The sequence below is a fragment of the Streptomyces thermoalcalitolerans genome (assembly GCF_039525155.1).
Classification (GTDB): domain Bacteria; phylum Actinomycetota; class Actinomycetes; order Streptomycetales; family Streptomycetaceae; genus Streptomyces; species Streptomyces thermovulgaris.
This window is the reverse complement of record NZ_BAAAHG010000050.1, coordinates 1-43,786: the sequence shown is the minus strand read 5'-3', so window position 1 is coordinate 43,786 and position 43,786 is coordinate 1. Positions and strand designations below refer to the sequence as shown.

Below are 43,786 nucleotides of genomic sequence, written 5' to 3'. Positions count from 1 at the left end.
ACCGGCGGTTCCGCCGGCGCCACGGCTCGCCCCGGCTTCCCGCCGCACCCGGCCTCTGCCGCCTCGCCGGCCGACGGCGACCCGCACGGCGAGCCCGGAGCCTTCGTGGGGGCCGGACGCGTGTTTCCGCGCCCCGGCGCCGACGGCCGCACCACCGCTGTCGCGGGGACGGCCTGGAGCAGTGTGCCCGCGTGGTCCGGCCCCGATGGTCCGGCCGGCGGCGGGGACACCCAGGAGGCGGCGGCCCGGCGGCCCGCGTCCGGTGCGGCGCCCGATCCCGCGCTGTCCTGGAACGCCTTCAGGCTGCCGGGCGACAGATACGGCGAGCAGCAGCGGCCCCGAAGGGGCCGGATACGGCCGAGAGCCGCCGTGGCGGCGGTCTGTGTCGTGCTGGGGCTCGGGCTCATCGGCGGCGCCGTGGCCGGGAGCCGGCTCACCGGAGAGCCGGCCGGGACCGGTGGAACGAGCGGCTTCGCCGCCGCCGGCACCCTGTGGCACAGCGTCCCCGTCGACCAGCTCTTCCCTCCCACCGTGGAGGGCCGCGGTGCCGGCCCCGGCGGAGCCGACCGCACCTGGACCCGGATCGCGGTCGCACCCGACAGCGGCTGCGAGGGCGCCTTCGACCCGCCGCTGCGCAAGGTCCTCGCCCCCGTCGGCTGCGCCCGTCTGCTGCGCGCCACCTACACCGACGCCACCCAGAGCTACGTCACCACGGTCGGCCTGCTCTTCACCGAGGCCGACGCCCCCGCCATGCGCTCCCTCGCCCTGCGCTTCAAGAACGAGCGACTCGCCCGTCGCACCGATCTCATGCCCCGCCCGTACGCGGCCAAGGGGACCGCCGCCGAGGCCTTCGGCGACAAGCAGCGGGCGTCCTGGACCATCTCCGTGCTGACCGAGGCCCCCGTGATCGTCTACGCCGTCTCCGGCTGGGCCGACGGCAGGACGGTCGACGCCCCGCAGCCCGCCGCCGAGGCGAGGGAGGCCGGCGCCACCACGGCCCCCGCCCAGGCCGGCCTCGGCCACGAGGCCCAGGGCCTGGCCGACCGCATCGGACGGGGGTTGCGCAGAACCGTCAAGTCGGCCACGGAGAAGCCCTCGTGAAAACCGTCGCGACCTCCCGTACTCCGGCCTCCCGCACGGCCCGCAGAGCCGGCGTCCTGAGCGTGCTCCTCGCCGCCTGCCTCGCTCTCGTCCCGCCCACGGCCGCTCACGCCGACGGCATCCGCGCCCAGCAGTGGGGCCTGGACGCCCTGCGCACCGAGGAGGTCTGGCGCACCACCAAGGGCGAGGGCGTGACCGTCGCCGTCCTGGACACCGGTGTCGACGCCGACCACCCCGACCTCGCCGGCAACGTCCTGCCCGGCAGGGACCTGGTCGGCTTCGGGGCACGGCCCGGCGACCGCACCTGGGCCCGCCACGGCACCGCCATGGCCGGCATCATCGCCGGTCACGGCCATGGCCCCGGCAAGGCCGACGGTGTCATGGGCGTCGCCCCGGAGGCGAAGATCCTGCCCGTCCGCGTGATCCTCGAGGACGGCGACCCCGCCCGCGCCAAGGCCCGCACCACCCGCGGCAACGCGCTGGCCGACGGCATCCGCTGGGCCGCCGACCAGGGCGCCGACGTCATCAACCTCTCCCTCGGCGACGACTCGGCCTCCGCGCACCCCGAGCCCGCCGAGGACGAGGCCGTCCAGTACGCGCTGAGCAAGGGCTCCGTGGTCGTGGCCTCGGCCGGCAACGGCGGGGAGAAGGGCGACCACATCTCCTACCCGGCCGCCTACCCGGGCGTGATCGCCGTGACCGCCGTGGACCGCTACGGCACCCGCGCCTCCTTCTCCACCCGCCGCTGGTACGCCACGGTCAGCGCGCCCGGTGTGGACGTCGTCATAGCCGACCCCGACCGCAGGTACTACGAGGGCTGGGGCACGAGCGCCGCCGCCGCCTTCGTCTCCGGCGCCGTCGCCCTCGTCAAGTCCGTCCATCCGGACCTCACCCCCGCCCAGATCAAGAAGCTCCTGCAGGACACCGCCCGCAACGCCCCCGTCGGCGGCCGTGACGACTCCCGCGGCTTCGGTCTCGTCGACCCCGTCGCCGCCATCAAGGCCGCCGACCGGCTCGAGCCGCGGGACCTGCGGGCGGCCTCCCACACCGGCAAGTACTTCGGCCCCGGCCCCGAGCCGGCCGCCCCGGACGGCGGCGCCTCCGACTGGGCCGGCCCTCTCGTCGGCAGCGCCGGGGGAGTGCTGCTGGTCGTGGCGGCCGTTCTGTGGCGCGGGCGCCGCGAGGACGGGGACGGCCTCCGGCCCCATGACCCCGGCGGCTTCCGGTTCCGGTCCTCCGGCGGATTCCCGTCCCGCGGGGACTTCTAGGCACTTTTTGCCCCGCGGACTTCTAGGAACGCAGCGGCTTCCAGCCCCGTGGCGACACGCTCCCGCGGAGCACCGACACCGCCTCCCGCGCCACTGCCTCGACCAGGGCGATGCCCTGCTCCTTCGTCGCGTGGCCGTGCGACAGCACGGCCACCAGGCAGTCACGGCCGCCGGACGTCACCCGGCCGATGCTGTTGACGATCCACAGCCCGGTCGTACTGCGCGGCAGCCAGCCGTTCTTCAAGGCCCACGCGGAGCCGTCGGCCGCGGCCGACACCCCCCAGTCCTGGCCCGCGACGATCCGGCTCATCAGCCCCTGGACATACCTTTGCGCCTCCTCGCCCAGCCGTGCGTCCCCGCCGAACACCTGCCGCAGCAGAACGAGCTGGTCAGTGGCCGTGGTCCGGGTCAGACCCCACAGCGTGCCGTCGCCACCACGGGTGTTCCCGAGCCCGAACCGCCCGTTCGCCGCGTCCAGCCCGTCCGCCCCGCCGATGCTCCGCCACAGCGCCGACGCCGCGTCGTTGTCGCTGTGCTCGATCATGGCGGCGGCGTACGCCCGCTCCTGCGCCGTCAGCCGCCGCCCCGCGTCCTGGGCCTGGAGCAGCAGTGCCGCCAGGATGCCGACCTTGACGACGCTCGCCGTCTCGTGCACCCCGTCGCCGCGTACGAAGCCCTCCCCGGAGCCGAGGTCGCACACCGCTGCCGACATCACCGCGGACCCCGCCGCCCCTGCTTCCACCGCCGCCTCCCGGAGAACGCCGGACACCCTGCCGATAGGGTCGGGGATCGTGGCCAAGAAGAACATTCCCCCCTCCCCCTTCGCCGACGACGACGGTTCCCCCGACCCCCGGCTGAGCGCGGCGCTCGCGGCCTGGGCGGAGGACCGCACCGCCGTGGAACCCGTCCTGGAGGCGCTCAAGGACACCCGGCTCCTCGTCCCCGTCGTGGCCGTCCTCGGCGAGGTGGAGGAGGACGAGAACGGGTTGCGCCGTGAGAAGACCAGCGAGATGGCCGTCCCCACCCTGAAGGCCGGCCACCGCACCGCCCTGCCCGCCTTCACCTCCACCGACTCCCTGGCCCGCTGGGACCCGAAGGCCCGCCCCGTGGCCGTCCACCTGCACCAGGCACTGGAGGCCGCCGCGCGCGAGAAAGCGGACACCGTGGTGCTGGACATGGCCGGACCGGTGCCGTTCGAGCTGACCGGGCCCGCGCTGATCGCCCTCGCCGAGGGCCGCACGACGACGGATCCGCTGGCCGACCCGGCCGTGATCGACGCCGTACGGGAGATCGTCGCCGCCGAGCACGCCGTGCTGCGCGCCCACCTCGGACCGGGACGGGCCGACGGCACCCTCGCCGTCGTCCTCGACCCGTCCGTCACCGACGCTCCCGCCGAGACCGTCCGCGCCCTCGCCGAGCGGCTCGCCGCCAGCGACACACTGAGGGCCCGCCTGGTGCGCGGCCTCGACCTGGCACTGCTGCCGGCCGGGACCACGCCGCCGGGCGAGCCCTTGTATGTGAAGGAGTGAAGCAGGGAAGAGGTGCGCAGAGGCGCGTGAGGGAGTGAAGGGACGGGAACGCCGGGCGGCGGCGGGTCAGCCGTGGACCGGCCCGGGTCAGCCGTAGACCGGCCCGGTGTACTTCTCGCCCGGGCCCTGGCCCGGCTCGTCCGGGACGAGCGACGCCTCGCGGAACGCCAGCTGCAGCGACTTCAGACCGTCCCGCAGCGGTGCCGCGTGGAAGGAGCTGATCTCGGTCGCGCTCGCGTCCAGCAGTCCGGCGAGCGCGGTCACCAGCTTGCGCGCCTCGTCCAGGTCCTTGTACTTGTCGCCCTCCTCGGTCAGCCCGAGCTTGACGGCGGCGGCGCTCATCAGATGGACGGCGACCGTCACGATCACCTCGACCGCCGGAACCTCGGCGATGTCGCGGGTCATGGCGTCGAAGTCGGGGGTCTGGGCGGTCTCGGGACGCTCGGAGGGGGTTTCACTCATGCCCCACACCATAGGGGCAGGGCGGACGTCCGCCCTCATCAAGCCCTGTCCCGTTCCGATTGGTCGTTCCCCCTTGCAGCTGCTAGCCTTGTGTGACGACCGGTCGGATGCGTCCGCCGCACGGCATATGAACGAACATATGAGCGTGCGACACGAGTCCGGCCCACAAGTGGAGGCTTCGAACTCCCACCTGACCGCCTTCCGGGGCGGCGGGTCACCGGTCAGGCGGTCCCGCCCCAGAACAGTGGCAAGCCGCCCGAAAGCGCGCCCCGCGGTCTCGCGGCGGTTGCTCCGGTAGGTTCGAGGAGCTCCGCCTGTGATCGTCCGGGGCATTTTTTCTGCTTCGGCGCGGTTAGGTCTAACGAATCACGAGGTACGCGACTGTCCGCCAGACCGTCGCGTGGTGCTACCGAGGAGGATCCATCAGCGCCGAGCCCCGCATCAACGACCGGATTCGCGTTCCCGAGGTGCGACTTGTCGGTCCCAGTGGCGAGCAGGTCGGCATCGTGCCGCTTGCGAAGGCACTGGAGCTTGCGCAGGAGTACGACCTGGACCTGGTCGAGGTCGCGGCGAACGCCCGTCCGCCCGTGTGCAAGCTCATGGACTACGGGAAGTTCAAGTACGAGTCGGCCATGAAGGCCCGTGAGGCGCGCAAGAACCAGGCGCACACGGTCATCAAGGAGATGAAGCTCCGGCCGAAGATCGACCCGCACGACTACGACACCAAGAAGGGTCACGTCGTCCGGTTCCTCAAGCAGGGCGACAAGGTCAAGATCACGATCATGTTCCGTGGTCGCGAGCAGTCCCGGCCCGAGCTGGGCTACCGGCTGCTGCAGCGGCTCGCGGAGGACGTCCAGGACCTCGGGTACGTGGAGTCGAACCCGAAGCAGGACGGCCGCAACATGATCATGGTTCTCGGTCCGCACAAGAAGAAGACCGAGGCCATGGCCGAGGCCCGCCAGGCGCAGCAGGCCCGCAAGGCCGGGCGTCAGGGTCGTGGCGCAGCCTCCCGGCGGGGGGCGTCGTCCGAGGAGCCTGCCGAGGCGTGATCTCGGGACGCGCGTCCCAAGATGTAACCGATACAAGAGCGACGCTCCACTGTGCCCGGTTTCTCATGACCGGGCACCGGAGCGCACCTACGAGGAGAGAACGGCGCTATGCCGAAGAACAAGACGCACAGCGGTGCCAGGAAGCGTTTCAAGGTCACCGGCTCCGGCAGGGTGCTCCGTGAGCGCGCCGGCAAGCGCCACCTGCTCGAGCACAAGTCGTCCCGTGTGACGCGTCGTCTCACCGGCAACGCCGAGATGGCCCCGGGCGACGCCAAGAAGATCAAGAAGCTTCTCGGCAAGTGACACAGCGGCGCGTGATCCGCTGATCCCACGCGCCCCACGTCAGAACCGGGACCCAGTCGTTTCCGGGCCGTGTGACCACCGCCACGGCCCCGCTACAAGGAGTTGAACAAGTGGCACGCGTCAAGCGGGCAGTCAACGCCCACAAGAAGCGCCGGGCGATTCTCGAGCAGGCTTCCGGCTACCGCGGTCAGCGCTCGCGTCTGTACCGCAAGGCCAAGGAGCAGGTCACCCACTCGCTGGTCTACAACTACAACGACCGCAAGAAGCGCAAGGGCGACTTCCGTCAGCTGTGGATCCAGCGCATCAACGCCGCCGCCCGCGCCAACGGCATGACGTACAACCGCTTCATCCAGGGGCTGAAGGCCGCGAACATCGAGGTCGACCGCAAGATCCTGGCCGAGCTGGCCGTCAACGACGCGAACGCGTTCGCCGCGCTCGTCGAGGTCGCGCAGAAGGCTCTGCCGAGCGACGTCAACGCGCCCAAGGCTGCGTGATCGCCGCGTCGGCTCCCGGCCGGCGCGACCGAAGGGACCCGTGGGCTGTGCCCGCGGGTCCATTGCGTGTCCGCAGCGTGATGCCCGGATTTGTTCGGCACCGCCCGAAACCGCCGTGCCGGCCGAGCACCGCCGCGGTGGAAGACCAGCGAAGGTGAAGCCTCCATGCCCCCCGCCACTCCCGATCTCATCTCCCCCCGCTCGGCCCGGGTCCTGGCCGCGCGGCGCCTGGCCAAGCGGAACTTCCGGGGGAAGGAGCGGCTGTTCCTCGCCGAGGGCCCCCAGGCCGTACGGGAGGCGGTGACGCACCGGGCGGCGGACGGCAGCGCCACCCTCGTCGAGCTGTTCACGACGGTTGAGGCGGCCGGGCGGCACGCGGACATCGTGGAGGAGGCCCGCGCCGCCGGCACCCGGATCCACCTCGCCGCCGACAGCGTCATCGCGGACATCGCCACCACGGTCACCCCCCAGGGGATCGTCGGGATCTGCCGGTTTCTCGACACGCCGTTCGAGGAGATCCTCGCCGCCAGGCCCCGCCTGGTCGCCGTCCTCGCCCATGTGCGCGACCCCGGCAACGCCGGCACCGTCCTGCGCTGCGCGGACGCCGCCGGAGCGGACGCGGTCGTCCTCACGGACGCCTCCGTCGACCTCTACAACCCCAAGGCGGTGCGGGCCTCCGTCGGCTCGCTGTTCCACCTGCCCGTCGCCGTCGGCGTCCCCGTCGAGCGGGCCGTCGAGGGCCTCAGGGCCGCGGGCGTACGCGTCCTGGCCGCGGACGGCGGAGGCGACCGGGACCTCGACGACGAGCTCGACAAGGGCACCATGGGCGGACCCACCGCCTGGGTGTTCGGCAACGAGGCCTGGGGCCTGCCCGCACACGTCCGCGACCTCGCCGACGCCGTCGTCCGCGTCCCCATCCACGGAAGGGCCGAGAGCCTGAACCTCGCGACCGCCGCCGCCGTATGTCTCTACGCATCGGCCCGCGCACAGCGCGCCCGCGGCGGATCCCGCTCCGCCGCGGAAAGCCGGAGAAGCCGGGAGAGCTAGTAAGGTGACCCGTTCGGGGGCCCTCTGCACCGGCTGAGAGGTGGAGCACGGGGATGAGTGTCGGTACCAGCAGCACACCGGGCACGCACGAGACGCGACGCCCGCCCGCACCCCGGCACGGTGACCCGACCGGACTCGGCATCGACCCCGACGACCTGCCCGACGGCCTGGTCGTCGCCGACGAGCACGGGCGTGTCGTCTGCTTCAACGCCGCCGCCGCCCGGATCACCGCCGTCCCCGCCGAGAAGGCCCTCGGACAGCCCCTGGAGAAGGCGCTGCCCTTAGAGGACCTCGAGGGACGGCGCTGGTGGCAGCTGACCGACCCCTACGGCGGCCTGGCCATCCGCACCGGCCAGCCCGAGCGCAACCTCCTGCTGCACGGCGGCCGGGAGGTCCTCGTCTCGGCGAAGTACGTCCGCACCCGCCCCACCGGACCCGTCCGCCGCGTCGTCGTCACCCTCCGCGACACCGAGGCCCGCCGCCGCACCGAGCGCAGCCACGCCGAGCTGATCGCCACCGTGGCGCACGAACTGCGCTCGCCGCTGACCTCCGTCAAGGGCTTCACCGCGACTCTGCTGGCCAAGTGGGAGAAATTCACCGACGACCAGAAACGGCTGATGCTGGAGACCGTCGACGCCGACGCCGACCGCGTCACCCGGCTCATCGCCGAACTGCTCGACATCTCCCGCATCGACTCCGGCCGGCTGGAGGTGCGCCGCCAGCTCATCGACATCGGCGCCGCGGTCGGCCGGCACGTCCAGGCGTACGTCTCCGCCGGCCAGCCCGCCGACCGGTTCCTGGTCCGCATCGAGCAGCCGCTGCCCGAACTGTGGGCCGACCCGGACAAGATCGACCAGGTGCTGAGCAACCTCATCGAAAATGCCGTGCGGCACGGCGAGGGAACCGTCACCATTGACGTCATGCCCGCACCGTCCCCCCGCGAGGGGGACGGCACCGGGAAGACCGCCACATCGGTCACGGTGTGCGACGAGGGGCCCGGAATCCCGGAGGAGTTCATGAACCGCGTCTTCACCCGCTTCTGGCGGGGCAGCAAGCGGGGCGGCACGGGCCTCGGGCTCTACATCGTCAAGGGCATCGTCGAGGCCCACGGCGGTGTCATCACGGTCGGCCGCGCCCCCGGCGGCGGCGCGCAGTTCCGATTCGTTCTGCCCGTGGGCACCCCGGCGCACCTGCTCTGAGCGGTCCGCCGAGGCCCCACGGGCGCCTTCGCCTTCCTCCGCCCCGTTAGACTCGGCCAATGGCACCTTTGCGTCCGGTTCCGTGGACGAACGAGATTGTCTCCGGGCCGTGAACGGGGCAGCCCAGCCAATCGGAAGCACGGGAAGAGATGTCGGCACCCAACAAGTCGTACGACCCTGTCGAGGTCGAGGCGTTGAAACCGGAAGAGATCGAGCGCATGCGGGACGAGGCGCTCGCCGCCTTCAGCGCCGCGGACTCCCTCGACGCGCTCCACGAGGCCAAGGTCGCCCACACCGGCCCCGCCTCCCCGCTGGCCCTCGCCAACCGCGAGATCGGCGCCCTGCCCCCGCACGCCAGGGCCGAGGCGGGCAAGCGCGTCGGCATGGCCCGCGGCGCGGTCAACAAGGCGCTCGCCGCCCGCCAGGCCGAACTGGAGGCCGAGCGGGACGCCCGCGTGCTGGTCGAGGAGGACGTCGACGTCACACTGCCGTACGACCGCGTCCCGGCCGGCGCCCGTCACCCGCTGACCACGCTCTCGGAGCGCATCGAGGACATCTTCGTGGCCATGGGCTACGAGGTCGCCGAGGGACCCGAGGTCGAGGCCGAGTGGTTCAACTTCGACGCCCTCAACATCGGCCCGGACCACCCGGCCCGCGGTGAGGCCGACACCTTCTTCGTCCAGGGCCCGGGCGACGGCACCGACTCCGGCGTGGTGCTGCGCACCCACACCTCGCCCGTGCAGATCCGCTCCCTGCTCGAGCGCGACCTGCCGGTCTACGTCATCTGCCCCGGCCGCGTGTACCGCACCGACGAGCTGGACGCCACCCACACGCCCGTCTTCCGCCAGGTCGAGCTGCTCGCCGTGGACGAGGGCCTGACCATGGCCGACCTCAAGGGCACCCTGGACCACATGGTGCAGTCGCTGTTCGGCGAGGGCGTGAAGACCCGGCTGCGGCCGAACTTCTTCCCCTTCACCGAGCCGTCCGCCGAGATGGACATGGAGTGCTACGTCTGCCGCGGCGAGTCCGTCGGCAACCCCGACCGGCCCTGCCGCACCTGCTCCTCCGAGGGGTGGATCGAGCTCGGCGGCTGCGGCATGGTCAACCCGCGGGTGCTCACCGCCTGCGGTGTCGACCCGGAGAAGTACAGCGGCTTCGCCTTCGGGTTCGGCATCGAGCGGATGCTGATGTTCCGCCACAACGTCGAAGACATGCGAGACATGGTCGAGGGTGACGTTCGGTTCACCCGGCCGTTCGGGATGGAGATCTGATGCGGGTCCCGCTTTCCTGGCTGCGGGAGTACGTCGACCTGCCGGCGACCGAGACCGGGCGCGACGTCCAGGCCAAGCTCATTTCGGCCGGTCTGGAGGTCGAGACCGTCGAACAGCTCGGCGCCGACATCAAGGGGCCGCTCGTCGTCGGCCAGGTGCTGACCATCGAGGAGCTGGAGGGCTTCAAGAAGCCGATCCGCTTCTGCACCGTCGACGTCGGACAGGCCAACGGCACCGGCGAGCCACAGGAGATCGTCTGCGGCGCCCGCAACTTCACCGTGGGCGACAAGGTCGTGGTGGTCCTCCCGGGCGGTGTGCTGCCCGGCGGCTTCGAGATCAGCGCCCGCAAGACCTACGGCAAGGTCTCCCACGGCATGATCTGCTCCAGCGACGAGCTGGGCATGGGCGACGACGGCAGCCAGGGCATCATCGTGCTCCCCCCGGAGACCGAGGTCGGCGCGGACGCGATCGAGCTTCTGGAGCTGGTCGACGAGGTCCTCGACATCGCCGTCACCGCCAACCGCGGCGACTGCCTGTCCATCCGCGGCGTCGCCCGGGAGACCGCCATCGCCTACGGTCTGCCGCTGCGCGACCCGGCCCTGCTCGACGTCCCCGCCGCGAACGACTTCGGCTACCCGGTGCGGGTCGACGACCCGCTCGGCTGCGACCGCTTCACCGCCCGCACGGTCTCCGGCCTCGACCCCGAGGCGCGCTCCCCGATCTGGCTGCAGCGCCGCCTGCAGAAGGCCGGCATGCGCCCGATCTCGCTCGCCGTCGACGTCACCAACTACGTGATGCTGGAGCTGGGCCAGCCGCTGCACGCCTACGACCGCGCCCGCGTCCAGGGCACGATCGGCGTGCGCCGGGCCAAGGAGGGCGAGGAGATCACCACCCTCGACGGCGTCAAGCGCACCCTGCACGCCGAGGACCTGGTCATCACCGACGAGCGCGGGCCGATCGGCCTCGCGGGCGTCATGGGCGGCGCCCACACCGAGATCGACGACACCGAGGGCACCACCACCGACGTCGTCATCGAGGCCGCCCACTTCGACCCGGTCTCCGTCGCGCGCACCGCCCGCCGCCACAAGCTGACCTCCGAGGCCGCCCGCCGCTTCGAGCGGGGCGTCGACCCGCAGGCCGCCGCGGCCGCGGCCCAGCGCACGGTGGACCTGCTGGTCCTGCTCGCGGGCGGCACGGCCGACGCCGGCGTCACCGAGGTGGTCACCCCCTCCGCGCCGCGCACCATCACCGTGCCGGCCGACCACCCGGACAAGGTCGCGGGCGTCGTCTACGGCCGCGAGACCGTGGTCCGCCGGCTGCAGGAGATCGGCTGCGACGTCTCCGGGCAGGACGAGCTGACCGTCACGGTCCCGTCCTGGCGGCCCGACCTGGCGGACCCCAACGACCTGGCCGAAGAGGTCATCCGCCTGGAGGGCTACGAGAACCTGCCCTCCACCCTGCCCAGGCTCCCCTCGGGCCGCGGACTGACCCGCCGGCAGCGGCTGCACCGCCGGGTCGGCCGCGCGCTGGCCGGGGCGGGCTATGTCGAGACGCCGACGTACCCGTTCCTCGCCGAGAAGGTCTTCGACCAGTTCGGCCTGGACGCCGACGACCCCGCCCGCCGCGTGGTCCGGCTGGTCAACCCGCTCAGCGACGAGGAGCCCGCGCTGCGGACCATGCTGCTGCCGGGCCTGCTCGGCGCGCTGCGCCGCAACGACGGCCGCGGCAGCCACGATCTGGCGCTGTTCGAGACCGGTCTGGTCTTCCACCCCCGCGAGGAGCAGCGGACCGCCGCCCGGCTGCCCGTCGACCGGCGTCCCACCGACGAGGAGCTCGCCGGTCTGGCCGCCGCACTGCCCGAGCAGCCGCGCCATGTCGCCGTCGTCCTCGCCGGTGCCCGTGAGCAGACCGGCTGGTGGGGCAAGGGCCGCCCGGCCGACTGGGCCGACGCGGTCGAGGCCGCCCGGATCGTCGCCCGCGAGGCCGGGGCCGGCCTGACCGTCCGCAAGGGGGCGTACGGGCCGTGGCACCCGGGCCGCTGCGCCGAGCTCACGGTCGTCGTGGACGGCACCGAGCAGGTCGTGGGCCACGCGGGCGAGCTGCACCCGCGGGTGCTCAAGACGCTCGGACTGCCCGCGCGCACCTGCGCGATGGAGCTGAACCTCGACCTGCTGGAGCGGGTCGGCAACGACCTCCCGCAGGCGCCGGGCATCTCCACCTTCCCGGTCGCCACCCAGGACGTCGCCCTCGTCGTCGACAAGGCGGTCCCGGCCGCCGACGTCGAGGCCGCGCTGCGCGAGGGTGCCGGGGAGCTCCTGGAGTCCATCCGGCTGTTCGACCTCTACGAGAACGCCGAGCAGCTCGGCGAGGGCCGTAAGTCCCTGGCCTACGCACTGCGTTTCCGCGCGCCCGACCGCACCCTGACGGTCGACGAGGCGTCGGCGGCCCGTGACGCGGCGGTGGCGCTGGCCGCCGAGCGCACGGGAGCGGTGCTGCGGAGCTGACGTGCGCGGAGCCGGTTCCCGCGGGAACCGGCTCCGGCGAGCGGCGAGGACCGCGAGTGTACCGCCGGCCGCCCGCGCGCGGCCCGGGACAGGGGGAACGGGGAACCACACGCCCCGGGCCGAGCGCGGTGACCGGGCCGCCGCACTGCTTCGAGGGGGGAGCCGGCGGCCCGGCCGGCCTCTTGGAGGAGGTATTCCAGTCAAACAGGCCGGAACTCTCCGCGACAGCGCGCACACGGTACGAAACCGGGTGCTTCGTTCACACCCCGTGTGAACGCGGACGCACTACAGTGGCGCCACCGAGTCACCCGGGGGCACCCATGCAGCCCAACACCTTGCTCGACGCGATCCTGGACGAGGCCGGGATCTCGCACGCGGGCCTGGCGGCGCGCGTCAACCAGGCGGGGCAGAAGCGCGGACTCGTCCTTCGGTACGAACACACCGCGGTGGCCCGGTGGCTGAAGGGCCAGCGGCCACGCGGCCAGGTACCCGACCTGATCTGCGAGGTGCTGTCCGCCCGTCTGCACCGGCCGGTCACGCTCGACGACATCGGCCTGGGCGTGCCGGGCGAGTCGCCCGCCCCGCACGGAACCTCCCTGTCCGGCTTCGTCGAGCGTGCCACCGCCCTGTGGCGCTCCGACGAACAGCGGCGTCCCCATGTCCTGGGCGCCCCCACCCTGTCCGGCACCTCCGCCGTCATGCCGGTGTGGGAGTGGGAGAACCCGCCCGAGGACACGGACGTCTCGCGCGGCGGCCCGCGCCGGGTCACCCCGGGCGACATCGAGATGCTGCGCGCCGCCCGTACGCACTACGAGCAGATGTACCGCAGGGCCGGCGGCATCGCGACCCGCGGCCGGGTCGTCGGTTTCCTCAACGCCGAGGCCGCCCCGCTGCTGCGCGGCAGCTACAGCGACGCCACCGGCCGCCAACTCCACCGGGCCACCGGCGCCCTGGTGGCGATCGCGGGCATCTGCGCCTACGACTCCGACGCGCACGGTCTCGCCCAGCGCTACTTCCACCAGGCGCTCAGACTCGCGAAGGCCAGCGGGGACCGGGGACTGGGGGCGTATGTGATGGCGCTGCTGGTCAACCAGTCGCTGTTCCTGCGGGAGTACCGCCAGGCCGTCGCCTTCGCCGAGACCGCGCTGCGCGCCGCCGACCGGCACATCACGCCCGCGCTCGCCTCCGACCTGTACGCGATGCAGGCCAAGGCGTACGCCCACCTCGGCGAGAGCACGAACGCGCTGTCCCGCATCCACCGGGCCGAACGGGCCGCCGAACGCATCCGGCGCGGACACGAACCCGATGAGACCGGCTACGTCCAGCCGGGCCTGGTCAACGTCCAGGCGGCGGAGGCACTGCTCAACCTCGGCGAGCTGGAGGCGGCGCAGAAGCACGCGACGGCCGCCGTGGACACTCCGGCGCACGACCGCGGCCGGGTCCACCGCCTCGCCCTGCTCAGCACGATCGAACTGCGCCGGGGCAACGCCGACAAGGCGGTGGCCGCCGCGATGCGGATGGCCGAGCAGGCCCGTGGCATGGAGTCCCAGCGGGTGCGGGACAGACTGCGCGCGGTCCGTGAGCAGCTGGTGCACAGCGGCTGCTCCGGCACGGCGGAGGCGGCCGAAATGATCGACGGGGCACTGCGCGTGCCGCTGTGACGACCCCGCCGTGCCTCCGGGCGGCTCCCCGTGCGCCTGCTGTGAGACCGCTCCGGCTTGCGATAGTGCCGCTGACCCGGACGGAAGGTGGCGCAGCCGTGCAGTGGACGAAGCAGAGCGAACAGACCGTGTACGCCAACCGCTGGTTCACCGTCAGCCTCGCGGATGTCGGGCTGCCGGACGGCCGGCACCTCGACCACTTCCTCATCCGGCTGCGGCCGGTCGCCGCGGCCACGGTGGTGAACGAGGCGGGCGAGGTCCTCCTGTTGTGGCGCCACCGCTTCATCACCGACAGCTGGGGCTGGGAGCTCGCGGCGGGCGTCGTCGAGGAGGGCGAGGACATCGCGGCGGCCGCCGCCCGGGAGCTGGAGGAGGAGACCGGCTGGCGGCCCGGTCCCCTGCGCCATCTGATGAGCGTGGAGCCGTCCAACGGCCTCACCGACGCCCGGCACCACATCTACTGGTCGGACCGGGGCGAGTACGTCGGACACCCCGTGGACGACTTCGAGTCCGACCGCCGCGCATGGGTGCCCCTCGAACGGGTCCCCGACCTGGTCGCCCGCGGTGAGGTCCCGGCCGCCGGCATGGCGGCGGCGCTGCTGCTCCTGCACCACCTCAGGCTGAGATGACGGCCGGGCACGGACGCGGTCGGGGACGCGCTCAGTCGCAGGTCACTGGTGGGCCGCTCAGCTGTAGGTGTAGAAGCCCGAGCCGGTCTTGCGGCCCAGCCGGCCGGCCTCCACCATCCGCTGGAGCAGCGGGGGAGCGGCGTACAGCGGCTCCTTGTACTCCTCGTACATGCTCTGCGCCACCGAGGCCACCGTGTCCAGGCCGATCAGGTCCGACAGCTTCAGCGGCCCCATCGGGTGGGCGCAGCCCAGCTCCATGCCGTTGTCGATGTCCTCGCGGCTGGCGATGCCCGACTCGAACATCCGGATCGCGGAGAGCAGGTAGGGGATCAGCAGCGCGTTGACGATGAAGCCGGAGCGGTCCTGGGCGCGGATCGCGTGCTTGCCGAGCACCTTCTCGGCGAACAGCTGCGCCCGGCTCAGCGTGTTCTCGGAGGTGGTGAGCGCCGGGATCAGCTCGACCAGCTTCTGCACCGGGGCGGGGTTGAAGAAGTGGATGCCGATCACCTGGTCGGGCCGCGCGGTGGCGACCGCCAGCTTCACCAGCGGGATCGAGGAGGTGTTGGAGGCCAGGATCGCGTCCGGCCGGGTCACCACCTGGTCCAGGACCTGGAAGATCTCCGTCTTGACCTGCTCGTTCTCCACGACGGCCTCGATCACCAGATCGCGGTCGGCGAACTCGCCGAGGTCGGTGGTGAAGTGCAGCCGTGCCTGCGTCGCCTCCCGTTCCTCCTCCGTGATCTTGCCGCGCTCGACGGCCTTGGCCAGGGAGTTGAACAGCCGGGTACGGCCGATCTCCAGGGCCTCACCGGTGGTCTCGGCGACTCGCACGTCCAGGCCGGCCCGGGCGCACACCTCGGCGATGCCCGAACCCATCTGGCCGCAGCCCACCACTCCGACGCGTTCGATGTCCGTCACGATGTCCGTCACATCGTCCCCTTCGCTGATCTACGCGTGGGGCAGGCGGCCTCTGGTTCGGTGCCTGCTCCGATCGTGCACGTTACCCCTGCGGCACCCCCGATCGGTCGACCGGGTCGGGCATGCTGGCCCGGTGCGCGATCCGTGACGGAGCGGATCCAGGACGTTGCGGGGTGGTCCGGGTGGAGCGAGTGACACGACGGACGTTCACCGTCGCCGCACTGTCGGCCCTGACGCTCACCGCGGGCACGGCCACCGCGAGGGGAGGACCGCAAGGGCCCGCGGACGCCCGCGGCCGGAGCACGGTCACCGAGATGCGCGGCATGTGGCTGGCCACCGTGGACAACCGCGACTGGCCCTCGCGTGCCGGGCTGAGCGCGGCCCGGCAGTACAGCGAGCTGATCGCCCTGCTCGACACGGCGGTGCGCTGCCGGCTCAACACGGTGATGTTCCAGGTGCGCCCGACCGCCGACGCGCTGTGGCCCTCGCCGTACGAGCCGTGGTCGCAGTACCTGACCGGAGTCCAGGGCAAGGACCCCGGCTGGGACCCGCTCGGCACCGCCGTGCGGGAGGCGCACGCCCGGGGCCTGGAGCTGCACGCCTGGTTCAACCCGTACCGGATCGCCCGCCACACCGACCTGTCCCGGCTGACCGCCTCCCATCCGGCCCGCAGACACCCCGACTGGGTGGTCGCGTACGGCGGAACGCTCTACTACAACCCCGGTCTGCCCGCCGTGCGGGCCTTCGTGCAGCAGGCGATGCTCGACGCGGTGCGCGCATACCCCGTGGACGGCGTCCACTTCGACGACTACTTCTACCCGTACCCGGTGGCGGGCCGGCTCTTCGACGACGACGCCGCCTACGCCCGCCACGGCGGGGGCTTCCCGGACCGGGCCGCCTGGCGGCGGGACAACATCGACCGTCTGGTCCGGGAGATGGCCGAGGCCGTCCGGAGGATCCGGCCCGGCGCGCAGTTCGGGATCAGCCCCTTCGGGGTGTGGCGCAACGCCTCGAGCGACCCGCGCGGCTCGGACACCCGGGCGGCCGTCCAGGCCTACGACGACCTGCACGCGGACACGCGCACCTGGGTCGAGGAGGGCTGGATCGACTACGTCGTCCCGCAGCTGTACTGGAACATCGGCTTCCCCGCCGCCGACTACGCCACCCTGCTGCCCTGGTGGGCCGGGGTGGCCCGGGGCAGCCGGACGAAGCTGTACGCGGGAGAGGCGCTGTACAAGGCGGGCGACCCGGCCCAGGGCCCGGCCTGGCAGGACCCGGAGGAGCTGTCCCGCCACCTCGCGTTCGCGGCCGGGTACCCCGAGGTGCGCGGCCATGTGTTCTTCGCCGGGACGGAGGTCATGGCCGACCCGGCGGGTGCGATGGCGCGGGTGGCCGCCGGCCACTACCGGCAGCCGGCGGACCCCCCGCACTGATCAACGCTTTTCGTGTTCCTTCCGGCGGACGACCTGGCAGTCGGGGCCGGGGGACATCACGGCCTCGTGCCCGTCCGGAAAGCGGACGCGGTAGGGCGGGTTGCCCTCCCGGCCCAGTACTTCGACGACTTCGGAGATCTGGTCGCGCTGGCCGACCACCCTGCCGTGCTGAACAAGCCGGTCGCCCACGGATGCACGCATCTGCGGGACCTCCTCACCGTGTGCGGGGGCAGCGATCTTCGGTTGTCGGACCCGTGCGCGGGGCGCGGGCGGATCAGCCGCGCGCCCGCTGGGTGACGGCGATGCAGATGAGCACGGCGACGGCCGTCAGCGGGGCGGCCGCCGTCGGGTGCTCACCGAGCAGCAGCACCGACCACACCAGTGTGAGCAGCGGCTGGGCCAACTGCAACTGGCTGGCCTTCGGAATGCCGATGGCCGCCATGCCCCGGTACCAGAGGACCAGACCGAAAAACTGCGAGCCCGCCGCGACCCACAGCAGCCCGGTGACGCTGTGCACGCTCAGGTGCACCGGTTCGTACGCCAGCGCGAGCGCCGCGCCGGGCACGGTGAGCGGCAGACAGAGCACCAGCGCCCAGCCGATGACCTGCCAGCCGGGCATGACGCGGGCCAGCCGGCCGCCCTCGGTGTAGCCGGCGGCGCAGATCAGCAGGGCACCGAAGAGACAGCCGTCGGCGGCGACCAGGGCGCCTCCGCTCTGCTGCACGGTGAAGCCGACGACGGCCGCCGCGCCCGCCAGCGCCGCCCCCCAGAACGTGCGCGAGGGCCGGGAGCCGACGCGCAGCGCGGACAGCAGCGCCGTGGTCAGCGGCAGCAGGCCCACGACGACGGCGGCGTGCGCGGTGGTGGAGGTCTGCAGGGCGAGCGTGGTGAGCAGCGGAAAGCCGAGGACCACCCCGGCACCCACGACCGCGAGCCCGGGCCAGTGGCGGCGTGCGGGCGGGGGGACACGCAGCGCCAGCAGGCAGCCGCCCGCGAGGACGGCGGCGAGCACGCTGCGCACGGCCACCAGCGACCAGGGACCGAAACCCTCCAGACCCCAGGCGGTGGCCGGGAAGGTCAGGGAGAAGGCGATGACACCGAGGGCGGCCTGGAGAAGGCCGGCGGGGGAGGGGCCCGGGGCGGCCACCGCTATTGACACGTGAGGAGTAGCGCTACTCTGTGTTCTCATGCAACAGCGTAGCAGTGTCGACGAGCTCGCCCGACAGCTGCGACAGGAGCTGAAGCGCTATCCACCGGGTGGAAAGCTCCCGTCGAGCCGGGCCCTTGTCGAGCGCTACCGGGTGAGCCCTGTGACCGTCTCGCGGGCCCTGGCGCAGCTGGCGGCCGAAGGCCTGGTGGTCACCCGGCCCGGGGCCGGCGCGTTCCGCGCGGCGCGACGCCCGCCGGCCGCGCCCGCCGGCGACACCTCCTGGCAGGAGGTCGCGCTCAGCGCGGACGGCGCCGCCGACCTCGTACCGCGCACGGTGGACGCCTCCGGCGTCACGGTCTCGCTCGCCGCACCGCCCCCGGGCGTGATCGAGTTCAACGGCGGCTATCTGCACCCCTCCCTCCAGCCCGAGCGGGCCATGGCCGCGGCGCTCTCCCGCGCGGGCCGCCGCCCAGGAGCCTGGGGGCGGCCACCGCTGGAGGGGCTGCCGGAGCTGCGCGAGTGGTTCGCGCGGAGCATCGGCGGGCCGGAGGGCACCGTCACCGCCGCCGAGGTCCTGATCACCGCCGGCGGCCAGTCCGCGCTCACCACCGCCCTGCGGGCGCTCTCCCCGCCCGGCGCCCCGGTGCTGGTCGAGTCGCCCACCTATCCGGGCATGCTGGCCATCGCCCGGGCCTCCGGACTGCGGCCCGTGCCCGTGCCGGCCGACGCCGACGGGGTGAGACCGGAGCTGCTCGCCGACGCGTTCCGGGCGACCGGAGCCCGTGTGTTCGTCTGCCAGCCCCTGTTCCAGAACCCCACCGGGGCCGTTCTCGCCCCCGAGCGGCGCGCACGGGTGCTGCGGACCGCCCGCGAGGCCGGCGCGTTCGTCGTCGAGGACGACTTCGTGCGGCGGCTCGCGCACGAGGACTCCGGCCCCCTGCCGCCCCCGCTCGTCGCCGACGACCCGGACGGAGTCGTCGTCCACGTCGGCTCGCTGACCAAGGCCACCTCGCCCAGTTTCCGGGTGAGCGCGCTGGTCGCCCGCGGCCCGGTCCTGGAACGGCTGCGCGCCATCCAGGTCGTCGACACCTTCTTCGTGCCGCGGCCCTTGCAGGAGGCGGCCCTGGAACTGGTCGGCTCACCCGCCTGGCCGCGGCATCTGCGCACCCTCGCCGCCGAGCTGAGAAGCCGCCGCGACGCGATGACCGCCGCGCTGCGGCAGCACCTGCCCGACCTCGCGCTCGCGCACATCCCCTCCGGCGGCTACCACCTCTGGCTGCGCCTGCCCGACGGCACGGACGAGTCCGCCCTGACCGCCGCCGCCCTGCGCACAGGAGTCGCCGTCGCTCCCGGCCGCCCCTACTTCAGCGCCGAACCCCCGGCGCCCCATCTGCGGCTGAGCTTCGCCGCGGTCGCCGGCACGGCCGAGATCACCGAGGGCGTACGGCGTCTGCGCACGGCCTGCGAGGAGGTGCGTGCGCGAGGGGGACGAGGAAGGTGAGAGGGGAGAGGGAGACCAAGGAGGACCGCCGTCCGCCGCCGGCTTCCCCGGTCCCGGACCGGGCAGATATCGGCACATGTGCCGGACATATGACGACTGCGTCGGTGAACCCTGAGTAACCTCATGTCGCACCCCTTGACCTGCTTGCTTTCCGGGCTCACGATCGCCGCATGGCGGTTCAGGTCACTTTTGTCGCCGCGGCGCGCGGCTCCCCGCTGCTCGCCGAGCGGTTCGAGGACGACCGGCAGCTCGACCCGGCGGGCTGGGACGAGGTGTGGCGGGTCGCCCATGAGCTGCTGCCGCTCGCCGCCGCCGACCTGCGCTACTGCTCGCCCACTCCGCGCAGCCGCGCCACCGGGGACGCCCTCGGCTACGCCCCGCTCGTCCAGCTCGCCCTGCGCGACTGCGACATGGGCCGCTGGCGCGGGCTCACCCTGGGCGAGGCGATGGCCCGGGAACCGCAGGCCGTGGACGCCTGGATCACCGACCCGCGCAGCACTCCGCACGGCGGTGAGTCGCTGCTGTCCTTCATCACCCGCGTCGGCGGCTGGCTCGACACCCGGCCCGCCGAGGACGGCTGCCGCATCGTCGCCGTGGCCGAGCCCTCCGTGATCCGCGCGGCCCTGGTCTACGCCCTGAAGGTGCCCCCGTCCACCTACTGGAACATCGACGTCCGTCCCCTGTCGACCACCACCGTCACCGGTCACGCCGGCCGCTGGTACCTCTGCCTCGACGGCATACCGGCCTCGCTCTCCCACGCGTAGACGGCTTGTGCGCACGGACGGCCGCACCGGGCCCTCGGCCGGGGCCGCCGGCCGGTTCACCTCACCGTTTTCCCGTGTCCGCCTTCCCGCGTCCACGGCTCCGTGCCCCCATGCCACCGTTGCATAAACGTGCAGTGATACGTATAGTCATGCCATCAAGGAGGAGGGTTCATGGCTGTACGTGTGGCGGTCGCCGGAGCGAGTGGATACGCGGGCGGAGAGGCGCTGCGGCTGCTGCTGGCGCACCCCGAGGTCGAGATCGGCGCCCTGACCGGGAACTCCAGCGCCGGACAGCGCCTCGGCGCGCTGCAGCCGCACCTGCTGCCCCTGGCCGACCGCGTCCTCGAGGAGACCACCGCCGAGGCCCTCGCCGGGCACGACGTCGTTCTTCTCGCCCTGCCGCACGGCCGGTCCGCCGCCGTCGCCGAGCAGCTCGGCGACGACGTCCTCGTCATCGACCTGGGTGCCGACTTCCGGCTGAAGGACCCGGCCGACTGGGAGAAGTACTACGGCTCCCCGCACGCCGGCACCTGGCCCTACGGCCTTCCCGAACTTCCGGGTGCCCGCGCCGCGCTGGAGGGGTCCAAGCGCATCGCGGTACCCGGTTGCTACCCCACCGCCGCCTCCCTCGCCCTCGCCCCGGCCTACGCGGCCGGCCTCGTCGAGAACGAGGCCGTGATCGTCGCCGCCTCCGGCACCTCCGGCGCCGGCAAGGCGCTCAAGCCGCACCTGCTCGGCTCCGAGGTCATGGGCTCCATGTCCCCCTACGGCGTCGGCGGCGTCCACCGGCACACCCCCGAGATGGTCCAGAACCTCAGCGCGGTGGCGGGGGAACCGGTCACCGTGTCCTTCACCCCCACCCTGGCGCCGATGCCCCGCGGCATCCTCGCCACGTGCAGCGCGAAGGCCAGGCCCGGCGTGACCGCCGAGTCCGTGCGCGCCGCCTACGAGAAGGCCTGTGCCGACGAGCCCTTCGTCCACCTCCTCCCCGAGGGACAGTGGCCCGCCACCGCGGCCGTGTACGGCTCCAACGCCGTGCAGCTCCAGGTCGCGTACGACCCCGTCGCCCACCGCGTCGTCGCGATCAGCGCCATCGACAACCTGACCAAGGGCACGGCGGGCGGCGCCGTGCAGAGCATGAACATCGCCCTCGGACTCGACGAGACCACCGGACTTTCCACGATCGGAGTCGCCCCGTGAGCGTCACGGCAGCCAAGGGATTCCAGGCGGCGGGCATCGCCGCCGGAATCAAGGAGAACGGCAACCCGGACCTGGCCCTCGTGGTCAACACCGGCCCCCGCCGCGCCGCCGCCGGCGTCTTCACCTCCAACCGTGTCAAAGCCGCTCCCGTCCTGTGGTCCGAGCAGGTCCTCAAGACCGGCCGGCTCTCCGCGGTCGTCCTCAACTCCGGCGGCGCCAACGCCTGCACGGGACCCAAGGGGTTCCAGGACACCCATGCCACCGCCGAGAAGGCCGCCGAGGTGCTCGGCATCGGCCCCATCGAGGTCGCCGTCTGCTCCACCGGCCTCATCGGCGTCCCGCTCCCCATGGACAAGCTGCTGCCGGGCATCGAGACGGCCGCCGCCCAGCTCTCCGAGCACGGCGGCGAGAAGGCCGCCATCGCCATCAAGACCACCGACACCGTCCACAAGACCGCCGTCGTCACCAAGGACGGCTGGACCGTCGGCGGCATGGCCAAGGGCGCCGGCATGCTCGCCCCCGGCCTCGCCACCATGCTCGTCGTCCTCACCACCGACGCCGACCTCGAGGCCGACGTCCTCGACAAGGCCCTGCGCGCCGCCACCCGGGTCACCTTCGACCGCATCGACTCCGACGGCTGCATGTCCACCAACGACACCGTGCTGCTGCTCGCCTCCGGCTCCTCCGGGATCACCCCCGGCCACGAGGAGTTCGCCGAGGCCGTACGGGCCGTGTGCGACGACCTCGGGCAGCAGCTCATCAGGGACGCCGAGGGCGCCAGCAAGGACATCAGGATCGAGGTCGTCAACGCCGCGACCGAGGACGACGCCGTGGAGGTGGGCCGCTCCATCGCCCGCAACAACCTCCTCAAGTGCGCCATCCACGGCGAGGACCCCAACTGGGGCCGCGTCCTGTCCGCGATCGGCACCACCTCCGCCGCCTTCGAGCCCGACCGGCTCAACGTCGCCATCAACGGCGTCTGGGTGTGCAAGAACGGAAGCGTCGGCGAGGACCGCGAGAAGGTCGACATGCGCTACCGCGAGGTCCACATCGTCGCCGACCTCGCCGCCGGCAGCGAGACCGCCACCATCTGGACCAACGACCTGACCGCCGACTACGTCCACGAGAACAGCGCCTATTCGTCATGAGCTCCGGAACCACGCGTAAGCACACCGCGCTGCCCAAGGCGCAGATCCTCATCGAGGCACTGCCCTGGCTGACCCGGCACCACGGCAAGATCGTCGTCATCAAGTTCGGCGGCAACGCCATGGTGAACGAGGAGCTGAAGGCCGCCTTCGCACAGGACGTCGTCTTCCTGCGGCATGCCGGACTGAAGCCGGTCGTCGTGCACGGCGGCGGCCCGCAGATCAGCGCGGCCCTGGACAAGCACGGCATCGTCAGCGAGTTCAAGGCGGGCCTCAGAGTCACCACCGAGGACGCCATGGACGTCGTACGGATGGTGCTGGCCGGCCAGGTGCAGCGGGAGCTGGTCGGGCTGCTCAACCGGCACGGGCCGCTCGCCGTCGGCCTCACCGGCGAGGACGCGCACACCATCACCGCCACCAAGCACACCCCCGAGATCGACGGGGAGCCGGTCGACATCGGACGGGTGGGCGAGATCACCGGGATCGACACGGGCGCGATCGAGGCACTGCTCGCCGACGGCCGTATCCCGGTCGTCTCCTCGATCGCCCGCTCCCAGGACGACGGACATGTCTACAACGTCAATGCTGATACGGCGGCTGCGGCACTCGCTGCGGCACTGGGCGCCGAAACCCTCATGGTTCTCACCGACGTCGAGGGGCTCTACGAGGACTGGCCGAACTCCGACGAGGTGATCAGCCGCCTGACCGCGAGCGAGCTGGAGAAGCTGCTGCCGGAGCTGTCCTCGGGCATGGTCCCGAAGATGGAGGGCTGCCTGCACGCCGTGCGCAACGGGGTGCGCACCGCCCGCGTCATCGACGGCCGGGTGCAGCACTCGATCCTGCTGGAGATCTTCACCGACGAGGGCATCGGCACGATGGTCGTACCGGACGAACAGGACGAACAGGGGGAGTCATGAGCAGCCGGAACGCGCACCGGGGCGCGGGCAACGAGCAGCTGACCGCGCGCTGGCAGAACGCGCTCATGAACAACTACGGCACGCCGCGCCTCCCCCTCGTCCGCGGCGAGGGCGTCCGGCTGTGGGACGCCGACGGCAACGAGTACCTGGACTTCGTCGGCGGCATCGCGGTCAACGCGCTCGGACACGCCCACCCCGCGGTCGTCGAGGCGGTCAGCCGGCAGATCGCCTCCCTCGGGCATGTCTCGAACCTGTTCATCGCCGAGCCGCCCGTCGCCCTCGCCGAGCGTCTGCTGCAGCTCTTCGGCAGGAACGGCAGGGTGTTCTTCTGCAACTCCGGCGCCGAGGCCAACGAGGGCGCCTTCAAGATCGGCCGGCTGACGGGCCGCCGGCACATGGTCGCCACCGAGGGCGGCTTCCACGGCCGCACGATGGGCGCCCTCGCGCTCACCGGCCAGCCCGCCAAGCAGGAGCCGTTCCGGCCGCTGCCCGGCGAGGTCACCCATGTGCCGTACGGGGACGCGCAGGCGCTGGCCGCCGCGGTCACCGAGGACACCGCCCTCGTCGTCATCGAGCCCGTGCAGGGCGAGAACGGCGTCGTGGTGCCCCCGCCCGGCTATCTGAAGGCGGCCCGCGCGATCACGGCGGCCACCGGCGCGCTGCTGGTCCTCGACGAGGTGCAGACCGGCATCGGCCGCACCGGGCACTGGTTCGCGTACCAGGCCCACGAGGGCGTCCTGCCGGACGTCGTCACCCTCGCCAAGGGCCTCGGCGGCGGGCTGCCGCTCGGTGCCACCGTCGCCTTCGGACGCGCCGCCGGCCTGCTCCGGCCCGGTCAGCACGGCACGACCTTCGGCGGCAACCCGGTCGCCTGCGCCGCCGGACTCGCGGTCCTCGACACGATCGCGGACGAGGGGCTGCTGGAGAACGTCAAGCGGCAGAGCGAGAAGCTGCGCGAGGGAATCGAGTCCCTGGGCCATCCGCTGACCGGCCATGTCCGGGGCGCCGGACTGCTCCTGGGTATCGTGCTGACCGAGCCGCGCGCGCCTCAGGTGCAGCAGGCGGCTCAGGAGGCCGGTTTCCTGGTGAACGCGCCCACCCCCGACGTCGTACGGCTGACGCCGCCGCTGAACCTCGGCGACGACGCGGTGGACGCCTTCCTCGGGGCACTGTCCGGCATCCTGGACAAGGCAGGCGGGGACGGATGAGCCGGAGAATGAGACGACGATGAGTCAGGCGCAGGACCACGGGCAGACCGGGCGGACCGCAGCCACGACCTCCGGGCCCGCCGTACCGCAGACGCGCACCGCGCGCCACCGCCGGATCGTGGACATCCTCAACCGGCAGCCGGTGCGCTCGCAGAGCCAGCTGGCGAAGCTGCTGGCCGACGACGGGCTGAGCGTCACCCAGGCGACGCTGTCGCGGGACCTGGACGAGCTGAACGCGGTGAAGATCCGCAACACCGACGGCGACCTGATCTACGCGGTGCCGAGCGAGGGCGGTTTCCGCACACCGCGTGCGCCGCTGGGGGAGTCGGTCAAGGAGCAGCGGATGCGGCGGCTCTCGCAGGAGCTGCTGATCTCCGCGGAGGCCTCCGCGAACCTGGTGGTCCTGCGCACGCCCCCGGGGGCGGCGCAGTTCCTCGCCTCGGCGATCGACCAGGCCGAGCTGCACGAGATCCTCGGGACGATCGCCGGTGACGACACGGTGCTGCTGATCAGCCGGGACCCCCAGGGGGGCCAGGAACTGGCGGACCACTTGCTGCGGCTGGCCCAGAGCGGGAGCGCCCAGAACGGGAGCGCCCAGAGCGGGAACTGACCCCGTCGCGGGCAGCCGTGCCCTCCGGCGGCGCCGCCGGAGCCTCACCCCAGCCAGGCGGCGAGTCCCGCGGTGCACCGCACCTCGTCGCCGGCCGTGATCAGCAGCCCCTCCACGTCCGGCAGGGACTCCAGCCAGGCCAGCCCTTCCCGCGAGCCCATCGCGAACGCGGTCGTGGCCCAGCAGTCCGCCCAGGTCAGCCGGGGGGCGATCACCGTGACCGCCACCAGGTCGGTGACCGCGGAGCGGCCGGTGCGGGGGTCCACGATATGGGCCCCGCGCTCCGCCGTGCCCGAGGTGGCCACCGCCAGCTCCTCGGCCCCCGCGGCGGAGACCACCGCGGCCAGCGCGCCGGGGCGCAGGGGGTCCGACACACCGACCCGCCAGGGCCGCTGCGGGCCGGGGGAGCCCAGCAGCTGCACATCCCCGCCGCCGTTCACACTGACCCCGTCCACGCCCGCCGCCGCGATGTGCCGGGCGGCCCGTTCGGTGGCCCAGCCCTTGACGATCCCGGTCGGGTCCAGGTCCCCCTGGTAGCGCAGGCTGAACCAGCCCTCGCCGGTCCGCTCGGCCTCGGCGCCCAGGGCGAGGACCTCGGCGACCTCGGGATCGCACTCCTCCACGGTGAGCTCCCCGCGCGCCAGCCGGGAGATCTGGCTGTCGTCGCGGTAGGTGCTGAACACCTCGTCGGCCCGGTGCAGCCCGGCGACCGCCTCGCGCAGAGCCGTGTGCACCGCCTCGGGCTCCCCGCCGCGGATGTCGAAGGAGAAGACCGTCCCCATGACCTCCTCCGCGTGACGCACCGCGGCGGGAGGGCTCGCCGGCCCGGTCATGGCCTCAGCCACCGGCCTGGTCCAGCGCCGACTGCAGCGACTGCCGGTAGCCGTTGCTGGTGTACGTCGCCCCGGACACCGCGTCGATGTCCGCGCTGCCGGCCGCCACGGCCGCCTGGTTGAGCCTGGGCACGGCCAGCTGGGTCTTCTGGCCGCTGGTCCCGCCCTGCGGCGCCTGCACCGCCTCGGCCTTGGTGATCTTCCCGCCGCTGACCGTGATGCGGACCTGCACCGGCCCGTACGGGGTCTGGACGGCCTTGCCGGTGACGGTGCGGGCCTGGGCGGCGCCGGAGTCCGAGGAACCGGAGGGGCCGCCGCTCGCCTTCATCTTGTCCAGCGCCGACTGCAGCGACTGCTTGTAGCCGTTGCTGGTGTAGGTGGCTCCGGACACCGTGTCGATGTCCGCGCTCTGCGCGGCCACGGCCGCCTGGTTGAGCCTGGGCACGGCCAGCTGGGTCTTCTGGCCGCTGGTCCCGCCCTGCGGCGCCTGCACCGCGGCTGCCTCAACGATTCTGCCGTCGCTGACGGTCAGCCGGACCTGCACCGATCCGTACGGGGTCCGGACCACGTCACCGGTGATGTTCTGGGTGCCCGTCTTCTGTGCCCCGCTGCCGCCCTGCGGCGCCTGGGCCGCCGGGGGCAGGCCGGACGCCGAGGCGGAGGCCGGGTCGGTCGTCGGTTTCAGCGACAGCAGCAGCACGATGCCGGACACGGTCGCGGCACCGACGAGTACGGCGCGTCGGAGGGGGTGGCTCTTCCTCATCTTCTTCCAGGCTCCTGAAATCCCGTCGCTCACATCTCGAACGACTCGTGATGGATACGGCGGGCGGGGACTCCCGCGCCGCGCAGTGCCTCGTACACCGACTGCGCGAAACCGGGCGGGCCGCACATGAAGACGTCGTGACGGTCGATGTCGGGGATCTTTCGTCTCAGGGACTCCGCGGAGATGTCGGGGCGTGCGCCGTCGGGGCTGTTCACCGCGTACATCAGCCGGGCTCCGCGTTCCTCGGCGATCTTCGCCAACTCGTCCCACAGGACCAGGTCCTGGGTGCTGTTGGCCCGGTACAGCAGGGTGATGTCACCGGCCGCGCCGGGCAGTGTCTCGAACAGCGCCCGCATCGGGGTGATGCCGACCCCGCCCGCGATCAGCAGCACCTTGCCGCGGCTGCGCCGGTGTGCGGTCAGCGCACCGTATGGGCCCTCCGCCCACACCCGGGTGCCGGGCCTCAGCTCGCGCAGCCGGGCGCTGTGGTCGCCGATCGCCTTGACGGTGATGCGCAGCAGGTTCGGGCGGGGCGCCGCCGACAGCGAGTAGGGGTGCGAGGAGAACCGCATGCCCGGCGCCAGGAACCGCCAGCGGAAGAACTGCCCGGCCTCCGCCCCCATCCGGTGCAGCTTCCTGCCGCTGATCAGCACCGACACGACGCCCGGCGTCTCCTCGATCACCGCCTCCACCCGCATCCGGTGACGCAGGTTCAGCCGGATCGGGGTGAGGATCCGGTACCAGATCACCATGAAGGTCACCGTGCCGTACAGGGCGTACCAGAAGGTCTTGGCGGCCGGCTCGACGGCGAAGTCGTTGCCGGTGGTGATCTGGTGCCAGAACGTCAGGAACACCGCCGCATAGGTGAGCAGGTGCACGTGGTACCAGGCGTCGTACGGCAGCAGCCGGCGCACCGGGCCGATCGAGATCAGCCCGATGACGAGCAGCAGACCGGTGCCGATGGCGGCCTTGCCCATGTCCGGCAGCTCGTTGACGGAGCTGATCGTCTGCTCCACGATGTCGCCGAGCGACTTGCCGGCCTGCAGCGCGTAGCCCCACATGGTGAGGAAGACGTGCGCGATCACCAGGCAGAGCGTGTAACGGCCGCTCATGGCGTGCCAGCGGGCGACCCGGTCGGAGCCGACCCGGCGTTCCAGGGCGGGCACGCGTGCCATCTGCAGCACGACCAGTGCCATGAGGTAACCGGCGAGCAGACCGGTGATCCGGCCCGCGTTGACGATCCGTCCGCCCGTGTCGGCGATGGACGGGGTGTTCACCCACCACAGCCAGAGGACGCCCGCGCCGCCTGCTGCGACGGCGAGCAGCAGCGGGATGGCGGGGGAGCGACGTGGCCGGATGCGGCGCATCGTCTGGCGCCGGGCGGCGCGGCCTCCTGCGAGCGTGGTGGTCACGGTTCCTCCGTGGCGATTCGACCTTGGCCGCTCACAGATACGTGCTGGGTGCGCCGAGTGTTCAGCATCCGGCCGGGCCGTCGCGCCGCCGGATCAGGCCGGGGACGGCGGCAGGGGCAGAGGCAGTCCGGGCAGGCCGTCCAGGCTTGTGGCCACGTGTTCCTTCTTGGTGAAGTACTCGTTCAGCGAGGCGTCGTCCTCGCGTGCGAAGCGCCTGCCGTGCAGGTCGCGGTCCCTCTCGTACGTCATGAGGGGAACCGCGTATCCGCAGGTGTCCCGGATCAGTTCGGCGTGCACGACGATGATCGCGCGCAGCCCGTGCGGAGTGGGGTCGATGTCGGGGAAACGGGCGAGGAGTTCCTTGAAGCGCGGATCGTCACGGAAGACCGGCTCGCCCTTGCCGTGGACGCGCACGATGGTGGGCGGCCCCTGGAAGGCGCACCACATGAGGGTGATCCGGCCGTTCTCGCGCAGATGCGCGATCGTCTCCGCGTTGGACCCGGCGAAGTCCAGATAGGCCACGGTGCGTTCGTCGAGCACCGCGAGGGAGCCCTTCAGGCCCTTGGGGGAGAGGTTGACCGTGCCGTCGCCGGACAGCGGAGCGGTCGCGGTGAAGAAGAGGGGCTGTTCCTCGATGAAAGCGCGCAGCCTGCCGTCCAGGCGCTCATAAGTTTTTCCCATGTTCCGCGATTATTCAGGCATTTCGCCCCGCCGCCCAGTGCATGTCGCGGCGTTGGCCGTGCCGGTCGCTGTGCCGGTCGTGGCCGCCCCGGCCGGCGCTTGTGCGGGGCGGCCACGGTCATGTGTCACCTCGCATGACGGAACGAGGTGAAGGCGCACGACCTCACTCGGTGAGGGTGCACGGGGCGAGGTCGTCCAGGCCCTGAGGGGTGCGGCGGTGCGGCCGGTGGCGATCTTGATGCGGTCGATCGCCGTGACGGATGCGGCGCCTGCGTTCTGCGAGAGATACGGGAAGGCGGTTGTGCTCGTTCACGGGGTGGCGGAGGAGTTCCGTGGGATCTTCCGGGATCCGCGGCGCGCCCTGCCGTGATTGACGAATCATGCAGAGTTCTGCATACTCATGCATGTCAGTGAATGCAGTGTGAGGAGAAACCCGTGACCGAGCGCGTCGTACTCGCCTACTCGGGCGGTCTGGACACCTCCGTCGCCATCGGCTGGATCGCCGAGGAGACGGGCGCCGAGGTCATCGCCGTCGCGGTCGACGTCGGCCAGGGCGGCGAGGACCTGGACGTCATTCGCAAGCGTGCGCTCGCCTGCGGTGCCGTCGAGGCCGAGGTCGCCGACGCCAAGGAGGAGTTCGCCGACGAGTACTGCCTCCCGGCGATCAAGGCCAACGCCCTCTACATGGACCGCTACCCGCTGGTCTCCGCCCTGTCCCGGCCGACGATCGTCAAGCACCTGGTCGCCGCCGCCAGGAAGCACGGCGCCACCACCGTCGCCCACGGCTGCACCGGCAAGGGCAACGACCAGGTCCGCTTCGAGGCCGGCATCGCCGCCCTCGCCCCCGACCTGAAGTGCATCGCCCCGGTCCGGGACTACGCGATGACCCGGGACAAGGCCATCGCGTTCTGCGAGGAGAAGGGCCTGCCGATCGCGACCACCAAGAAGTCGCCCTACTCCATCGACCAGAACGTCTTCGGCCGGGCCATCGAGACCGGCTTCCTCGAGGACATCTGGAACGCGCCGATCGAGGACATCTACGAGTACACCCAGAACCCGGCCGTCCCCCGTGAGCCCGACGAGGTGATCATCACCTTCAAGGAGGGCGTCCCGGTCGCCATCGACGGCAAGCCCGTCACCGTCCTGCAGGCCATCCAGCAGCTCAACGAGCGCGCCGGTGCCCAGGGCGTCGGACGGATCGACATGGTCGAGGACCGCCTCGTCGGCATCAAGTCCCGCGAGGTGTACGAGGCTCCGGGCGCGATCGCCCTGATCACCGCCCACCAGGAGCTGGAGAACGTCACCGTCGAGCGCGAACTCGGCCGCTACAAGCGGCAGGTCGAGCAGCGCTGGAGCGAACTCGTCTACGACGGCATGTGGTTCTCGCCGCTCAAGCGCGCCCTGGACGGCTTCATCAACGAGGCCAACCAGCACGTCTCCGGCGACATCCGGATGACCCTGCACGGCGGCCGCGCGGTCGTCACCGGCCGCCGCTCCGAGGAGTCGCTGTACGACTTCAACCTCGCCACCTACGACACCGGCGACACCTTCGACCAGTCCGCGGCCAAGGGCTTCATCGACATCTACAGCATGTCGTCGAAGATCGCTGCCAAGCGGGACCTGGCGTAACGTTCACGGGTCACCCTCACACACATCGACCTGACAGCCGCCTCCTCGCCTGCAAGGGTGGGGAGGCGGTTCGCGCAAAGACAACCTTTTGAGGAGCAACGCAGTGAGCAGCAACAGCGGTGACGTACGGCTCTGGGGCGGCCGTTTCGCCGACGGTCCGGCCGAAGCCCTGGCGAAGCTGTCCGCGTCCGTCCACTTCGACTGGCGGCTCGCGCCCTACGACATCGCCGGCTCCCGCGCCCACGCGCGTGTGCTGCACCGGGCGGGACTGCTCACCGAGGACGAGCTCCGGCGCATGCTGGCCGGGCTCGACCGGCTCGAGGCGGACGTGGCCTCGGGCGCCTTCACGGGCACCGTCGCCGACGAGGACGTGCACACCGCCCTGGAACGCGGCCTGCTCGAGCGCCTCGGCCCCGAACTCGGCGGCAAGCTGCGCGCCGGCCGGTCCCGCAACGACCAGGTCGCCACCCTCTTCCGCATGTATCTGCGCGACCACGCCCGGATCATCGGCGGCCTGCTCGCCGACCTCCAGGAGGCGCTGATCGGCCTCGCGGAGGCCCACCCGGACGTGGCCATGCCCGGCCGCACCCATCTCCAGCACGCCCAGCCCGTCCTCTTCGCCCATCACGTCCTCGCGCACGTCCAGGCCCTGGCGCGGGACGCCGAGCGGCTGCGCCAGTGGGACGAGCGGACGGCGGTCTCGCCGTACGGCTCGGGGGCGCTCGCGGGCAGCAGCCTCGGACTGGACCCCGAGGCGGTGGCGCAGGACCTCGGCTTCGAGCGCGGCAGCGTCGGCAACTCCATCGACGGCACCGCCTCCCGGGACTTCGTCGCCGAGTTCGCCTTCATCACCGCGATGATCGGTGTGAACCTCTCCCGGATCGCCGAGGAGATCATCATCTGGAACACGAAGGAGTTCTCCTTCGTGACCCTGCACGACGCCTTCTCCACCGGCTCCTCGATCATGCCGCAGAAGAAGAACCCGGACATCGCGGAGCTGGCACGCGGCAAGTCCGGCCGGCTGATCGGCAACCTGACGGGGCTGCTGGCGACGCTGAAGGGCCTGCCCCTCGCCTACAACCGCGATCTGCAGGAGGACAAGGAGCCCGTCTTCGACTCCTGCGACCAGCTGGAGATCCTGCTCCCCGCGTTCACCGGCATGATCGCCACCCTCACCGTCCACCGCGAGCGCATGGAGGAGCTGGCCCCGGCCGGCTTCTCGCTGGCCACCGACGTCGCCGAGTGGCTGGTCCGGCAGGGGGTGCCGTTCCGGGAGGCGCACGAGATCGCCGGTGAGTGCGTGAAGACCGCCGAGGCCGAGGGCAAGGAGCTGGACGAGCTCACCGACGAGCAGTTCGCGAAGATCTCCGCCCATCTCACCCCCGAGGTGCGTACGGTCCTCGACGTCCCCGGCGCCCTCGCCGCCCGCGCCGGGCGCGGCGGCACCGCCCCGAGCGCCGTCGCCGTCCAGCTCGCCGAGGTCAAGGCGGACGTGGCGGCCCAGCGCCAGTGGGCGGACGCGAGGAAGAAGCAGTAACGGCAGCGGAAGCGGCACGCACGCACATCCTCGGCCCCTGCCGTCCCGTCACCTTCTCATCCGTTTCGTCCGTCCGTTCGGCGGGACCCGTCGCCGAACGGACCCGCCCCACGGGTGGACGACGGCAGTGCGACGGCAGGGCCCGGGTGTCCGCGGGTTAGGTTGGTTCACAGTTCCCCACCGTTCCTCAGCGTCCTTCACGGCCTCGAGGGACCGGCGCCGCACGGAACCGACCCGGAACCGACCGAACGGAGCCCGCGATGTCCTTCGACCGGCTGGCCTCGGCCACGACTCCCACCTGCCACGTCGGTCTGGGGCTCGCCGCGGTCGGGCGGCCCGCCTACATCAACCTCGGCCGGGAGCGGGACCTTCCGGCCGACCGCACCGTCGAGGCCCTGCGCGAGCGCACCCATGAACTTCTGGACGCCGCCTACGCCCAGGGCGTCCGCTACGTCGACGCCGCCCGTTCCTACGGCCGCTCGGAGGAGTTCCTCGCCGACTGGCTGAGGACCCGCCCCGACGCCGACGACGTGGTGATCGGCAGCAAGTGGGGCTACACCTACACGGCGGACTGGAGCACCGACGCCGCACAGCACGAGGTCAAGGACCACAGCCTCGCCGCCTACGAACGCCAGCGCGCCGAGACCGCCGAACTGCTCGGCGACCGCCTCGACCTCTACCAGATCCACTCGGTGACCCCGGACAGCCCCGCCCTCACCGACAGGAAGCTGCACGCACGCCTCGCCGAGGCCGCCGCACAGGGCCTCACCATCGGCTTCTCCACCAGCGGACCCGCCCAGGCCGACGCCATCCGGGCCGCCCTCGAGGTGACCGTCGACGGCGAACGCCTCTTCCGCACCGTCCAGTCGACGTACAACGTCCTGGAGACCTCCGCGGAGCCGGCCCTCGCCGAGGCGCACGAGGCCGGGCTCACGGTGATCGTCAAGGAGGGCATGGCCAACGGACGTCTCGCGGAACCCCACGCCCCCGAGCCCCTCAAGGCTGTGGCCCGGGAGGCGGGCCACAGCTGCGACGCGGTCGCCCTCGCCCTGATCCTGCGCCGCCCCTGGGCCGGGGTCGTCCTCTCCGGCGCCGCCACCCCCGGCCAGCTTCTCTCCAACCTCCGTGCCCCGGCCGTGGACCTTGACGAGGAGCAGGTCGCACGCCTGGAGACGCTGGCGGAGGACCCGCGGACGTACTGGCAGCGGCGCGGACAGCTGCCCTGGCACTGAGGAGTGAGGAATACGGACCGCTCCCGTACGGCCCGCGCCGACGAGCCGGGGGCCGTACGGGAAGGCGTGATCACGCCGCCTTCGCCTTGGTGGCGTACATGTCGACGTACTCCTGGCCGGACAGCCGCATGACCTCGGCCATCACGGAGTCCGTCACCGCCCGCAGCACATACCGGTCCCGGTCCATCCCCTCGTACCGGGAGAACTCCATCGGCTCACCGAAGCGGACCGTGACCCGGCACGGCCGCGGCATGCCCGCCCCGGTCGGCTGGATCCTGTCCGTGCCGATCATCGCGAACGGCACCACCGGCGCGCCGGTCATCAGCGTCAGACGCGCGATACCGGTGCGCCCCCGGTACAGGCGGCCGTCGGGGGAGCGCGTGCCCTCGGGGTAGATGCCGAAGACCTTGCCCTCCTCCAGGACCCGGCGGCCCGTCATCAGGGCCGCGACCCCGCCCTTGCCGCCGTCGCGGTCGACCGGGATCATGCCGACCCCGGTGAAGAACCAGGCCATCAGCCGGCCCTTGAGACCCTTGCCCTTGACGTACTCGTCCTTGCCGATGAAGAAGACCTGCCGGTCGCAGACGAGGGGCAGGATCATCGAGTCGATGAACGTCAGATGGTTGCCGGCCAGGATGACGGGGCCCTCGCTCGGGATGTGCTCCACACCCTCCACCCGTGGGCGGAACATCAGGCGCATGATCGGTCCGAGCACTGCCTTGAGGAGCGCGAAGCGGGACAACGGGCCCTCCGGGATCAGAGATGTCGAGGGACGGTGGAGTCTGTGCAGGTGAGGACGATACTCGCGCCCAGGTCACGATTGCACATCCGGCGCACCGACTCTTACGCACTATTGACATACGTTTCCCTGTGCGGCAGGTCTGTTGCCTCCCGGTAACCCGTACGGAACGTCATGAACACCGCGAATGCCCCGAGCGGCGGGGCGGCGGCCGCTCGTCGCTCCGGGAAGGGGACCGGTGGCCGTGGCGCACAGCGGCCGGAGGAGACGGCGGCCCCCGGTCCCGCTGCCTTGGGCCGGACCCGTCGGCACGTCAACCGCTGAACCATTCCACCCGTTCGGGGTGAACCAGCCCGTTTCGGAAACCCGCAGCCGGGACGGCCGCGTCGTGCCGCATATGACGCATGACATGGTCATCGCCCTGCGCCCGCTGCTCGCCGCCGAGGCCTCGGCGGAGGCGCATGCCTGCGGGGCCGAGCCCGACGACCTCGAACAAGCGGTCTGGCTACGGCTGCTGGAGCTTCTGGAGGCGGGCGGCCCGCCACCCGATCCGCCGGGCTGGCTGCGCAGAGCCGTCCGCTTCGAGGCCGGCCGCATCCGCCGGACGCATCGCATCGAGCGGCCGTACAGCCGGGAACCCGCCGACGACAGCGAGCGCGGTCCCGAGCAGCTCGTCCTGGCCTCCGCCCGCCGTCACGCCCTGCGCGCGGCGGTGCGCCGGCTGCCCGGCCGCTGCCCCCGGCTGCTGGAGGCGCTGTTGTCGCCGCGTGACCTCACCTACCGGGAGATCGCGGGGGAGTTGGGTATCTCACAGGGCAGTCTTGGTCCGGAACGCTCCAGATGTCTGGGATGTCTGAGACGTTTGCTCGCGCCGGAGGTTGCGGCCCATGAAGTGCGGGGATAGGAGTGAGGGACAACCGGTGATCAGATGAGCGGGAGGCATGCGCACATGGGCATGAGCGTGACCATCTCTGCGGCGACCGAACAGGACGCCGAACAGATTTTCAGGCTGCAGTACCTGTGCTTCCAGAGCGAGGCCGCCCTCTACGGCAACTACCGCATCGACCCGCTCGTCGAGAGCCTCGACTCGGTCCGTCAGGAGGTGGCTCAGAACTGCGTCTTCGTGGCGCGGCTCGGCGAGGAGGTGGTCGGCGCGGTACGCGGCCGGATCACCGAGGACGGCGCGGCCTCCATCGGCATGCTCTGCGTCCACCCGCGCCTGCAGGGACACGGCATCGGCGCCCGGCTGCTGAGAGCGGCCGAGTCCGCACTGGCCGAGGAGCGTGGTGCCACCAGGTTCCGCCTGCACACGGGGCACCGCAGCGAGGGCAACCTCCGTCTGTGCCGGCGTGTCGGCTACCGGCAGGTGGGCACCGCCCAGGGGGCCGACGGCATTCCGATGGTCGTCCTGGAGAAGCCGGCCGACACCTACGCGGCGACCGCGTAGAGGCGGGGCCTTTCTCCCAGGACCTCTTCTTCCCGGGGTCTCTCCGAGACCTCTTCTTCCGGGGTTCTTCCGGGGTTCTTCCGGGGTTCTTCCGGGGTTCTCCCGTCTTCCGGGGCTCTCCGGGGGTTCCCCCGGAGTTCTTCCGGTGTTCTCCTGGAGTTCTTCCGAGGCTTCCCGGGTTCTCCCGAAGCCTCTCGTCCGGACCGGGCTCGTGGGGTCCGGCCCGGTCCGGACGAGGGACCCCGGTCACGGACGTCAGGGACTTTCCGGCTGCTGCTTCCGGGCCGTGCGCAGCCAGCGGATGGCCGTCAGCGGAAGCAGCACCGGGATGAAGAGATAGCCCATGCCGTACTGCGACCACACGGTCGCATCGGGGAACGCGGACGGGTCGACGAGCGTCCAGGTCCCGACCCCCAGCACACCCGCGAGCTCCGCCGCGCAGCACACCAGGGCCAGTCTGCGGGCCGTCTCCCCGCCGCGCACCAGCGAGTACGTGATGAAGCCGTACACCACGCCGGCGACGGCCGAGAGCGAGTAGGCCAGCGGCGCCCGGTCGAAGTCGGTCGCGATCTGGTAGGCCGAGCGCGACACCGCGCCGACGACCATCACGCCGTACAGCCAGACCAGCAGCAGGCCCGGGCCCTTGATGAGGCGGGCCCTGGCCGGCTTCTCCCCCACGGCGGTCACCTCAGCCTCCCCAGATGTCATAGAGCCGCACCTCCAGTACGGCGAGAACGACACCGCCCGCCGCGACCGTCACCGAGCCCCAGCGGGTGCGCTCGGCCAGTGACATGAACCCGGTCGCCGGTATGCATGCGAAGGCGCCCAGCAGATACGCCACGAAGATCGTTGTCCCCTGGTCCGGCCTGTCGCCCCGCGCCAGTGCCACGATTCCGGCCACCAGCTGGACAAGAGCCAGCACCGAGACCACGGCCATCCCGATGAAGTGCCAGTCCTTCGTGGGCTGGTCGCGGTAGGCCGCCCAGCCGCACCAGGCGGCGAGCAGCAGCGCGGCGACGCCGGTCACCAGCATCAGGACATCAAGCATGCTGCGACCTTATTACGCGGCGGGTGGGACGCCGCCTCCGGCCCGGCCCGGCGGTCGCGGCCGGCCCGTTCGCGGGTCCGCCGCCGTGGCGTTGGCCACAGTCCCGTGCGCCGCGTGCCCCGGCGGAAATCCCCCAACGGCCGTGGCGGGCCTTGTCAGTACAAGGCATCCGGTGCGGATGCCGGGGTCCGTGCGGTGCGGGCAGGGTGTCCATGTATGTCCAGCATGTGGACGGGAAGGACGTACCGGCATCGCGGGTCTGGTTTACTGATCGCATGACCACGACGAGCGACCGCATCCCGGTGACCGAGGCGACCGTGCCGCCCGGTGCTCGTTGTCTGTGTGCTGCGTGTCGAATGTGCGCCTGCTAGAGGGCCCCTGCACCAGCTGAGCCTCGCGCCCCGAAGCGAGCGCCCGCTCACGCCCGCGCCCCGTCCGGCGCCCACGGCTGAGCCACGCCCCCGCGCACACGTTTCTCCTGCTGCCACCACCTTTGCGGGAACCGTGCTGCGTTCTGGCGGTACCCGACCATGAATGCCGTGCCCGGCGCCCAGAACGCGCCGCGCACTCGACAGTGACGGAAACCCACGTGATCACCACATCGGGCCTCACCAAGGTCTACAGTTCACGCGGCCGCGAGATCACCGCGCTCGACGGCGTCGACCTGCACGTTCGCGAGGGCGAGGTGTACGGCGTCATCGGCCAGTCCGGCGCCGGCAAGTCCTCGCTGATCCGTTGCGTCAACCTGCTGGAGCGTCCCACCTCCGGCACGGTCGTCGTCGACGGACAGGACCTCACCGCCCTCGCCGGGCGCGGCCCGCGGGCGGGCAAGGAACTGCGGCGGGCGCGCAGCCGGATCGGCATGGTCTTCCAGCACTTCAACCTGCTGTCCTCGCGCACCGTGCAGGACAACGTCGAACTTCCCCTGGAGATCCTCGGCACATCCGGGAAGGAACGTTCCCGCAAGGCGCTCGAACTGCTCGATCTCGTCGGCCTCGCCGACAAGGCCAAGGCCTACCCTGCCCAGCTCTCCGGCGGCCAGAAGCAGCGCGTCGGCATCGCCCGTGCCCTGGCCGGCGACCCCAAGGTCCTGCTGTCCGACGAGGCCACCAGCGCCCTCGACCCGGAGACCACCCGCTCCATCCTCCAGCTGCTGCGCGACCTGAACCGGCAGCTCGGCCTGACCATCCTGCTCATCACGCACGAGATGGACGTGGTGAAGTCCATCTGCGACTCCGCCGCGCTCATGGAGAAGGGGCGCATCGTCGAGTCCGGCACGGTCGGCGAACTGCTCGCCACCCCGGGCTCGGCGCTGGCCGCCGCGCTCTTCCCGGTGAGCGGGGACGCCACCGGCGAGGACCGGACCGTCGTCGACATCACCTTCCGGGGAGAGAGCGCCACCCAGCCCGTCGTCTCCCAGCTGGCCCGCACCTACAACATCGACATCTCGATCCTCGGTGCCGCCATCGACACCGTCGGCGGCCTCCAGATCGGCCGGATGCGCATCGAACTGCCCGGCCGCTACGAGGACAACGTGGTGCCCATCGGCTTCCTGCGCGAGAGGGGCCTGCAGATCGACGTCATCGGCCGGACCGCGGACCGGCCCGCCCTGGTGAAGGAAGGTGCCGAGTGAACCGGGCCGAGTTCTCGGAGGTGTGGCCGCTGCTGTCCCAGGCCTGCTGGGACACCCTCTACATGGTCGGCTGGTCCACACTCATCGCCGTCGTCGGCGGCCTTCCCCTCGGCATCCTGCTGGTTCTCACCGACCGGGGCGGGCTGCTGCAGAACGTGGTCGCCAACAAGGTGATCGGGCAGCTCGTGAACATCACCCGCTCGATGCCGTTCATCATCCTGATGGTCGCCCTGATGGGCTTCACCCGCTGGGTCACCGGCACCACGATCGGCCGCGAGGCCGCCATCGTGCCGCTGGCCATCGGCGCCATCCCCTTCTTCGCCCGGCTCGTCGAGACGGCCGTCCGTGAGGTGGACAGCGGGCTGGTCGAGGCCGTGCAGGCCATGGGCGGCAACACCTGGACCGTCGTGCGCAAGGTCCTCGTGCCCGAGGCCCTGCCCTCGCTGATCTCCTCGACCACCACCACGGTCGTCGCCCTCATCGGCTACACCGCGATGGCGGGCACCGTCGGCGCCGGCGGCCTCGGCGACATCGCCGTCCGCTACGGCTACCAGCGCTTCGACACCCAGCTGATGTGGATCACCGTGGGGATTCTCGCCGTGGTCATCTCGGCCATCCAGTTCGCCGGTGACCTCGCCGCCCGCGCCCTGCACCGCCGCGCGGGCCGCTCCGGCCCCGAGCCGAGGCTGCGGCTGCTGAGGACGAAGGAGCCCAAGGCCGCCGATGTGAGCAAGGCCGCCTGAGCCCCTCCACACGACTTTCTGACTCCCCCGTTCCTTCCCGACGGGGTCGTACCACCGAGGAAAGGCACTTTTCGTGCGTAACACCGTCAAGATCACCTCTGCTGTCCTGGCCGCCGGAGCCCTCACCCTCGGGCTCACCGCCTGCGGCTCCGGCTCGGACTCCGGCTCCTCCAAGGCCGACGCGAACGCCACGCTGACGGTCGCCGCCACCCCCACTCCGCACGGCGAGATCCTCGCCTATGTCAAGGACAACCTGGCGGAGAAGGCCGGCCTGAAGCTGGAGGTGAAGGAGTTCACCGACTACGTCACCCCGAACACGGCCGTCCAGCAGGGGCAGGTCGACGCCAACTACTTCCAGCACAAGCCGTACCTCGACGACTTCAACAAGAAGAACGGCACCGATGTCGTCCCGGTCCCGGGCGGCACCGTGCACCTGGAGCCGCTCGGCGTCTACTCCAAGAGCCTCAAGCAGCTGTCCGACCTGAAGAAGGGCGCCACCGTCGCGCTGCCCAACGACACCACCAACGAGGCCCGTGCCCTGAAGCTGCTCGAGGCCAACGGCGTCATCGAGCTGAAGAAGGGCGTCGGATACGAGGCGACCCCCAAGGACATCACCTCCAACCCCAAGAACCTCACGTTCAAGGAGCTGGAGGCGGCCCAGCTGCCGCGCTCCCTCGGTGACGTCGACGCCGCGGTGATCAACGGCAACTACGCGCTGGAGGCCAAGCTCAGCCCGGCCAAGGACGCGCTCGCCGCCGAGTCCGCCAAGGACAACCCGTACGCCAACTTCCTTGCCGTGAAGAAGGGCAGCGAGAACGACCCGCGCGTGAAGAAGCTGGCCGAGCTGCTCACCTCGCCCGAGGTGAGGAAGTTCATCGAGGACAAGTACGACGGCGCCGTCATCCCGGCGTTCTGATCCGCACGTCCATCCGCACAGCGCCTGTCCCGCACGGCCATGGACGGGGTCCGCTCCCTCAGCGGGGGTGGACCCCGTGGTGCGGTTCGGTGCTTTCATGCTGCATGCTGGGCAGTTCAGCAGACCCTGACGGTTTTCCCGAAGGTTACGGAGCGGCGCATGACTAGCACCTTCCCCAACATCTCCATCAGCACGGAGCGGTTGGTGCTGCGTCCTCTGGAGGAGGACGACGTGCCCGCCCTGACCGAGATGATGAACGACGAGCAGGTCGCGGCCTGGACCGACATCCCCCAGCCGTTCACCGAGGACGGCGCCCGCGCCTGGATCACCGAGGAGGCCCCCGCCGAGCGCACCGCCGGCCGCGGCCTGGACCTCGCCATCACCGAGTTCATCACTCAGCGGCTGGTCGGCATCATCCGGCTGACCAAGACCGACTGGCACGTGCGGTCCACCGAGCTGTCGTACATCGTCGCCCCCTGGGCCCGCGGCGAGGGCTACGCCGCCGAGGCCGCGCTGGCCACCGCTCAATGGCTCTTCAGCGACCAGAAGTTCGAACGCATCGAGCTGCGCACGGCCGCCGACAACACCGCCTCCCAGCGGGTGGCGCAGAAGATCGGCTGCATCAGCGAGGGCGTGCTGCGCAGCGCCTGCATAGCGCATGTCCGCGCCGAGGACGGCACCTGGACCGACACACGGACCGACTACATCGTGTGGAGCCTGCTGCCGGAGGATCTGGAGGGCGCGGGCGAACAGCTCGCCGACACCGGCGGTTTCACATCGTTCCCCCAGTTCCCCCACTGGAACTGACACGCCGGGAGGGCGGGCCCCGCGCCCTGCCGCGCGCGTACCGGCGCACCAGGTACTCTCACGAGGCCTGCTCCCGGGCATCCGACCCTCATGACCTGCGCATTCCTGGAGACTGACGACGATGGCCGACCGGGTCACGGTGATCGGCTGGGACGGTTCGCCGCTGACCGACGCGGCGCGCAGTGCGCTGAGCGCCGCCACCCTCGTGGCGGGAGCCGCCCACCATCTGGCGCTGCCCGAGGTGCCGCCCACCGCCGAGCGCATCCGCCTCGGCAGCGTCGCTCTCGCCGCCCGCCGTATCGCCGCCCACCGCGGGACCGCCGTGGTGCTCGCCGACGGCGACCCGGGGTTCTTCGGGGTCGTACGGACCCTGCGCGCACCCGAGTTCGGCCTGGAGGTCGAGGTCGTGCCCGCCGTGTCCTCCGTGGCCGCCGCCTTCGCCCGCGCCGGGATGCCCTGGGACGACGCCCAGGTGGTCGTCGCGCACAAGCGCACCCTGCGGCGCGCGGTGAATGTGTGCCGCGCCCACGGCAAGGTCGCCGTGCTCACCGCTCCCGGCGCCGGACCCGCCGAACTGGGCCTGCTTCTGGAGGGCGTTCCCCGCACCTTCGTCGTCTGCGAGGAACTCGGCACCGAGCGCGAACAGGTCAGCGTCGTCACCTCCGACAAGGCCGCCGACCACACCTGGCGCGACCCCAATGTGGTCATCGTCATCGGAGGCGGGGGCAACGCCGAGAACGGCGGCTGGATCGCCGGACGGGACCCGGACGGCGGACCGCGCGGCTGGATCCAGCCGGCCGAGGCCTACGGCGGCGCACTCGGCGAAGGAGAAACGGATCTGCTCCGGGCCGCCCAACTGGCCCGTCTCGGGCCGCGCATCGGCGACCTGGTGTGGGACATCGGCTGCGGCAGCGGCGCCTTCACCACCGAGGCCGCGCGCGCCGGCGCCGCCGTCATCGCCGTCGACCGCGACCCGGAGGCCTGCGCCCGCACCGAGTCGGCCGCGCGCCGTTTCGGCGTCCGGCCGCAGGTGGTGCGGGGCAGCGCCCCGCACATTCTGGAGAACCTGCCCGAACCGGACGTCGTCCGTGTCGGCGGCGGGGGAGCGGCCGTGGTCTCCGCGGTGGCCGACCGGCGCCCGCAGCGGATCGTCACCCACGCCGCGACCCGGGACGCGGCCGAACTCATCGGCCGCGACCTCACCGAGCACGGCTACCGGGTCGAGTGCGCCCTGCTGCAGTCCCTCGCGCTCGACACGCGCGCGTGGACGGAGAAGGAGCGCAGTGTGGTGTTCCTGCTCAGCGGTGTGCTGCCCGAACGCGCCCCGTGAGCAGGTTGTCGTACTGCGCGCGGTAGGCTAGCCGGTTGTCGCACCGCACCGGGCGATCCGGACAATCGTTCGTCAATGCCTGGAAAGCTCATCCGATGTGGGGTGGGCGCGGTACGGCAGAACGGGAGGGCGCGCAACGTGGCGCAGTCCACAGGGGGCTGTCGCGGATCACGCTGCCGCGGCGGCCGAAAGACCGCGAGAATGCCACTCAGTGGCTTTGTCGCCTTTTCCGGACGGGCGGTTCGTGCCGCAGGGCGCGGATGCTCGTTCTTCACTGCGGGGCGGTCGGCGTGCCGTTCCGGGTGAACTGGTCGTAGGAGCACGAAACCGATGGGCGAGGGGTACGCATGACCGACACCGGCCAGGTCCCGGGCGAGGGGCTGCCGGAGAGCGCAGGCATGGTGGAACAGCCGGGCGTCGCCGCGCACGGTGCGTACGCCTACCTCTCCGAGGCTCCCGCCGAGGACGAGGATCTGCTGCTGCCCGGCTCCCAGGGTGCGTGGGGCAACGAGGTGCCTCCGCCCGCTCCGGAGCCCGTCGTCGAGGCCGTCCACGAGCCGGGACCGCACGAGATCTCCGGCCGTGACACCGGCTCGGTCGACCTCACGGGCGTACGGCACCCCGAACCCACGGGACCCGCGCCCGCCGCGCCCGCCGCGCCGGCGGCTCCGCGCCGCCCGCTGCACCTCGGCCCGCCGATCCCGGACACCTCCACGAGCCCGGTCCGCTCCCTGGCCGACCGCGGTCCCGCGGCCGTACCGCCCCGGCGCCCCGTACCGCCCACGGTCACCCCCGAGCACTCCACCGTCGTCTCCCCGGTGCGCGAGCCGGCCCCGCAGGGTGTCGCCACCTGGGGCGCCCCGTCGGCCCCGGCGGCCCCGGTGGCCCCGACGGCTCAGACGACCCCGCCGGCCGGCCCGGGGGCGACGGCCGCGGACGCGGTTGTCCCGACCCAGGCCACCGCGACCCAGGCCACCCCGGTCCAGGCCACCGCGGCTCAGACCCCGGCGGCCCCCCTCACGGCCGAGGCGGGCGGGCAGGCTCCGGCCGCCCCCGGCCCGGTGGGCGGACAGACGCCGGCGGCCGGAACCGTGCTCGGTGGTGCGGTCGAAGGGGTGCATGCCCCGGAGGGTGAGCAGACGCAGGCCGCTGCTCCCCACGGCCCGGTGAACGGCCCGGTGCCCGAGAACGGGCAGGCGCCCGCGGCCGGGACGGTGCCCGAGGACGAGACGAAGGACACGCCTGCCGCCGGCGCCGACCAGACGGCCGGGGCGGGCGAAGCCGCTTCGAGCGGTGGAGCGCCGGACGCCGGAAGCGTGCCGGACGGTACGGCCGGGGCGGCGCACGCCCCGGAGGGCGTTCCGGACCCGGCGGACGGCCGGACGGCCGAGGCCGACCAGGAGCCCGGAGGCACCCCGGCTCCCGGTGACGAGCCGGTGACCGAGGCCGGGCACACCGAGGCCGGGCACGCGCCCGGCGATGAGGCCGCGACCGCCCGGACCGAGGAGACCGCCGGGACCGTGGACGCCGCGCCCGTCGCGGAGGCGGAGCCCCAGCCCGGGGCCGGCGCCGAAGGCGCACCCGCGGAGCAGGGCCCGGGCGGGACCGCTCCGGAGGCCGAGCAGATCCTGCAGAGCAGCGACTGGCAGACCCTCGAACGCATCGAGGACCAG

Annotated in this window: 42 protein-coding genes and 1 pseudogene; 31 read left to right on the top strand and 12 right to left on the bottom strand. The window is 72.0% G+C overall.

Going from position 1 to position 43,786, the window contains the following annotated elements; genetic code table 11:
- Window positions 1-303: 303 nt before the first annotated feature.
- Window positions 304-1,101: a hypothetical protein gene (locus tag ABD224_RS23530; RefSeq protein WP_344053139.1), complete on the top strand. Its 798-nt coding sequence runs from the start codon at window positions 304-306 to the stop codon at window positions 1,099-1,101.
- Window positions 1,098-2,369: a type VII secretion-associated serine protease mycosin gene (gene mycP / locus ABD224_RS23525; protein WP_425581039.1), complete on the top strand. Its 1,272-nt coding sequence runs from the start codon at window positions 1,098-1,100 to the stop codon at window positions 2,367-2,369. Before ABD224_RS23530 ends, mycP begins: the two co-directional genes overlap by 4 nt.
- 22 nt (window positions 2,370-2,391) lie before the next feature.
- Here mycP and ABD224_RS23520 read toward each other — a convergent pair whose 3' ends face one another.
- Window positions 2,392-3,177 (bottom strand): serine hydrolase, encoded by a 786-nt coding sequence (locus ABD224_RS23520; RefSeq protein ID WP_344053127.1) that lies wholly within the window; start codon window positions 3,175-3,177, stop codon window positions 2,392-2,394.
- Here ABD224_RS23520 and ABD224_RS23515 point away from each other — a divergent pair.
- Window positions 3,161-3,898 carry an SseB family protein gene (locus tag ABD224_RS23515; protein ID WP_344053125.1) on the top strand — a complete coding sequence of 246 codons (738 nt, stop codon included), beginning with the start codon at window positions 3,161-3,163 and terminating at the stop codon, window positions 3,896-3,898. The genes ABD224_RS23520 and ABD224_RS23515 overlap by 17 nt on opposite strands.
- 87 nt (window positions 3,899-3,985) lie before the next feature.
- Here the strand turns inward: ABD224_RS23515 and ABD224_RS23510 are convergent, their stop codons facing one another.
- On the bottom strand, window positions 3,986-4,360 hold the full coding sequence (locus tag ABD224_RS23510) for a DUF1844 domain-containing protein (protein WP_344053123.1): 375 nt from the start codon (window positions 4,358-4,360) through the stop codon (window positions 3,986-3,988).
- 365 nt (window positions 4,361-4,725) lie between these two features.
- Between ABD224_RS23510 and infC the strand changes: the two genes are divergently transcribed.
- From infC to ABD224_RS23465, 9 genes are all read left to right on the top strand, one after another.
- A complete protein-coding gene (gene infC / locus ABD224_RS23505; RefSeq protein ID WP_344053135.1) occupies window positions 4,726-5,409 on the top strand; it encodes a translation initiation factor IF-3 in 684 nt (227 codons plus the stop codon).
- A 108-nt stretch (window positions 5,410-5,517) separates the two neighbouring features.
- Window positions 5,518-5,712, top strand: coding sequence for a 50S ribosomal protein L35 (gene rpmI, locus ABD224_RS23500; protein ID WP_067394986.1), 195 nt, complete (start codon window positions 5,518-5,520; stop codon window positions 5,710-5,712).
- Between the two features lie 110 nt (window positions 5,713-5,822).
- A complete protein-coding gene (gene rplT / locus ABD224_RS23495; protein ID WP_344053120.1) occupies window positions 5,823-6,206 on the top strand; it encodes a 50S ribosomal protein L20 in 384 nt (127 codons plus the stop codon).
- A 165-nt stretch (window positions 6,207-6,371) separates the two neighbouring features.
- A complete protein-coding gene (locus ABD224_RS23490; protein WP_344053118.1) occupies window positions 6,372-7,253 on the top strand; it encodes a TrmH family RNA methyltransferase in 882 nt (293 codons plus the stop codon).
- 53 nt (window positions 7,254-7,306) lie between these two features.
- Complete coding sequence (locus ABD224_RS23485) at window positions 7,307-8,452, top strand: sensor histidine kinase (protein WP_344053116.1); 1,146 nt, start codon at window positions 7,307-7,309, stop codon at window positions 8,450-8,452.
- Window positions 8,453-8,601: 149 nt separating this feature from the next.
- Window positions 8,602-9,723 (top strand): phenylalanine--tRNA ligase subunit alpha, encoded by a 1,122-nt coding sequence (gene pheS / locus ABD224_RS23480; protein WP_067394998.1) that lies wholly within the window; start codon window positions 8,602-8,604, stop codon window positions 9,721-9,723.
- Complete coding sequence (gene pheT / locus ABD224_RS23475) at window positions 9,723-12,227, top strand: phenylalanine--tRNA ligase subunit beta (protein WP_344053113.1); 2,505 nt, start codon at window positions 9,723-9,725, stop codon at window positions 12,225-12,227. Before pheS ends, pheT begins: the two co-directional genes overlap by 1 nt.
- A gap of 320 nt (window positions 12,228-12,547) precedes the next feature.
- Window positions 12,548-13,888 carry a tetratricopeptide repeat protein gene (locus ABD224_RS23470; RefSeq protein WP_344053111.1) on the top strand — a complete coding sequence of 447 codons (1,341 nt, stop codon included), beginning with the start codon at window positions 12,548-12,550 and terminating at the stop codon, window positions 13,886-13,888.
- A 98-nt stretch (window positions 13,889-13,986) separates the two neighbouring features.
- Complete coding sequence (locus ABD224_RS23465) at window positions 13,987-14,517, top strand: NUDIX hydrolase (RefSeq protein WP_344053109.1); 531 nt, start codon at window positions 13,987-13,989, stop codon at window positions 14,515-14,517.
- Between the two features lie 57 nt (window positions 14,518-14,574).
- Here the strand turns inward: ABD224_RS23465 and ABD224_RS23460 are convergent, their stop codons facing one another.
- A complete protein-coding gene (locus tag ABD224_RS23460) occupies window positions 14,575-15,435 on the bottom strand; it encodes a 3-hydroxybutyryl-CoA dehydrogenase (RefSeq protein ID WP_344053133.1) in 861 nt (286 codons plus the stop codon).
- A 182-nt stretch (window positions 15,436-15,617) separates the two neighbouring features.
- Here ABD224_RS23460 and ABD224_RS23455 point away from each other — a divergent pair, with 182 nt between their 5' ends.
- Window positions 15,618-16,868 (top strand): glycoside hydrolase family 10-like protein, encoded by a 1,251-nt coding sequence (locus ABD224_RS23455; RefSeq protein ID WP_344053107.1) that lies wholly within the window; start codon window positions 15,618-15,620, stop codon window positions 16,866-16,868.
- On the opposite strand, the gene ABD224_RS23450 is transcribed toward ABD224_RS23455, so the two are convergent.
- Entirely contained in the window at window positions 16,869-17,069 is a 201-nt protein-coding gene (locus ABD224_RS23450; RefSeq protein ID WP_067395011.1) for a DUF1918 domain-containing protein, read from the bottom strand.
- Between the two features lie 73 nt (window positions 17,070-17,142).
- Entirely contained in the window at window positions 17,143-18,057 is a 915-nt protein-coding gene (locus ABD224_RS23445) for a DMT family transporter (protein WP_344053102.1), read from the bottom strand.
- Between ABD224_RS23445 and ABD224_RS23440 the strand changes: the two genes are divergently transcribed.
- The 7 genes from ABD224_RS23440 (at window position 18,056) to ABD224_RS23410 (ending at window position 25,363) form a co-directional block, all read left to right on the top strand.
- Entirely contained in the window at window positions 18,056-19,519 is a 1,464-nt protein-coding gene (locus tag ABD224_RS23440) for an aminotransferase-like domain-containing protein (RefSeq protein WP_344053100.1), read from the top strand. The genes ABD224_RS23445 and ABD224_RS23440 overlap by 2 nt on opposite strands.
- Before the next feature lie 170 nt (window positions 19,520-19,689).
- Window positions 19,690-20,283 (top strand): histidine phosphatase family protein, encoded by a 594-nt coding sequence (locus ABD224_RS23435; protein ID WP_344053098.1) that lies wholly within the window; start codon window positions 19,690-19,692, stop codon window positions 20,281-20,283.
- A 171-nt stretch (window positions 20,284-20,454) separates the two neighbouring features.
- Window positions 20,455-21,483: an N-acetyl-gamma-glutamyl-phosphate reductase gene (gene argC, locus ABD224_RS23430; protein ID WP_344053096.1), complete on the top strand. Its 1,029-nt coding sequence runs from the start codon at window positions 20,455-20,457 to the stop codon at window positions 21,481-21,483.
- The gene (gene argJ, locus ABD224_RS23425) at window positions 21,480-22,631 is read left to right on the top strand and encodes a bifunctional glutamate N-acetyltransferase/amino-acid acetyltransferase ArgJ (RefSeq protein ID WP_344053094.1); all 1,152 of its coding nucleotides are present in this window, start codon (window positions 21,480-21,482) and stop codon (window positions 22,629-22,631) included. Before argC ends, argJ begins: the two co-directional genes overlap by 4 nt.
- Window positions 22,628-23,545, top strand: coding sequence for an acetylglutamate kinase (gene argB / locus ABD224_RS23420; protein WP_344053092.1), 918 nt, complete (start codon window positions 22,628-22,630; stop codon window positions 23,543-23,545). The genes argJ and argB overlap by 4 nt, the downstream gene beginning before the upstream one ends.
- A complete protein-coding gene (locus tag ABD224_RS23415; RefSeq protein ID WP_344053090.1) occupies window positions 23,542-24,753 on the top strand; it encodes an acetylornithine transaminase in 1,212 nt (403 codons plus the stop codon). Before argB ends, ABD224_RS23415 begins: the two co-directional genes overlap by 4 nt.
- A gap of 19 nt (window positions 24,754-24,772) precedes the next feature.
- Window positions 24,773-25,363, top strand: a complete 591-nt coding sequence (locus tag ABD224_RS23410; RefSeq protein WP_344053088.1) for an arginine repressor — start codon at window positions 24,773-24,775, stop codon at window positions 25,361-25,363.
- Between the two features lie 44 nt (window positions 25,364-25,407).
- On the opposite strand, the gene ABD224_RS23405 is transcribed toward ABD224_RS23410, so the two are convergent.
- From ABD224_RS23405 to ABD224_RS23390, 4 genes are all read right to left on the bottom strand, one after another.
- A complete protein-coding gene (locus tag ABD224_RS23405; RefSeq protein ID WP_425581038.1) occupies window positions 25,408-26,145 on the bottom strand; it encodes an FAD:protein FMN transferase in 738 nt (245 codons plus the stop codon).
- A gap of 55 nt (window positions 26,146-26,200) precedes the next feature.
- On the bottom strand, window positions 26,201-26,959 hold the full coding sequence (locus tag ABD224_RS23400) for an FMN-binding protein (protein WP_344053086.1): 759 nt from the start codon (window positions 26,957-26,959) through the stop codon (window positions 26,201-26,203).
- Between the two features lie 29 nt (window positions 26,960-26,988).
- Window positions 26,989-28,371, bottom strand: a complete 1,383-nt coding sequence (locus ABD224_RS23395) for a ferredoxin reductase family protein (protein ID WP_344053084.1) — start codon at window positions 28,369-28,371, stop codon at window positions 26,989-26,991.
- 93 nt (window positions 28,372-28,464) lie between these two features.
- Window positions 28,465-29,052, bottom strand: coding sequence for a pyridoxamine 5'-phosphate oxidase family protein (locus tag ABD224_RS23390; protein ID WP_344053082.1), 588 nt, complete (start codon window positions 29,050-29,052; stop codon window positions 28,465-28,467).
- A gap of 435 nt (window positions 29,053-29,487) precedes the next feature.
- Between ABD224_RS23390 and ABD224_RS23385 the strand changes: the two genes are divergently transcribed.
- The 3 genes from ABD224_RS23385 (at window position 29,488) to ABD224_RS23375 (ending at window position 33,450) form a co-directional block, all read left to right on the top strand.
- Window positions 29,488-30,681 (top strand): argininosuccinate synthase, encoded by a 1,194-nt coding sequence (locus tag ABD224_RS23385; RefSeq protein WP_344053080.1) that lies wholly within the window; start codon window positions 29,488-29,490, stop codon window positions 30,679-30,681.
- A 103-nt stretch (window positions 30,682-30,784) separates the two neighbouring features.
- Window positions 30,785-32,218, top strand: a complete 1,434-nt coding sequence (gene argH / locus ABD224_RS23380) for an argininosuccinate lyase (protein WP_344053078.1) — start codon at window positions 30,785-30,787, stop codon at window positions 32,216-32,218.
- Between the two features lie 260 nt (window positions 32,219-32,478).
- Window positions 32,479-33,450: an aldo/keto reductase gene (locus tag ABD224_RS23375; RefSeq protein WP_344053076.1), complete on the top strand. Its 972-nt coding sequence runs from the start codon at window positions 32,479-32,481 to the stop codon at window positions 33,448-33,450.
- Between the two features lie 70 nt (window positions 33,451-33,520).
- Here the strand turns inward: ABD224_RS23375 and ABD224_RS23370 are convergent, their stop codons facing one another.
- Window positions 33,521-34,192 carry a lysophospholipid acyltransferase family protein gene (locus ABD224_RS23370; RefSeq protein WP_067399279.1) on the bottom strand — a complete coding sequence of 224 codons (672 nt, stop codon included), beginning with the start codon at window positions 34,190-34,192 and terminating at the stop codon, window positions 33,521-33,523.
- A gap of 394 nt (window positions 34,193-34,586) precedes the next feature.
- Here ABD224_RS23370 and ABD224_RS23365 point away from each other — a divergent pair, with 394 nt between their 5' ends.
- Window positions 34,587-35,093 (top strand): RNA polymerase sigma factor, encoded by a 507-nt coding sequence (locus tag ABD224_RS23365; RefSeq protein ID WP_344053073.1) that lies wholly within the window; start codon window positions 34,587-34,589, stop codon window positions 35,091-35,093.
- A gap of 45 nt (window positions 35,094-35,138) precedes the next feature.
- A complete protein-coding gene (locus ABD224_RS23360; protein WP_344053071.1) occupies window positions 35,139-35,636 on the top strand; it encodes a GNAT family N-acetyltransferase in 498 nt (165 codons plus the stop codon).
- 255 nt (window positions 35,637-35,891) lie between these two features.
- Here ABD224_RS23360 and ABD224_RS23355 read toward each other — a convergent pair whose 3' ends face one another.
- A complete protein-coding gene (locus ABD224_RS23355) occupies window positions 35,892-36,344 on the bottom strand; it encodes a hypothetical protein (protein WP_425581037.1) in 453 nt (150 codons plus the stop codon).
- The gene (locus tag ABD224_RS23350; RefSeq protein WP_344053067.1) at window positions 36,325-36,684 is read right to left on the bottom strand and encodes a hypothetical protein; all 360 of its coding nucleotides are present in this window, start codon (window positions 36,682-36,684) and stop codon (window positions 36,325-36,327) included. Before ABD224_RS23350 ends, ABD224_RS23355 begins: the two co-directional genes overlap by 20 nt.
- A 589-nt stretch (window positions 36,685-37,273) precedes the next feature.
- Here ABD224_RS23350 and ABD224_RS23345 point away from each other — a divergent pair.
- The 6 genes and pseudogenes from ABD224_RS23345 to ABD224_RS23320 form a co-directional block, all read left to right on the top strand.
- Window positions 37,274-38,317 carry a methionine ABC transporter ATP-binding protein gene (locus tag ABD224_RS23345; RefSeq protein WP_344053065.1) on the top strand — a complete coding sequence of 348 codons (1,044 nt, stop codon included), beginning with the start codon at window positions 37,274-37,276 and terminating at the stop codon, window positions 38,315-38,317.
- Between the two features lie 62 nt (window positions 38,318-38,379).
- Window positions 38,380-39,060, top strand: a complete 681-nt coding sequence (locus tag ABD224_RS23340) for a methionine ABC transporter permease (protein ID WP_344053129.1) — start codon at window positions 38,380-38,382, stop codon at window positions 39,058-39,060.
- 73 nt (window positions 39,061-39,133) lie between these two features.
- Window positions 39,134-39,976 carry a MetQ/NlpA family ABC transporter substrate-binding protein gene (locus ABD224_RS23335; RefSeq protein WP_344053063.1) on the top strand — a complete coding sequence of 281 codons (843 nt, stop codon included), beginning with the start codon at window positions 39,134-39,136 and terminating at the stop codon, window positions 39,974-39,976.
- 159 nt (window positions 39,977-40,135) lie between these two features.
- Window positions 40,136-40,783 carry a GNAT family N-acetyltransferase gene (locus ABD224_RS23330; RefSeq protein ID WP_344053061.1) on the top strand — a complete coding sequence of 216 codons (648 nt, stop codon included), beginning with the start codon at window positions 40,136-40,138 and terminating at the stop codon, window positions 40,781-40,783.
- Between the two features lie 121 nt (window positions 40,784-40,904).
- Entirely contained in the window at window positions 40,905-42,113 is a 1,209-nt protein-coding gene (gene cbiE / locus ABD224_RS23325) for a precorrin-6y C5,15-methyltransferase (decarboxylating) subunit CbiE (protein ID WP_344053059.1), read from the top strand.
- Between the two features lie 347 nt (window positions 42,114-42,460).
- Window positions 42,461-43,786: pseudogene (locus tag ABD224_RS23320) on the top strand (nicotinate-nucleotide--dimethylbenzimidazole phosphoribosyltransferase); the annotation flags it as partial.

What these genes read in the sequence shown, in the direction of transcription:
- ABD224_RS23415 (WP_344053090.1), top strand. Translation starts at nt 23,542, where the DNA reads ATGAGCAGCCGGAACGCGCACCGGGGCGCGGGCAACGAGCAGCTGACC.
- pheS (WP_067394998.1), top strand. Translation starts at nt 8,602, where the DNA reads ATGTCGGCACCCAACAAGTCGTACGACCCTGTCGAGGTCGAGGCGTTG.
- ABD224_RS23470 (WP_344053111.1), top strand. Translation starts at nt 12,548, where the DNA reads ATGCAGCCCAACACCTTGCTCGACGCGATCCTGGACGAGGCCGGGATC.
- ABD224_RS23440 (WP_344053100.1), top strand. Translation starts at nt 18,056, where the DNA reads ATGCAACAGCGTAGCAGTGTCGACGAGCTCGCCCGACAGCTGCGACAG.
- ABD224_RS23330 (WP_344053061.1), top strand. Translation starts at nt 40,136, where the DNA reads ATGACTAGCACCTTCCCCAACATCTCCATCAGCACGGAGCGGTTGGTG.
- ABD224_RS23365 (WP_344053073.1), top strand. Translation starts at nt 34,587, where the DNA reads ATGACGCATGACATGGTCATCGCCCTGCGCCCGCTGCTCGCCGCCGAG.
- ABD224_RS23360 (WP_344053071.1), top strand. Translation starts at nt 35,139, where the DNA reads ATGGGCATGAGCGTGACCATCTCTGCGGCGACCGAACAGGACGCCGAA.
- ABD224_RS23485 (WP_344053116.1), top strand. Translation starts at nt 7,307, where the DNA reads ATGAGTGTCGGTACCAGCAGCACACCGGGCACGCACGAGACGCGACGC.
- ABD224_RS23390 (WP_344053082.1), bottom strand. Translation starts at nt 29,052, where the DNA reads ATGGGAAAAACTTATGAGCGCCTGGACGGCAGGCTGCGCGCTTTCATC.
- ABD224_RS23400 (WP_344053086.1), bottom strand. Translation starts at nt 26,959, where the DNA reads ATGAGGAAGAGCCACCCCCTCCGACGCGCCGTACTCGTCGGTGCCGCG.
- ABD224_RS23355 (WP_425581037.1), bottom strand. Translation starts at nt 36,344, where the DNA reads ATGACATCTGGGGAGGCTGAGGTGACCGCCGTGGGGGAGAAGCCGGCC.
- ABD224_RS23445 (WP_344053102.1), bottom strand. Translation starts at nt 18,057, where the DNA reads ATGAGAACACAGAGTAGCGCTACTCCTCACGTGTCAATAGCGGTGGCC.
- argC (WP_344053096.1), top strand. Translation starts at nt 20,455, where the DNA reads ATGGCTGTACGTGTGGCGGTCGCCGGAGCGAGTGGATACGCGGGCGGA.
- ABD224_RS23340 (WP_344053129.1), top strand. Translation starts at nt 38,380, where the DNA reads ATGGTCGGCTGGTCCACACTCATCGCCGTCGTCGGCGGCCTTCCCCTC.
- rpmI (WP_067394986.1), top strand. Translation starts at nt 5,518, where the DNA reads ATGCCGAAGAACAAGACGCACAGCGGTGCCAGGAAGCGTTTCAAGGTC.
- ABD224_RS23450 (WP_067395011.1), bottom strand. Translation starts at nt 17,069, where the DNA reads ATGCGTGCATCCGTGGGCGACCGGCTTGTTCAGCACGGCAGGGTGGTC.
- ABD224_RS23405 (WP_425581038.1), bottom strand. Translation starts at nt 26,145, where the DNA reads ATGGGGACGGTCTTCTCCTTCGACATCCGCGGCGGGGAGCCCGAGGCG.
- ABD224_RS23350 (WP_344053067.1), bottom strand. Translation starts at nt 36,684, where the DNA reads ATGCTTGATGTCCTGATGCTGGTGACCGGCGTCGCCGCGCTGCTGCTC.
- pheT (WP_344053113.1), top strand. Translation starts at nt 9,723, where the DNA reads ATGCGGGTCCCGCTTTCCTGGCTGCGGGAGTACGTCGACCTGCCGGCG.
- ABD224_RS23410 (WP_344053088.1), top strand. Translation starts at nt 24,773, where the DNA reads ATGAGTCAGGCGCAGGACCACGGGCAGACCGGGCGGACCGCAGCCACG.
- argB (WP_344053092.1), top strand. Translation starts at nt 22,628, where the DNA reads ATGAGCTCCGGAACCACGCGTAAGCACACCGCGCTGCCCAAGGCGCAG.
- cbiE (WP_344053059.1), top strand. Translation starts at nt 40,905, where the DNA reads ATGGCCGACCGGGTCACGGTGATCGGCTGGGACGGTTCGCCGCTGACC.
- ABD224_RS23375 (WP_344053076.1), top strand. Translation starts at nt 32,479, where the DNA reads ATGTCCTTCGACCGGCTGGCCTCGGCCACGACTCCCACCTGCCACGTC.
- ABD224_RS23490 (WP_344053118.1), top strand. Translation starts at nt 6,372, where the DNA reads ATGCCCCCCGCCACTCCCGATCTCATCTCCCCCCGCTCGGCCCGGGTC.
- ABD224_RS23520 (WP_344053127.1), bottom strand. Translation starts at nt 3,177, where the DNA reads ATGTTCTTCTTGGCCACGATCCCCGACCCTATCGGCAGGGTGTCCGGC.
- ABD224_RS23435 (WP_344053098.1), top strand. Translation starts at nt 19,690, where the DNA reads ATGGCGGTTCAGGTCACTTTTGTCGCCGCGGCGCGCGGCTCCCCGCTG.
- ABD224_RS23510 (WP_344053123.1), bottom strand. Translation starts at nt 4,360, where the DNA reads ATGAGTGAAACCCCCTCCGAGCGTCCCGAGACCGCCCAGACCCCCGAC.